The sequence below is a fragment of the Planococcus ruber genome (assembly GCF_022819085.1).
Lineage (GTDB): Bacteria > Bacillota > Bacilli > Bacillales_A > Planococcaceae > Planococcus > Planococcus ruber.
Genome location: NZ_JALHAG010000001.1, coordinates 660,201 through 717,321, shown reverse-complemented (window position 1 = coordinate 717,321; position 57,121 = coordinate 660,201). Strand labels below are relative to the sequence as shown.

Genomic DNA, 57,121 nt, shown 5'->3' with positions numbered 1-57,121 from the left:
GTTTTAGTTGAGCATTAAGCGAAGCCCGAGACTTTCCAGTCCGTGCAAATAATCCTGTTTCCAGTCACTGCTTACAAGCACCGGCAAATGTTCGGGAGGGATAAACTGCGAACTGGCTTGGGCCACTTCTTTTAATTCGCCTTGTTCGATGTCCTCTTTGCTGAAAATTACTTGATGGGGATTCAGGATAGCCGAAAGCGAAGCCACTATGCGTCCCAGTGCATCCTTCCGGCTCTTTTGCTGTAAAGCCTGCCAGAAGTTCGCCTGGTCATATTGCGGAATCAGCGAAATTTCTCCTGAAAAAGATGTACTCCCTCTTACTACATCGCCATTCACCATTATTCCGGCGCCCGGTCCATTCTGTCCTAAATAAATGTAAACAAGCGATTCCGCGGCGCTCATCTTTTGGCGGTGATGATAGCCAAGCACCGCAGCATTCATGTCATTTTCTATCGCTGCCGGCATGGAAAAGCGCATTTCAAGATGCGTTTTCAAATCGATATTCTGCAGCTGGCCGTAATCCGGTATGTAAATGACCCGCCCGTTATTTACCGCCCCCGGGACGCCTATCGAAAGTGCGCTGATTTTCGGGTGTTTTTCTAAACAAGCGCCGATCACCCCTTCCAATAATTCCAGGCTGTCTCCTACGAGCACACTCGCTTCGGTTCCCTGCTCTTTCACGTCCCCGGCACAATTGAATACCGCATAATAGGTCGCAGACTTTTCCAAGAAAACGGCAAGTCCCAGACTGTATTCCGGATTGTAAGCATAGCGTTTTGCTCTTCTCCCGCCGCTTGAATCATCCAAGCCCACTTCAACTACTTCCCCTTCTTTTTCCATATGCCCGATGAATTTGCTGATGGTTGGAAAACTGATATCCAATGTTTCGCTCAGCTCCGCCTTCGTAGCGCTGCCAAGTCCCAGCAGAACCGAACGAATGCTGCGGGAAATCGCCTGCTTCATGGATTTAGGCGTCGTTCTCATGTTTTCCATTTGATTCACCTCTATTCCAATTACTTATTAAACTTCTTTAATAAGTTTTTTATTACTTTATCATGGGGTTGAAAAGAAAACAATGGCTTTCTGGTCCGTTCTACATTCATTTCACAGGAAATTTTCTTGGAATAAATGAAAGTTATACGACAAAAAGCGAAAAGGATGGAAATTCAGCATCGGCTGGGTTAAAGTAATCTTCGGAGCTATAAGAGGAGATATTGTAAATAATGAAAAAGCAATCACAGAAAAATTTATGGGCGCAAGTCGTGAAAACCGGAATCATCAAATCGAATCTGATTCCCATGGTGGCAGGACTGATGCTCGCTTTATACACATACGAGTACCGCTTTATCGATCATATCGGCGACATTGTTCTGGCTTTTATCGGAACGGCCCTTATCATCGGTGCCTCTGGTTCATTCAATAATATATACGACCGGGATATCGACGCTGTGATGGCCCGCACAAAAGGGCGTCCGACCGTAACCGGATCCATTTCCATTAAGAAAGTCGCCGTCGTCGCCAGCCTGTTGCTTATAATCGGTTTGACGCTATTGTCTTTCACTTCTCCATTAGCCGCATTTCTTGGCTTTTTAGGGGTGTTTTTCTATGTCGTCCCTTATACGATGTGGACTAAGCGCCATACGATCTGGAATACAGAAGTAGGAAGCATTTCCGGAGCCATGCCCCCTTTAATCGGCTGGGCAGCTGTCGCACCGGACATTTGGCACCCGGCTTGCTGGGCCTTATTTTTGATCATGGTCATCTGGCAAATGCCGCATTTCTATGCGATCGCCATCCGTAAGCATGATGACTACGCGGCGGCAAAAATTCCTATGCTGCCAGTGGCAAAAGGGGCAAAACGCACTTTCCTTCAGAGCAATATCTATTTGGTGCTGTTGGTGCTGTCGAGCTTCCTGTTCCTGCCGCTAAGCCTGGGACTGACCTTGGTTTCCTTGCTGCTTGGCTTGATCTGGCTGGGCCTCAGCCTGTTCGGCTCACGAAAAATGAAAGTGAAGGATTGGGCAAACAAGATGTTCCTGTTCTCCCTCATCCATATGATGGTCATTTTCTCTACCGTCATCATCTACGCTTCCATCGGGCTGGTTCTGGCTTCTCTTTCTTAATTAAACAAATTCAATCATTGTAAAAGCAGGGATTCCAGGGAAAGCTGGATCTCTGCTTTTTTTTGCAGCAAGCAATTCTCCTATTCGTTGTGAAAGGGGTCCGGCATTGGAGGCTCGGCCATTTTTCAGCCGTCGGATGCTGTTTTGTTTTTGGCAAAACTGCTCTCGTTGCCAAGCAATAGTTTCCGATTTCCAGCATTCATCCGAGCACTGGCTAAAATAGCCCTGTTCCGCTAAGCTTCAGCCACGTCTCGACAATGTAGCGATGGGCGGGTTCGCTGTCTTTGAATTTCTTTTCATCGTAGATATGGCCCCGTTCCCTGAAGAACGTCACCCATTCCCCATCTTCTTCATAGAAATGAAACCCTTCGTTTCGATCCTCTTTGCCCGTCCGTTCATTGTGCGGAAGGCCATGGACCGCTGTATACGCCAATACCTCCTCTTTACTGACGGTAAAAACTTCCGAATAGCTGTGATCGTACATATTTTTCACACCAAGCGTCTCACAGGCAAAGTGGAATGCATTTCCATAAAGCAAGATTTTGATTTGTGTTTCTTTATCAACCAAGCAAATTCAACTCCCTCTCATTTATTTCTCCATCTTCCGTAACTTCCGCACTTCCCCCTGAAAAATGCTTCATTCAGAGATAGCCCTCCAATTCCTTTTGCTGGCGCAAATGATGGCGGGAATGCATTTCCACTAAGGCGTACCATTCCTTCGCATTCAGCCAGCCAAATCCGCCATGCTCCACTTTGAGGTTCGGATGAATGGAGTTCACTTTCGGTTCCCAACTTGCCAATCTTTCTGCCAACGCGTCCAGTCTGCTGTCCAGTTCGCCCTTCGTATCAGTATTATTGGGCGGTGCATTCATTTCATCCGGCAGCCTGATTTTTACCGGGGGAAATCCACCTGCTCTAAAAAGCTGTTCTCCTGCTGCTGTTTTTCCGAGAGGCTGTTCTTCCTTTAAACCGGCACACACTTCTACATTATCCAAATATTCATGCGCCACTAAAATGATATGATCGTACATCTGGCCGAGAGACCATACCCCTTCTTTCGGAATGTATTTCAGCTGTTCCGGTGAATACTTGGAAAGATCTTTTTGAAAGTCCTGGATTAATTTTATTCCGCTCATATTTTTCCTCCCCTTCACGTTTCCATTCATTAATTTTTAGCAACTCTTTAGAGAAAATATTACCGGCAAGGAAACTGCATGTTATTCTCATAATAACGAAATTTTCTATTTTATTCTCAAAATATAGCACGTTAAATTCATCTGAAAATGAGGAATGAAAAATGCCAATGCTCAATCACGTCATCTGCGAAAAAAGGACATATCAAAAAGATTTGGTTTCCCACCAGCACGAGTATGGACAATTTCTTTTCCCTTTGCACGGGTCTGTGGAAATTAAAGTGAAGGAGCAGGAAATAAAGGTGGATTCCACCAAGATTCTTTACCTTCCGCCTAAACTGGATCACCATTACCGATCTAAGGAAAGAAATGAATTTTTGATTTTGGATGTCCCGCTCCAGTATTTGCCTGAACTCGGCAGCAAAGTGGACATCGCCTTCGATTCCCAATGGTCTGCCATCCGGCATCTATTGCTGGAGGAACTCCATTCTTCCTTCTCCAGCTCCTCTTTAATGGAGTTGACCCGGTACATCATCAGTAAACTGCCAAAGCCCATCCCGCCTTCCATCGATTACATCCATCAACACTTTAAGGAACCGATCGGACTGGAAACGTTGGCAGCTATTGAGCATTATCATCCTGTCTATTACTCGGCCTGGTTTAAAAAACAAACCGGGAAAAGCTTCACCCGCTATATTTCTGATCTGCGTTTAACAGAAGCCAAAAATCTTCTCGCGGTTTCCGCTTGGCCGATTACGAAAATTAGCGAAGAATTGGGATTTGAGAATTCCTCCTCTTTTATCAGATGGTTCGGAAACCATGAAGGAATTTCTCCTCTTCATTACAGAATCCTTCAAAAAAGATAAGAAAAGCTTAAATTCGGCAAAGAAAACTTCAAGTAAGTTTTCTAGAATGGGTTTACGCATTCTTTTTGATGTTTTTACAACGGCGAAAAGGGATGTGCACGAAAATAGGCGAAAGGTTGTTTTATATAATGCACATTGAAGACTTTCTTAGAGTAGATATGCGGGTAGGCACGGTCATTGCAGCCCATCCTTTTCCAGAAGCGCGAAAACCTGCTGTCAAATTGGAAATCGATTTTGGCGAAGAACTCGGCATCAAGCATTCTTCCGCACAAATCACCCGTCGCTATACAGCAGAAGGCCTTCTCGGACGGCAGGTTGTCGGCGTCGTGAATTTGCCGCCAAGGCGAATAGCGGGTTTTAAATCTGAAGTTTTGGTAATCGGCGGCGTTCCTGAAGAAGGGGATGTGGTTCTTTTGAGGCCGGACGAATTGGTGCCAGACGGTTCGCGCATTTTCTAACAAAACCTCTTGCTGCAACGCTCCATTTTTGCATGAAAAAAGCGCAAGCCAAGGATGGCTTTGCGCTTTTTTGATTTGCCTTCTTACTGAAGTTTTTGAAATCCACTAACGATTTCCAGCATCTCGCTGGAATCGATTGTCCGGAAATCCAAACAGACCTTTTCGTCTTCAATCCGGGCAATGATGGGCGGATGGCAGTTCCGCAGTTTCTTGGAAAGCTGCTGGGCGGAGTAGTGTTCATGCGATATTGCCGCAATGCAAGTCGGCAATTCCACGCCCGGCATCGTGCCTCCGCCTATTTGCGAAGCACTTTCTTTGATGTCGATTTGGAAGGCATCTGCCTGGAGCGCCATTTCAGCCGCAAAATCTTCGGTTTGCTTCTGGATTTCCTCGTAAGGTTTCATGATGTCCCGTACGGTCGGAAGCTCCAAGGTCTTTCCTTCTCCGGAAAGATAGGCTTTTAATGTTTCTTCCAAAGCGGCAAAAGTCATTTTATCCACTCTTAATACGCGCGCCAACTGGTGTTTTTTGAGTCGATCGATCAATTCCTTTTTCCCGGCAATGATGCCTGCCTGCGGGCCTCCAAGCAGTTTGTCTCCGCTGAAGGACACGAGGTCTACCCCCGCTTCGATCACTTCTTTGACAAGCGGCTCGTCGCCGATGCCATGCTTTTTAAAGTCGTACAAAGCGCCGCTTCCCAGATCTTCATAGAACACTAACCCTTCGTTGTTGTTTTTCAGTTCAACGAGGTTCTGTGTGTCTACGCTTTCCGTGAAGCCGATCATTTTGAAATTGCTTGTATGGACTTTCATGATCATGGCGGTTTCTTCTGATAAGACGGTTTCGTAATCGGCAAGATGGGTTTTATTCGTCGTGCCGACTTCGACCAGATGCGCGCCGCTTTCTTCCATAATGGCAGATACGCGGAAAGAACCGCCGATTTCGACCAATTGCCCCCGGGACACAATCACTTCACGGTTTTTCGCCAGCGCAGACAACACCAAGAACACTGCCGCAGCGTTACTGTTCACGACCATTGCTGCTTCTGCTCCGGTCACTTCCTTTATCAATCCTTCAATCAGTTCGTGGCGGGACCCGCGCTTGCCGTCTGCAACCCGGTATTCCAAATTCGAATAATGCCTGGCCGTTCTTGCCACATGCTCCACTGCCCGTTCACTCAATTTCGAACGCCCCAGGTTGGTATGGAGGACTGTGCCGGTGCCGTTGATGACGCGCATGAGCCGGTCTTCATTCCACTTGGCCGCCTTTTTCTGGGCGTTCGCAAAAATCATTTCCGGAAAATCCGGATTTTCCGGCTCATACGGCAATTTTCCGTACAGAAGCCGTTCACGAAGTGCATGGATTTCCTGTTGGATGAATTTTGTCGCCTGTCCTGCAGTCAATTGCTGTTCGTCCAGCAGTGCTGTGAATCGTGCGTCTTTCTGCAATTCATGGACGGGCGGAATTTCGCGAAGATAATCTCTCATCCTATTTCCCCATTTCCCATTACTTTTTTTAGATCTCAGTCCATTTTCTCTCTTCATCTGTTCGGACTGTTAGCTTCAATCGGTCCAGCAATTCCAAGAATGGAATCAAATATTTTCTTGAAACCCCAAGGACATCTTTCGCTTCTTTTAACGTAAAGGCTTGGCCTGTTGCTGCTTTCAGTTCAGCTGCCGATTGATCCAAAGCTGTATGGTGGATCAAAACATCTTCAGTCAGCCGATGAGCTTGCCCTGTCTCTAAAAGGTAGAATGTCAGATCCAGCAACTCTTGTTTTGGTATCGGGGTGCCCGTAATGTAGCTGTCCCATTTGCCTGCCTGAAGCCCGTCTTTTTGAAGGGCTGCAACGATTTGTTCCATCCGCGCCTTCCATTGTTTTGGCAGGTGCGGCTCAAAAGAACCGAGCGCGATAAATTGATCCGCTTTTTTCAGCCCGCCATCTTTCGCTGCTTGATCTAATGTGTATTCGATGAACGGCTTTGGATAAACAGTGCTGAATCCCTGAATCAGCTCGGCTTTCCCTTGGCCTGGCCTCATCGGAAATGCTTCATGGAATGCAGTCAGCCGCTCTTTTAATTCATCGGTTAGTTTGCTGAAAGAGTTAAGCAAGCTATAGCGTTGACCGGCAATTTCAAGGAGGATCCCTTTGCTTAATGCTTCTCCTATCGCCTCTTTTAAAGCCGCCTCATCCAACGAAGTGTGCTGGATCAGCTCTTTGAAATCAAGAACGATGTATTTTTGAAGTATATCCGCCAACAGGTCTACCGGTGTGCCTTCTTTTATCTTCTCCAGCTTGGCGACGGTTTCTGCTCCAAAGCGGTATTTCCCGCCTTTTGGCTGGATCACCCAGCCGCCGCCAAGCGTCTCCACAGGTGTCGGCCTGCGGAGAATCAACCGGTCGCCCCGGCGCACGACAATTTCTTCATCGAGCCGGATTTGGCACAGCACTTCCTTTTTGCTCGCTGCTAACTCGTTGCGGTCAAAAAACACGATCCTGCCCATTACTTCAGATGTGCCGGTGTGGATTTTGACTGGAGCCCGCTGCTTCAAAGGAATGAAAGTACGATCGACAAGTTTCAGGGCAATATCTATCGTATCCGTCACAAGGAAATGATCGGACGTTACAAGGACATCTCCCCGGGAGATTTCTTCTCTTTCAATCCCCCCCAGATTGATGGCAGTCCGCTGGCCAGCCCGAGCCACTTCCTGTTCTTCGTTATGAACTTGAATTTGCCGCGCTTTCACGCTCAGGCCTTTCGGCAAGACCGTCAATTGGCTTCCTTTTTGGACGGCCCCTTCGTAAATTGTCCCCCTCACTACCGTTCCTTGGCCCTGAACCGAAAAAACCTGATCAACGGGCAAGCGAAAAGATCCATAGGCGTCGCGAAGCGCCACTTGTTTGAGCTGCTGGGAAATGGCGGTTTTCAATTCTTCAATGCCTTTCCCGGACAAGCTGTCCACCAAGACATACGGCGCTTCTTCAAAGATGGTGCCCGTCAATCGGTCCCGGATATCCTCTTCGACAAGTTCGAGCATCTCTCCATCGACCCGGTCGATTTTCGAAATCGCTACGATGCAGCGCTTGATGCCGAGGAATTGAAGAATTTCAAGATGCTCTTCCGTTTGCGGCATTACGCCTTCATCCGCTGCCACAACGAGAACAACCAAGTCGATGCCTGCGACACCTGCAATCATTTGACGGATGAATTTTTCATGCCCTGGCACATCGACTATCGAAATATGGGTGCCGTCTTCTGTTTTTAATGGTGCATACCCAGGCTCAATGGAAATGCCCCGCTCTTTTTCTTCTTTCAGCCGGTCCGTGTCGATGTTCGTCAAAGCTTTCGTCAAAGCCGTCTTCCCGTGGTCGATATGTCCGGCCATTCCAATCGTATAATACGTTTCCGCCATTGCCTTCACACACTTTCTTTGAGTGATTCGTATCTTTACTTTAATCTTTGGCGGGTGTGTATTCAAGAAAAGGAATTTTTCCAGAAAACAGCTTTGTTGCACTCCTCTTTTTTTCGGTATAAACTGAAACAGGTTCATCTATGGGGTTGGATGGGTGACTGGTGTCTTCCTGGGTCTTCAAAACCCTGAGGGGCCTGCGTGCCAGGCTCGGTGGGTTCGATTCCCACACAATCCCGCCATACATAATTGAGGAAAATCGCCGTTTGGCGGTTTTTTATTTTTGTACTGAATTTGCCTGAGCCTCTTCAAACTTTTCCTTTTCAGTGCAGTAAAGCATTAAAAGTGACAAATTAGCATGAATTCATGATAATTGATAAAGGAATTTCTATTCTATATTTCCTCAACCATACTCAAAATCGAGTAGATGAAGGACTGAAAAGCATGAAAATTATTTTGGCTGCACCTAATTTTCCTCAGCCCCGCGGAAATACGGTAACCGTACAGCGAATTTCCGATAACCTGCAAAAGCTGGGGGTTGAAACCACGATCCTCTCGACAACCGGCGATGCTGCTGCAAAGCCGTTGCCGGAAGCTGATCTAGTGCACGGCTTCCATGCCTACCAGTTTTATCAGTTTATGAAGAAACTGGCTGTCCCGCCTGAAAAGTATGTGGTCACATTGACCGGAACTGACCTAAACCTCGACTTATTCGACAAGGACAAACGGAAGGATGTCCTCTCTTCTTTAAGAGGCGCATCAGCTGTCCATGTTTTTGATGAGCAGGCGAAGGGCATACTAGTAGAAGAATTGCCGGAAATCGCCGGGAAGATTTCGGTCATCGCACAAGGCAACAGCGTTTTTTCTGAAATGGATGCTCCTGCATTGAAAGAACCGAATACGTTCCTTTTCATTCTGCCGGCAGGCATCCGCAAAGTGAAAAATGTGCCGGAAGCGATTGAAATGCTGGCCGGACTCCACAAAGTGAAACCGGAGCTTCGGCTGTGGATTGTGGGCCCGATCCTGGAAGAAAGCGAAGGCGAAATGGTGTTGCGGCTGGTGCAAAAATACAGGGGCTGGGTTTCTTATCTTGGCCAGCTCCCCCACTCTTCCATGGGGTCTCTTTACGGCCAGGCAGATGTCCTGCTCAACACTTCCCTTGCCGAAGGCCAACCTGCCGCAATTCTGGAAGCGATGGGATATGGATGTGCTGTATTGGTTTCCGATGTCCAAGGCAATAATGGCATTGTGTCTCATATGGAAACGGGTTTGCTTTACAAGAGCCCATCGGAATTTATAGACTATGCGGAGCTCTTGATGGAAAATAGCGGACTGAGGCGGAAAGTCGGGATGAATGCCAAAAAGCGGATTGCGGAAAAGCATTCTGGCCAGAACGAGGCAGAAAAGTTCCTCGAAATCTACAACAATCTTTTAAACTGACTTATCAAAGGAGAGAAAACAAATGGCTGAAAAAGAAAACGTGCGTTTAACGACTTTATCAACTAAAGGCGGCTGAGGCTGCAAAATTGGTCCTGAGGACCTGGCGCAGGTTCTGCGCCATTTACCGAGAAATGTGCAAGACCCGAATCTGCTTGTCGGCTTGGATACAGCTGATGATGCAGGTGTCTACAAAATCAATGACGAAGTCGCACTTGTGCAGACTTTGGACTTTTTCACACCGATTGTCGACGATCCTTACATGTTCGGGCAAATCGGTGCCGCAAACTCCTTGAGCGACGTTTATGCCATGGGAGGCAAACCGCTGACGGTCATGAATATCGTGGCTTTCCCGATCAATACATTGGATAAAAGCATCTTGGCGGATATTTTAGCCGGGGCTTCCGATAAAGTGAAAGAATCCGGCGCGACCTTGGTCGGCGGGCATTCCATTGACGATAAGGAACCGAAGTTCGGCCTTTCCGTCACCGGGACCATCCATCCGGACCGCATCCGTTCGAATGCGGGCGCCAAACCGGGCGACCGGCTGATTTTGACGAAACCGATCGGCGTCGGCATCTTAACGACCGCCATTAAACAGGACATTCTGGAAAAAGAAGACCTGGACGAAGTCATGAACGTTATGGCCATGCTGAACAAAGACGCCGCAGAAGCGATGGAAAACTACGACGTCAACGCTTGTACGGACATCACCGGCTTCGGCCTCCTTGGGCATACGATGGAAATCGCAAAAGGCGGAAACGTCGGCGTCACCATCTCCAATAAGGATGTTCCCGTGCTTTCCAAAGCAAGAGAGCTTGCTGAGAAGCATGTGATTCCGGGCGGCACTTACAAGAACCATAGCTGGTTGGCAGAAGACATCGACTACAGCAGTGAAATCAGCAAACTCGATCAGTTGATCCTGTGCGACGCTGTAACATCCGGCGGACTTCTGATTTCTGTCCCTGCCGACCAAGCGGATGCGCTGCAGCGCGACTTGCTGGCACGCAATGTCCAATCTTCGATTGTCGGGGAAGTGACAAGCGAGAATGCCGGACGGATCCACGTCATTTGATCTTTGAAATTGAATCGGCAACCGAACAGTTAAACCGCAAGGGCTCTCGATGAGCCCTTGTTTTCCAATTTAATGGAACCATACTAAAAACGAGGTGTGCAAGTTGAAAAAGTGGAATTTATTGGCATTCGCATTGGTCTTGGCATTGATTTTGTCAGCCTGCGGCAATGCTTCAGAAGAAGAAAACTCAGATTCAGGCAGCAAAGAAGAAGCGAAAGACGCCTTCACGATCGGCGTTATTCCGGTTCAAACAGAAGGTGAAATGGATACGGCGATGAAAAAGCTTCAAAAGCTCCTCAGCGAAGAGCTTGACCGCGAAGTTTCCGTTGAAGTCTACCCAGACTATAACGGCGTAGTAGAAGCCATGAATTACGATCAGATCGATATGGCTTATTTAGGGCCTTTAACTTACGTCATTGCGGAAGCGAACAGCAACGCCAAAGCGATCATTACCCAGTTGATCGACGGCGTCCCTTATTACCATTCTTATATCGTGACCCATAAAGACAGCCCGTTGACTTCCATGGAAGATTTGGTGGCAAGTGCCGGGGAAACGAATTTTGCATTCGGTGACCCGAACTCTACATCAGGCGCTTTGATCCCGATGATTGAATTGCAGGAGCAAGGCATCTACAAATCAGAAGATGACAATAAATTTGCATCGGTCCGCTTTACAGGTTCACACGATGCGACGGCTTTAGCGGTCCAGAACAAACAAGTGGATGCAGCAGCGATTGACAGCGCCATTTACGATCAGCTGGTGGAATCCGGCAAAGTGGACGGCGAACAGTTTAAAACCATCTGGCAGTCGGAAGAATTGTTCCAATACCCTTGGGCAGTCCTTGAAAGCACAGACGATGAAACGATCAAAACTTTACAGGAAACGTTCTTAGCGATCGAAGATCCTGAAATTTTAGGGGCTTTCGGAGCGAGCGGATTTACTGAAGCATCAAACGAAGATTATGAAAGCATTAAACAAGCAGCAATCCAGCAAGGAATCATTAAAGAATAGAGTTGATCCGGGTGTGGTTTAAAAAAAGCAATTTCCTTACATTAGCTATACTGATCTTACTGGTTTTCTTCAGCATGCGGCTGACGGAATTCGATCTGTCGAAATTCAAGGATTTCCGCAATATGATCGATTTCCTGTCGCAATGGTTCCCGATGGACTTCTCGCTGCTGCCGAATATGGTGCAGGATACGCTTGAAACTTTGGCGATGGCGTTTCTCGGGAGCGTCTTCGGCTTGATCATTGCCTTGCCGATCAGCTTCTTGGCTGCGCGCAATACATCGCCTTCGCCGATTCTTTTCCAATTTTCGCGGATTGCGCTGAGCTTTGTGCGCTCGATTCCGGAAATTGTATTCGGATTGATCTTGCTGACCACTTTAGGCCTTGGACCCTTCCCTGCCGTAATCGCGATTATGTTCCACAACATCGGCGTGTTCGGCAAACTGATTTCGGAATTGATCGAAGCGGCAGATCCCGGTCCGCAAGAAGCGATGAAAGCCGTCGGATCGAAAACTTGGGTAGCCAACCTTTTCAGCATTTTGCCGCAGATTTGGCCGAATGTGCTGTCTCAATTTTTCTATCGCTTCGAAGTGGCCATCCGCACTTCCCTGATTCTCGGGTTTATCGGCGGCGGCGGAATCGGGCAGCGGCTGTTCAATGATTTCAAGACCTTCCAATACTCTTCCGTCTCACTCGATGTATTGATCATCATGATCATGGTCATCATCATTGACTTTTTGGCCAGCTACATTCGGAAGCGGATCATATGAAGGAGGCAGGATCATGATTGAAATAAGGAATTTATCGGTGCTTTATGCCGGGAATACAGAAGAGTCGCTTTCGGACGTGAATCTTTCGCTTCAAAAAGGAGATTTTATCTGTGTTCTCGGAAAAAGCGGCGCGGGAAAATCGACTTTTATCCGCTGCATTAATGGCTTGCAAAAGCCTACCGGAGGAGAAATCCTTCTGGATGGAAAAACCATCACTCATGCCAAAGAAGAAGAACTGCGGAAAATACGCCGGGAAATGGGCATGATTTTTCAGCATTTCAATTTGATTCCCCGTTTGAGCGTGCTGCAAAATGTCATGACGGGGACATTCGGCTACCGCAATTCTTTTAAAAATCTTTTCGGCATGTTTACGGCAGAGGAACTGAAGCAGGCCAACAGCGTCATCGCCGAAGTTGGACTGGCTGAAATGGCCAATCGCCGGATTGAGAATTTAAGCGGCGGCCAAAAACAGCGTGTCGGCATTGCGCGGGCACTTGTCCAGCAGCCGCGTGTTTTGCTCGGCGACGAACCGGTCGCAAGCTTGGACCCTGGCACGTCTGACCGCATCTTTACGCTCTTGAAAGAAATGCACGAACGCCTTGGGCTGCTGACCATTATCAACGTCCATGACATCGAACTGGCGAAGCGCTATGCGACGCGTATTGTGGCATTAAAGGACGGAAAAGTGATTTTTGACGGGCTTCCGAAAGACTTCAAGGAATCCGAGTACCAGGAAACGTACGAATCCCAATCAGCCGATGCATACTTTGGCGCTGAAATCTGACATCAAAAGGAGTTTTTTCGATGATTAAAAGCCCTTGAGCAGTAGATTACACCAGAGTCGTGTACGGCTCTTCCAACCCTGAAATTGTGACCAGCCTAAAGCCTGATCCAGCTGTAAAATCGGTCGCCCTTACGTTTGATGACGGCCCAAGCCGGGTGCTGCCCGAAATTCTGGATATCCTGAAACAGGAGGATGTGCCCGCTTCGTTCTTTTGGCAGACGCGCCTCCTCCACCCGGAACGCCCTTGGAAAAGAGTTTTGGATGAAGGCCATTTAATTGGAACCCATACGGTTAAGCATAAAAACCTGACGGCTCTTTCCTACGAGGAACAGTATCGGGATATCCAAAACAGCACGTTAAAGATCCGCGAAATCACCGGGGCAGAACCTGTTTATTTCCGTCCTCCTTTTGGCCAATTCAATGACGGCACCTTGAAGGCTGCACGGGAATTGAATTTAAAAACCGTCATGTGGCGGGTGGCCTCTATGGACTGGGAGCTTCAAAAGAACCCGGAAGATCTTGTGCCGACCGTTGTCGACAATTTAGAGGACGGCGCAATCATTTTGCTCCATGAACTTCAGCACACCGCTAAGATGCTGCCGGAGTTAATCCGGGCGATACGCGAGCAAGGCTATACGTTCAAATTGCTGGATGCCTAATAGATTTATCCAACCAAAAAGGGCCTGGAACTTTGTCATTTTTCAAAGTTCCAGGCCCTTTTATTTCTCCATTTCCAAAATAGCCGCTACAATCGCGTCCACATGAATCTCCGTCGTGTTCAACTGATGCATATTTGTATCTTCCGGCTTGATGATCATCGGCAATTCGGTGCAGCCGAGAATAATCCCTTCGATTCCATCGCGCTCTTCCATCTTGGCAACAATGTCCAGGAACCGCTCTTTTGTATCCGGCTCAACGATGCCTTTCTCCAATTCCTTAACGATTTTCTCATGGATGTATTGCTGCTCTTCTTCATTCGGCATCTGCAATTGAATGCTGCTCCCTTCAAATGGCTGGACGAAAAAATTATTTTCCATCGTGAACTTCGTTCCAAGCAGCCCGACATTTTTAATATTGAGCTGGCGCGTTTTTTCTGCCGTTTCTTCCACAATGCTGATCAGCGGAATCTTCACTTTCGCTTGTACTTGATCAAACACAATATGCGGCGTATTGGCTGCAAGAACCGCAAAGTCTGCACCCGCTCTTTCTACTTGATGGATGGCAGCCGCTAAGTAATCGGTCAATTCTTCCGTCTTGCCATTTTCCAGCAGCTCGAAAATCTTATACATATTAATGCTGTTAATCAGAAATTCCGGGAGATTTTCCGAATCTCCGGATTTCTCCTGGAATTTCGAAATAATCGCCTGATAATATTCAACAGTTGACTCGGGGCCAGTGCCGCCGATCAATCCTAATGTCTTCATCCAATTCACTCCTTCTCTCGTCTAAGACCCACTCTCTTGGTGTATACCCATTTGCCGGCATAAAAATAGGGGAAGAATATTAAAATTCTCCCCCGTCTTCTTATTTTGCTTCTTTAAATCCTTCTTCGTCGGTTTTCCGCGCAAACGGCAGTTGGTCCGTACAAGCCTCAAGAATAAGGGCAAGATGCTGTTGGCAATCTGCTTTCAAATCGGTTATCCCAGACTTTCGGCTGTTCCGCTCTGCCTGAATCAAAGCCCTTGCGGCTGCAGGGAGACTCCCTTTTCTCAGCTCGAAGCCTTCGTGGTGCCTGTCATCAAGGTGAAGATGCAGCAGGCATTCACTTTGCTGTTCTTCCCACGAAACTTGATAATGCTTGGATAAAAAGAGAAGGCGGATTGATTTATCGAAAAAGAGATTCTGCGAAGATAAGACCCGTGCCATCTCTAAAAGGATGGCATTCGTTTCAGCACTTTCTGCAGAATCGATCGTGCTGCTGGCTTGGATAAAATCCGTGGAAACCGGATTTCTGATTTCAGCTGTCAGCGTCGGAACTTCCCTCCAGCCTGTTTCAACTTCGGTCATCAGCCAACAGCAAGGCTCTCCTGCCGCTTGGGACCAGCTATTCTTCAGCTTGTCCCCTTCGTTTTCATTCATCAATAAAACCGGGATGCTTGAAAAATAATGAGGGGCACTATTGGCATTGTCTTCTGCACCATCTATAGACAGCGCTTTCCGAACCGTTTCGCTTTCAATGAAAATTACCGCTTTGGCTCCTGCTTTTTCAGCCATTCGGACTGCTGCCGGGGAAACTGTCCCTTCTGTCAAAACGATTTCTTTGGAAGCCGCTGTATTTTCATCCAGCCGTTTTACATAGCGAAGCTTTCCATTCAACCCGATTTCTCCAGTAGAAGTGGACATCGCATGCGTTGAACACTGGAATTCTTCACCTTGCAAGGACAAACGGGCATGGATCGGCAAACTGACAAAGCTGTCATGAAAACTCAACTTTGTTTCTACTCCAAGAATCTCCAGCACTTCCTTGGCATATTGGAAGCTCCGAAGCTCCTCTTTCGCGACAGGAAAACCCGTTTCTTTGATAAACTGGCTCTTAAACGATTGCAGTTGGCGTTCAGAAACCGCTTCCAATACTTCCCTTTTCATCCGCTCCATGTCCATTCCCCTTTCCCAAGAAATCGTTGTAAACATAAAATCGTACGCTTTATTGTAAATATTTTGAAATGCTTTTTCTGGATGGAATATTTTTAAGTATAAATGGAATTTTACTAAAATACAATAAAATTTAGAATATTTAGATTATATTTATTAGAGCGGTCATCAAATAGACAGATAGCACTGCCTGCCATCCGCCTTTTGGTTTTATTTATGTGAACGGTTTGATCCATTATGTGCAAATTCACTGCTTCAGCTTTCCCACCCGTTTATTTTCAGCATATACAATTGCCACGCTGGATTTTCTTCATAGCGAAGCAGTGGTTAGCGCAAAGTTTTCAAGTTCTTCTCCTGCGGCATGAACGACAATAATTCCATGGCGATTTTTTCACATGATTACTTGTACTTAACCAGCATTTGCTCATCCTCGATTCATCGATTTTATCTGCCGTCAATTCATGTAGATTTGCCCGTCCAACTGCTGGATAATTTCCAAAGCTGCCGCCAGCCGCTCTGCGAAAAATTCAGGCGGCTCTTTTGATTTCATATAAACGCAGACAATGTTCGGATTGGCCACCAATTGCTGCCGGTAATTTGTCGGCAACGGAATCGGATAGTTTCTTAATCGGTTCAAAAAAGCAGGATATTCTTCCGGCAAAAGATAGATTTCCGCTTTATTGTCAGCGGAGCCGTCTGCATTTAAATGATCAAATGAGATATCAAGATCCAAGGTGCAATAGAAACGGGAATCGTTTGAGCGTATTTCCAATGTCCGCTGCTTCTTAATGATGCATTCCCCACCCATCCATTCGATTTCTGCATCCATCACCATTCCAACTTTTTCGCCTACTTGCTCCAACCGGTCCATGTAGATCATCTCCTAAGGATTTTTTCAAAGCCTTTCTCCAGGGCCACTGCCTGCTGATCGAATAAAAGACACAAAAAAACGCCGTAAAGAATCCAAAAGAATTCTTCGCGGCGTTGTTTACAGCTCTATTGTCTGTTACATCCTGCCTTATTATTAAACTGTTTTATAAAAAAGGGGGTATTCGTTTTATTCCCATTGTTCGTTTTCTGTAAACCCTTTTTAATCGACCATTCGCTTTTTATAAACGACGGCCGTCAAAATGGCGGCTGCTGCTGTCCAGACCAAAATGATGCCAAATTGCGCTGCCGTCTCACTGAAGCCTGCACCGTTTTCCACTTTCGTTGCAATTTCAATCAACTGCACACTCGGCAAATATTCCACCACGCCCAAGACAGGGTACTTCTCTGCCAAAGGCAATAAAAAGGAACCGAACGAGAAAATTCCGAGAACCGGCAGGATGATGACTGAGGCTTCCATCACGGACTTTGCCCATAAGCCAAGCAGTGTGCCTAACGCAATGTAGAAAAACGATGACAAGACAATCGCAAGCGACACAATCAGCAGATTCTCCGGCTGATATTCGGACAATAAGGCGCCCACTGCTATAACCAAGATGGTCAGTACAAACGTCAGCAAGCTTTTGCCGCTGAGGATTTCTGCCGTGCTTGCCGGCGACAGCATCAACCCGCGAAGCGTATTCTGTTCTTTTTCCTCGGCGATCAGGCAGCACTGGACAAAAGTTGCGACCATGGCAAACGTCAAGTTAATGATCATATAATGCGCATCAAGCGTATCGATGCCCATGCGCCCATAAAGTGCCGCTACAAATAATGGCATAAAGAGGACGACCGAAACCGCTAGATTCCGAGAAAAATCTTTAAAATCCTTTTGGAAAATTGCATTTACCCGTTTGATTGATTGGTTCATGCTAATACCCTCCCTGTCGCTTTTACAAAAATATCGCCGAGTGTCGGTTCGTTGGAATGGATGGTGGCGACTTTGCCGTTTTTCATGTATTCATACAAAACCTTCGCATCTTCCGTACCTGTAGACAGCACCACTTTTTCTTCATTTTTCAATTCGACTGTCATCGTGCCGTCCGCATAGCGCTTCTTCAGCTGATCCGGTGTATCCATCAACTGGATTTTCCCTTTGTTCAGGAAAGCCACCCGGTCGCATAAAGTATCCGCTTCTTCCATATCATGCGTAGTCAGGAAAATCGTCGTCCCTTTTTCATTCAGGGCCCGGAGCCCTTTGTAGATATGGCGGGTATTGACCGGGTCAAGCGCTGAAGTCGGTTCGTCCAAAAACAGCAGCTCCGGTGCATGGAGCAGCGTACGAGCCAAAAGCACACGCTGCGTCATCCCTTTCGATAAAGCGGAAACTTTTTTCTTCCGGTCTTCCTGCAGGTTGACCGATTCCAGCACCTCATCGATCTTGCTGAGGGGCATGCCGTACAGTTCACAGTATAATTTCAAGTTTTCGTATACCGTCATTCTTTTATACAAGCCGCTGTTGTCGGTAAGGACACCGAAGCGCTGGCGATATTCCGGCTTCTTCAATTTGGAGATGGATTCTCCAAAGACTGTCGCGCTCCCTGCAGTCGGCTCCAACTGGCCGGTAAGGATTTTGATCGTTGTGGTCTTCCCGGATCCGCTTGGTCCGAGGAAACCGAAGATCTCTCCCCGTTTTACCGCAAAACTCAAATCCTCAATTGCCGGCTGGTTGGCAAAGATTTTGGCCATCGTGTTCACTTCAATGATATTTTCCATTCGTCATTCCTCCTGAATCGGTTTCGGCTTCTGCCTGTTGCTGATTTCAGATTAAAGGGAAAAGACAGATGGCACATCATATTTAGGGTGAAAGGAGTGATTTTCGGGGTGAATGGAGCCTATTTCATGCCCAATATTCCCTTTAACTCGGTCATTTTGCTTTTTGACAAAGGAATCGATGACTTTTTTGCATCTTCTAAAACAAGGCTATAGCTGTTTCGCGTCCAAGTAATCACTTCCCGCACCTTTTGAAGATTCACAATATAGGAACGATGGCAGCGGAAAAACCCATATGGCAATAAACGCTGTTCAAGTTCGCTCAATGTAAAATAGCTGGGGAATGCTTCCCCTTTAACGTATAAAAAGGACTGCCCTTCGGAACTTTCGATGTAATCGATTTCGGGCGGATCAAACAAAACAATCTTTTCATTCACTTTGGTCGGGATCTTTTCAAAACGAATTGGCTGCATGCTCTCTATTGCCGCCGATTCTTCCGCTTCTTCTGCAGCTTCCGGCTCTTCCTCTAAGGTTTGGATTTGATAAAGGCCATTTTCATCAAGCCGATATACGCGATCTGCTGCAGTTACAGCGTTTTCCAGGTTTCCCGATAAGATAAAAACAGACTTCCCCGCTGCCCGAAGTTCATTTAACAGCGAAAGGAAAATCCGCTTTGATTCCATATCCAGGTTTTGGTCCGGCTCTTCCATCACCCAAACGTCAGGGTTCTGGAAATACAGCGCGGCCAATTGAATGCGCCGCTGCTCAGAAGGGGTCAATTTTTCAAGTTTTGTTTTTTTCTTCGGCTCCAGCTGGACTTTCCGAAGGACCTCGTCCACTTTATCCGAGGAACTATGAAGGTTTTTATAAAAGCGCAAGGCTTCTAACACCGTCAGTCTTTTGTATACGCCATCGTTTAAGAATAGAAATCCCATTTTCACGGATTTTCGGCCTAACGCCTGTCCTGCCAACTCAATTTTCCCTTGGGAGAGCGAACTCCTCTCTAAAAGCAATTCCATCAGCTGGGATCGAATGTTCACATTCGAATATATTGCCAAAACTTCCCCTGCAGCTAAGGACAAATTGAATGCAGGAAATACCAATGCATCGTTTTTATGCTTCGCCGCCTCAATAAATGCCAGTGCCATGTGATGACCTCTTCTCTTGCTTGTATTTTCTCAATAATAAAATTATAGCAAAATTTTTCCTGTTGAAGAATCGGCTATTCGATTCACCGCAACAATAAAAAAGCTGCAGAATTTCGCTTCTGCAGCTTTTTTCGATCAATTATTGAATGATTTTCGTTTTAAGCCATCCGCGCACACTATTGATAAACCAGATGGCATCACATTCTGCCAGGTCGTTTTTATGAATCTCTTTTTCTTCGATTTTGCCGGTGTCGAGAAGAAATTGCCGATACGTGCCCACCAACAAACCATTTTCAACCGGCGGCGTATACAGGCGGCCATTCATCTCCACGACAAGATTGCCAATGGCAAACTCCGTCAGCTGTCCTTGTTCATTCCATAAAAGGACGGTAAAGACGCCCTCTACCTCGGATTCGTGCTGTTCATAAATTTCCCGGTGCGTTGTTTTATGAAAAAGGAAAGGGTTTTGGCTATTTACCGGTTCGAGGGCCAATTGACAGAGAACCGGCTCCTTTATCGGCGTGATTTTCTGCGCCTCTACTGCTATTTCCCCCGTCTTGCTTAGCAGCAGCCTTACTTTATAGACACCTTTCGGATGCGCTTTGGCGCATTCTTTCAACTGCTTGCGCAGCTTTCTTTCATTTCCCGGGAAATAAAAATACGCCGCAGAATTCTTCACCCGTTCCATATGGTAGTCGATCAAAGGATATTTTCCATCTTCCAGCCTCAACGATTCGAGCAGTTGAAACTCTGGGCGCCTGGCTGTCAGCACTTCTGCTTTCGCGTACAATTCCTGATATTCGCCTTCCGACGTCGAATCCCAGGTAATTCCGCCTCCGACACCGTAGCGCGCCGTCTCTTTCTCCGCATCGATGACGACCGTGCGGATCGGCACATTGAAGATCGCCTCTTTTTCAGGCGTGATGAATCCGATGGCTCCGCAGTACACATCCCGGGAAGTTTGTTCAAGCGCTGCAATGTATTCCATCGTACTGACTTTTGGCGCCCCGGTGATCGATCCGCAAGGGAACAAAGCGGTAAACCAATCAAAGACGGCCAGGGAATCTTGCAGCTCTGCTTTAACGGTCGAAGTTAACTGGTGCACCGTCGGGTATGTCTCCACTTTATAAAGGTCCGATACGTGGACCGTTCCTTTTTTCGCCAACCGGCTTATATCATTTCGCAGCAAATCAACGATCATTAAATTTTCCGCCTGCTCTTTTTCAGAAGTCAGCAATTCATCCGCTTTTGCCTTATCTTCCGCTAGGGTGCGCCCTCTTTTCGCAGTGCCTTTCATCGGTTTTGCCTCGATGGTCCCGTCTTTTATACGGAAAAACAATTCGGGCGATGCCGACAGGATCCGATGCTTCCCTAAATCCAGATAAGCGGCGTAATCTGCCTGCTGATTGCGGGCCAATTGGCGGTAAAAGGAACGGTCGCTGCCCGTAAAATCGGCATGCAGCCGTTCGGTATAATTGACTTGATACGTATGCCCTTCTTCAATGGCCGTTTTAATCCGGCTGATGCCTTCTTGATAAAGGCTTTTCGAGCTGGCCATTTTCCATTCCGATACGCTGTATTCTTCTTCCTGAAATTCAGCCTGCTGCGCATGGACTTGATCAAAGATCCCAAACCAGGCCAAAGGCATTTCAGCCGACTTATTCACTTTCATTGCCGAGTTGAATGCAGGCGCTGCTTCATAAGACAAATAGCCTGCCGCGTAAAATCCTTTTTGGAGGGCAGTCTCAATCTTCTCCATCATCAAAGGAATTTCTTCCAAACGTTCTGTCTGTAAAATTTCGACCGGATCCGTAAAAACCTTCGGTTCAATCTTTCCTTCGCTGTTGCGAAATTCAAAAAGCAAATATGGATTCATCCGCTGACTCTCCCTGCCGGTCTTTTTTCCAAGCGACTGCCTGTTCATAACAGTTCTTCAGCATCTGAAAGCCTTCCAAGGTTTTCACGGATTCCGGGTGGAACTGTATGCCCGTAATTGGCAGCGAACGGTGGCGTATGCCCATCACGACCCCATCTTCTGTCTTAGCTGTCACTTCCAGGAATTCCGGCAAACTCGCCGCATCTGCCACAAGCGAGTGGTAGCGCGCCACACTTGTCGGCGAAGCAACCCCTGCAAACACTCCTGTTTCGTTATGGTTTATAAGGGAGACCTTTCCGTGCATTGGCTGCTGCCCTTTTACGACTGTCCCTCCAAAATATTCAATGATGGTTTGATGGCCCAGGCAGACGCCAAGAATGGGAACTTCCATGCTTAGCTCAGAGAGGACCTCCCCTGTTGCGCCCGTCTGTTTTGGACGCCCCGGCCCTGGAGAAAGCACAATTAAATCAGGCGCCAGTTTTATTATTTCAGCTGCTGTTATTTGTTCATTTTGAAATACCAAAAGCGCGGCATCAAATTGTTCCAGATAATGGACTAAGTTGTACGTAAAGGAGTCATGGTTATCGATGACAATGATCATGGCTTACCTCTTTCTAAGAATCGTTGATAGCTTCATTATACGGGCAGTTTGAGAAGGAGAGCGAGTTTTAAAGCTTGCCCGTTTTAACGATGGAAAACGGAATAATTTTTTCTCAACCGGATATAATACGCCCACATCCGGTAAATGAAGCTAAGGAATAAGACAAAGGCAATGGCTGGTAGCAGCCCGAACAAAGAAAGCGCGGCGCCTTCGTTGATGAACTCCTGAAATTCCCGATTGGCGTTCACTGCATAGATGAACAGCAGCGGCAAAAACAGCACCGTGTAAAGGCCGGCCATTCGGCGCGCCCGTTTTAAATGGCTGCTTCCCTCCGAATAAATCCGGGGTTTTTCTTCGCCTTCTTTATATTCGCGGCACCAAATCACCCATTTTTCCATTGCCGACCAAGATTCAAAAATTTTCAGCCATCCGGCGTCTTCATAAATCGAGAAATAACTGCTTTCAACCGTGCTCATGTATTCAGCGTGATAGCTCATGCGCCGGGGTTCACCTTTTACAAAATAAAACACGGTCCCAATCGTACCGACGTGATGCAGCTGATAGCCTTGCTGCTCCATCTTTTCGAGCCAGCTTTCCAAGCGGTCAGGAGCATACATCCAGCCAAGCTTGGCCTTTTTCACAAAGCGGCCAGAGGATTCCGGGATTTCCAGAGTTGGCTGGCTGCTCTTCCATTTTGCAGCAGCTATCCCGGATTCTTTTTGCAGCATCGCCTGATTGGATTTTTTAATTTTAACAATCGAGTAGATGGCCAGGCCGATGGCTCCAAGTGTCAGCGCCAGAAACAGATAGGTAATCGCCCATAGCGGACTTGGTTCCACTGCGACAGTTCCGTCTTGCAGCCAGGAGGAAACAAGCGTCGACAAGTTCGCCAGCAGCACACCCAGCAAATAAAAAAGAAGGCCAAAGAAAACGAAGGAAACATTCCGGTTATGGGTGATGACGCCTTGGCGGACTGGCGCTGCTTTGATTTCATTTGCCGGCTTGCTGTTTTGAAGGATCTGCCATTTGCCGCTTGCCGCGGCAATCGTCCAGCCGTTTTCTAAGAAACGGGAAGCAAGGACCGGCCCCTGATTCCGATCAAAGCTGATCCGGTATGAAAGGTTCTGCGGTGCGGCCTGCTCAAAATAGAAAGTCCGTGATGCTCTGTGTAATTTTTTCAGAATGTATCCTTGCTCAGCCATTTCTTGCAGCCAATCCTCTGTTTGTTCAACGTCATAGCTCCAAAACGGTTTTATTATTTTTTTCATAAAAAGTCCCCCTCGTATTTCACGGCATTCCGATGAAGTTCCTTCAGCCTGCCGATTTCTGCAAGGATTAATTGTTTGCCAAGATCCGTCATTTCATAAAGCGTTTTCCGTTCTTCGTCGGCAAATACCGTAATGACACCGTCTTTCTGCATCTTCGTCAATGTACCGTAGACAGTCCCTGAACCCAGATGCAGCCGGGTGCCTGAAATCTCTTCGACATGCTTGACGATGCCGTAGCCATGCCGCGGCTCTGTCAGCGACAACAGGATGTAAAACGCCGTTTCTGTCATCGGGATGTATTTTTTCATCACTTTATCCGCATTCATAAAAATTCCTTCTTTCCAGACTATGTCACACCATGACTATATCACGTCGTGACATATTAGACAATAAAACTTCAAATAAAAAAGCCGACTGCTCTTGGCAATCGGCTTATTCCATCAAACTGGACAGTCCCTTTTCTTTTTTCATGACGATAAATCCGCTCCAGGCAAAAACAGCGGAAGCAATATAAAAAATGCTCGAGATGGTGAAAAAGTCTACCAGATAGCCTGTTCCGATCACAGCCGCTGCCGCAGCAATGGAGGTCCAGATATGGTATTTGCCAATTTCTTTCCCTGCGGTCTCTTTACTGACACGCCTTGCGAGCACCGTTTTCTCGGAATTTCGTTGCACGGCTCCAAAGATGCCCATCATTACTTGAAGAATATAGACATGCCAGATTTCATTGGCCAGCGGGAAAAACAACAGCGTCAGCGCCATCCCCCACGAATAAACGCCAAGCAGCCACTTATCGCCCACTTTGTCTGCCAGTTTACAGATAAACGGATAACAAATCGCAGCCGTCAATGCAAACAGCCCATACGCCCAGCCAAACTGTGAATACGAATTTCCGACGTTGTTGATCATTAAAATATAAAAAGGGAAAATCATGGTCGAAGCCATGCCAATTGCGCCTTGGTAGACGATAAATCGTTGGTAGTTCATTGCTTGTACTCCTCATAGAAAAGGTTCATAAACCGCTCTTCCGGATCGTATTTTCTTTTCAGCTCAAAAAATTCTTTCGTTCTTGGATAAGCTTCCGCCATCTGTTCTTTCGTTGGATAACCATAATAGGGCAAGTAGTAGCTTCCTTCATGATCGAGTGTGACATCAATCATGTTGCGGATGACTCTCCCAGTATCTTCAATGCTTTCGCTGTCGGTTCCCTGATTGATTAATAGAACAAGAGAAAACATATCTTGTTTCGCATAGGACAACACAGCTTTCTCATTTTCCTCGACGTAGCGGATCGTGATGTTCAATAGATTAAACGATTCTTCCTTGGCTAAAGTTTTTCTTAGATCGTCGATATAGGCTTCAAAATTGTCCACCGGGACAAAATATTCTTGCAGCACTTCCGTATTTTTCGGATGGCTGTACTCCATAAATTCGGAATCGGAGCGCATGACATTATTCCGTGAAATCTTTTTCCCGTCCACCGATTTGGCATAGGTTTTCTGTGTTTTCCAGAACGCCTCTTTCCCTTCATCATTCAATCGGGCAAGCCCTAAAAAGAATTTCGGCACGGCAATCAATGTCTCTTCTTTCAGTTTCTCAGGCTCTCGCAAAAGGTCCTGCTCTGCCGCTTCACTGTAGTTCATCACATACATTTCTTCCAGGAACGATTCCGGCGAAATAGAAATGCGCGCTAAGTGCATTTTCACTTGGTCATTTTTAATTATTTCTTTGAAGTACTCGCTGTACTCCTTGTAAGAAAGCTGTTCTGATTCGATTTGATAAAGCGCATCGTCCGTCAGTTTTAATGTTACGTCCAATATGACACCCATCAAACCATAGCCGCCGACTGCCGCTTTGAACATCTCCGCATTTTGGTCTTCACTGATTTCCAGGATATCGCCATTTGCGTCGAGGAGGCGCATGGATTCGATTGTATCAATCAGCCCGTGGTTTCGTATATCAAGGCCATGGGCATTCACGCTGATGGAGCCGCCAACCGTGAAAATATTTTGCGATTGGCTGACTTTCAGGGCTAAACCGTATGGATGGATCCGTTCCTGAATATCCGCCCAGGTAGCCCCGCTTTGGACCGTGATGGTTTTCTTTTCAGCATCAAACGCCAAAATTTCATTATACGGTTTCATATCCAAAAGGATGCCGTCAGGATATTCTGTATGTCCGCCCTGGCTATGCTGCATGCCGGCAATTGAGATCGCGTCGCCGGCAGCGTCCGCATCCCATACAATTTGCTGGATGGCAGAAAGGCTGTCTCCCGCTTTTATGGCCTTCATTTTTACAGGCAACAGCCGGCTGCGGTCTTCTACAACCGGACCAGCCGATTGTTCCGTAAAATAATAGAGCGATGCTGCGAAAAGAAGAACGTATGCAATAAGCATCAAATAGCGTTTCATAAAGTTTTACATCGACTCCTTCATAAATCCTTATCCTTTATTTTACACGAACCGGATTGAATGGATGGCGAATATTGGATATTTCCCCTAAATAAAACCACCAAGGAAAATTCCTTGGTGGTTTCGGCTAAATCGGGTTTAGTTCATTTTTACTTTTTCGCTCAGGCTATCCCAGATTCCCCATAAATACATGATGCCAAGCGCACGGTCGTATAGCCCGTAGCCCGGACGGCACACTTCGTCCCAAATGTGGCGGCCATGGTCAGGCCGTGTATAGCCGGTAAATCCGATTTCATGGAATGCTTTGACAATGCCCACAATGTCTACGGATCCATCGCTCGTTTTATGGGAGGATTCGATAAAATCTCCGTTGCTGAAATGCTTCAAGTTGCGGATGTGCGCAAAAGGAATTCGTTCGCCGAATTCTTTAACGATGCTGATCAAATCGTTTTCCGGATTGGCACCGAGTGAGCCGCTGCAAAACGTCAAGCCGTTTGACGGACTGTCCACCAGATTCAGGAACCGTCTAATATTGTCCTGATTTGTGATGATTCTCGGCAAGCCGAAAATCGGCCAAGGCGGATCATCCGGATGAATGGCCATTTTGATGCCATTCTCTTCGGCTACCGGAATGACCTGCTGCAGGAAATATTGAAGATTGTCCCATAGCTTTTCTTCTGAAACGTTCTGATAGGCTTCAAACAATTCCGCCAATTGCCCAAGGCGTTCCGGTTCCCAACCGGGCAATGAAAATTCATCATTGGAAAGAAAATTTGCCACCAGCTCTTCCGGCTTCATGGCATCGATTTTAGCTTTCTCGTAGAACAAAGCCGTTGAACCGTCTCCGACTTCTCCGAATAAATCCGTGCGGATCCAGTCAAAAACCGGCATGAAGTTATAGCAAATAACCTTTACGCCGACAGAAGCCAAATCTTTAATTGTCGCCTTGTAATTTTCAATATACTGCTCCCGCGAAGGCAGCCCAAGCTTAATATCTTCATGGATATTGACGCTTTCTACTACATCTATATTGAATCCGTAATTGTCAGCTTCAGTTTTCACCGCCTGAATCTTATCCAACGGCCACTTGTCGCCCGGCGCCTGGTCATGCAGTGCCCAGACGATGCCTGTCACACCCGGTATCTGTTTAATATTCGAAAGCGGAATGTGATCGTCGTTTTCTCCAAACCATCTAAATACCATTTGCATGTCTATCACCCAATCATCCTAGGACTCTATTGCTAAATACGCTTCGATATTGCCGTAGCAAATATCTTTTATAATGATCTCCAAAATGTCGAAATCCGCAGGATATTCCCCGTTTTCAACCCATTTCCCAACGATGTTGCAAAGAATTCTTCTGAAATACTCATGTCTTGTGTAGGACAAGAAGCTTCGCGAATCCGTCAGCATGCCCACAAAGCGGGCAAGCAAGCCATGATTCGCCAAAATTTTGATCTGTTCTTCCATGCCGTCGCGCTGGTCATTGAACCACCAAGCCGTACCGAATTGAATTTTGCCCGGAATCTCTTCCTGGAAATTGCCGATCATGGAAGCGACCATATGGTTATCCCGCGGATTGAGATTGTAAATAACCGTCTTCGGCAATACCCCTTCATAATTCAATGCATCCAGCAAATTCGATAAATCTTCCGCATAAGTAAAATCATGAATCGAATCAAAGCCGGTATTCGGCCCGACGGCCTCTAATTTCTTCCGGTTATTGCTTCTAAGCGCCCCGATATGCAATTGCATCGCCCAGCTGTGCTGCGCATACATTTTGCCTAGGGCTTTCATAACGGCTGTTTTATATTTGACGATTTCCTCATTTTCCAAAGGGGAGCCCGCCAAAGCTTTTGCAAAAATGCGTTCCACTTCTGCTTCGCTTGCTTCCAGATAAAAGTTCGAGTCCAATCCATGGTCGGACAGGCGGCAGCCTGCCTCATGAAAATACCGGACCCGTGCTTCCAATCCTTCGACTAAGCCAGCGAAGGTTTTTGCTTCTGAGCCTGTAATCTTTTCCAGGTTGGAAATCCATTCCTTGAATGCAGGGCTTTCGATTGTCAAGGCGCCGTCCGGCCGGAATGTCGGCAACACATGGACATCAAACGATGCGTCTTCTTTGATTTGCTTATGGTAAGCCAAGTCGTCCAAAGGGTCGTCTGTCGTACACAAGCCTTTTACATTCGACCGCTTGATCAATTGCTGCGCGGTAAACGCTTCTGTCTGAAGCAGCGCGTTGCCTTCTTCCCAGATTTCATCAGCCGTCTTCGGGCTGAGCGGTTTGTGAATGCCGAAATATCGCTTCAACTCTAAATGCGTCCAGTGATAAAGCGGGTTTCCCAATGTGAAAGGAACGGTTTCCGCCCATTTCTGGAATTTCTCCCGGTCATCAGCTTCCCCGGTCACCCATTCTTCCGGTACGCCGTTGCTGCGCAAAGCGCGCCATTTGTAATGGTCGCCGTCCAGCCAAATTTCCGCTAAATTCGCGAAGGTTTTATTTTCTGCGATTTCCTTGGCCGTCAAATGGCAATGATAGTCAAAAATCGGCATGTCTTTTGCGAATTCATGATACAAAGTTTTTGCCGTTTCGGTTTCCAATAGAAAATCTTCGTCCATAAATGCTTTCATACAAACCCTCCTCCAGCGGACAACGGATCAGTCTGTCAATAATCCGCCGTTCACTTCGATGATTTCCCCGGTTATATAGCCTGCGATGTCAGAAGCCAGGTAAACGGCTGTGCCGGCGATTTCTTCCGGCGTGCCTTCTCTTCCAAGCGGCACTTGGTTCGCCATCGCCGTTCTCATTTCCACCGTGGAATAGCGGTCGTGGAAAGGCGTCGTGATGATTCCCGGCGCAATCCCGTTTACCCGGATCCGGTCTTTAGCCAGTTCTTTTGCAAGCCCACGAGTGAAAGTGCTGACAGCCCCTTTGGCAGCAGCATAAGCCACTGCGCCTCCGCCGCCTCCATTCCTTGCTGCAATAGAAGTCATATTAATGATATTGCCTTTTTCGCTCTTCTTCATCAGCGGCAAAACCGCTTGCGTCACGTGGAACACGGAAGTGAAATTGATATTGATGATCTTTTCCAGGTCTTCAATCTCCAACTCTTCAATTCGTGCGCGTTTGACCATCGTGCCGGCATTATTGACGAGAATGTCGATCCCGCCGAATTTCGCCTCGATGTCTTTCACCATTTCATCCACTTGCTTGCGGTCTGTCACGTCGCCAATTACGAGATGGGCATTCGCTCCTTTATTCTGAACGTTTTTTAACGTGATCTCGGCTTCCGCCGCGTTGGAATTCCCGTGAACGACGACAGCTGCTCCGCATTCTGCAAACTTCTCAGCAATCGCACGTCCGATTCCCGTGCTGCTGCCGGTCACCCAGACCACTTTTCCTTCAAAAGAAAACATAAAGCTCGACCTCCAGTTGTTCTAATTGCCTCACATTAATAAATCAGGAATGAATGTCACAATTTCCGGTACGAATACCAGGATCAGAACCAATACGACTACGCCTCCAATAAACGGAAGAGCTTCTTTGATGTATTCTTCAATCGGCACTTTCATAATGGAAGTTGTCGTATACATCGTGACCCCGACCGGCGGCGTCATGCCCCCGAATGTAACGATTGTCATCATCAAAATACCAAAGTGGACTGGATCTACCCCTACTTGAGTGACAATCGGCAGGAAAATCGGTGTTAATAGTAAAACCAATACGGTAGATTCAATGAACATCCCTGCGATGACCAGGAACAGCAAGATCAACAGCAGCATCAATGTGCCATTGCTCGTAATGCCGATCAGGAAGTCTGCGGCATTTTGCGGCAGACGGTCATATGTAATCAAGAAACCTAAAATAGATGATGTGGAAATGATCAAAAGAATGGATGCATTATCGGTAACCGACTGCTCAATGGATTCGATAAAGTTCTTCCAGTTCAATTCTTTATAAACGAAGAAGCCGATTACAAGGGCATAGACCACTGCAAAAGCTCCTGCTTCTGAAGCGGTGAATATGCCGAAACGAATTCCCACGACTAAAATGACCGGGAATAATAATGCCCAAATACTGTCTTTGAACGAAACAGCTACTTCTTTGAATGTAGCTCGTTTGATATTTTCATCTTGATCATATCCGCGTTTTTTCGCGACAAGGTATGAAACCAGCATCAATACGATCATCATGAGAATACCGGGAATGATTCCCGCTAAAAAGAGCTTGCCGATAGACACTTGGCCAACGTATCCGTATAGGATCAAACCGATACTCGGCGGGATTGTTGCTGTGATCAATGAGCTGATGGCAATAACGGCAGCCGAATAACCGCCTGAATAGCCTCTTGCTACCATTTGATGGCCCAGAATCCGGCTTTGCATGGCGGCATCCGCGTTGGCCGATCCTGAAACACCGCCCATGATCGTACTAAGGACGATGGAAACGTGCGCCAGGCTTCCGACTAAATGTCCAGTTAACGCATTGGAAAAGCGAATCAGGCGCTTCGTAATTCCAGAAGAATTCATCAAATTTCCGGCTAAAATGAAGAAAGGCACAGCCAGCAACGGAAATGACTGCGTCCCTGCCACCATTCGCTGTGTAGTGATTTCAACCGGCAAATTCGGTTCCAAAATGAAGAAAGACAAACTTGCAATACCGATGGCAAAAGCCACGGGCATATTCAAAAAGAGCAATACGAAAAATATAACAGCGACAAGTAACATGGTTTCCACCTCTTATTCTGAATGACTGTAAAAATTGAACTAAAGAAATCGCTCTATACGCCATGCTTCCATTCCCGAAGAAAAGCCATCGGCCGAATTGAATTCGGCCAATAACTTCAAAGCAGTTTAGCGGACTACTCGTAACGTTTATTCCATTTATACAGATGTTGTTTTTAAAACGTTGATTTTCTGTGCCACTTTAAAAATCAGGGTGATCAACATTAAGATGCTTCCAATCGGCACAGCCATTGTGATAAACGAATAACTTAGTGGAAGGTTACTGATTAAGCGCACTGAGTTTTCGATGCTTAACTGGATTCCAAAATTGATCAAGAAAACCAGGAAGGCCATGATCAATACGTTAATAATGATTTCTAGCACGGCCTTTGTTTTCGGCTTCAGCTTTTTAACGAAAAAATCCACTCCAATGTGGCGGTCTTCCCGGAGACAGCGATTGGCACCTAAAAAAATGACCCAAACAAATAAGAATTGAGCAAACTCCACAGACCAAGAGAGGGGGAATCCCACCCATCTCATGACTGAGGCGATAAAGACAAACGCTACAACACCGATCATCAATAAATTAGTAATAAAATTCTCGAATTTTGCATAGCCGCCAGCTACTTTTTTTATCATTTTCATCACTCACTTATTTTCCTAGGATTTTATTGATCTCTTCACGAAGTTCTGTGTAACCGTCGAATTTTTCATAAACTGTATTGGTTGCTTCCTTAAATGGCTCGATGTCCACTTCATTGACTTCCACGCCTGCGTCAATCATCTTCTGCTCGAATTCATCAAGCATGCCGATCGTATTTTCTGAAGCTTCTTCTCCCGCTTTGAACGATTCTTCAATGACGATGTCCTGATATTCTTCCGGCAGGCCATTCATCCAGTCAGCCCCTGCTACAATGCCCGTCAGCAATTGGAAGTGGCTCGTTTTCGTGATGTATTTAACGACTTCTTGAAGATTCGCCCCGTAAGTGGCCGGATGCTGGGCTTCTGCTCCATCAATTACTCCTTGTTGAATCCCTGGATAAACTTCTGAGAACGCCATGCCTGAAGGGCTTGCTCCCATTGCAGAAATGGTTTCTGTCCAGATTTCAGCTCCCGGTGTACGCAATTTCAAGCCTTTAAGGTCTGCCGGCTTTTCAATTTTCTTATTCGTCAACAGGTGGCGGTCGCCTTGGTACCAGTTGAACGAAAGCACTTTCAGGTTATGGTTTTGTGCAAGCTCTTCTTCCCAGCCTTTGAATAGATCCGATTGGACAATTTTGCTCGCTTCATCGTAGCTGTCCGCTACGTAAGGAGCAGCCAAAATACCCATTTCAGGCTCCATTTCAGCAAGACGCCCAGCATCTACGATAACTGCCACGTTCGTGCCCACTTTTGCTTGTTCCAGGATATCTTTGTCATCCCCAAGCGAACCGTTGCCGAAAATTTCGATATTCACTTTATCGTCCGTCTTTTCAGCTACGCTATCTTTCCACTCCACCAATCCTTCATAAATCGGATCTGTTTCAGCTAAAGCGGTCCCGACTTTCAGTGTATAGACTTTGTCGTCCCCTTCGGCAGCGCTTTCACCGCCGCAAGCCCCTAGTAATAAAGCTGAAGAAATCATTAATGCTGACATAATACTGCGTTTTTTCATCCGTAAATCCCCCTTGGTTTTATTGGATAGCAAAATTTTTAAATCCGTTTATTTAAAGCGCTTACATTTGGTCCCAAAAGCTTATTGCTTAAAATATTGCTGGTATTCGCTTTTCAGTTTTTCCTGCTCGAAAAGAAGCTTTTTCAAATGTTCCTCCATGGCTTTTTCTCCCAGGTCGGCATTTTTCTCTTTAATGGCAGTAAAGATCTTTTCATGCTGCGATAGAATCAATTCCCAATTATAGTTGGCTGCCAGGCTCAACATCCGAATCCGGTTCAAGTGGGCGTTCATCTGTTGGATCAAAGCCCAAATCCGCTCTTTTCCGCTTCCTTCGGCAATGATTTTATGAAATTCTTCATCCAGTTCAAAAAGCCGGGTAAAGTTTTTTTCAGCCACGCATTTCTTTTGCAATTGCAGGTTGGCTTCCAAGTCCTTCAACTTTTCTTCCGGGAAATCTTCACAGGCCACTCGTACAGTAGCTCTTTCCAAATGTTCTCTAATAAAGCGTGCTTCTTCGACATGATATAAATCGATTAAGGCGATTTTCGTGCCGCGCTGCGGGAAAACTTCCAATAATTCTTCCTGCGCTAATTTAACAAATGCTTCCCGAACTGGCGTCCTGCTAACTTGCAGCAAATCCGAAATTTCTTTTTCAGAAATTTGTTGGCCAGGTTCGATAGCCAATGAAATGATATTTTCTCTCAATATTTCATAAACGTAGTCTTTAGTAGAAAAACTTTTGATTTTCTTAGTTGAATCGATGTTCAGCACTTAATCCCTCCTTTGCTTGGATTTCATGTTACCACATTAGCATACTTGTATGGTAGTATTTTTTCAAATTATTTTTCAATTCAGTTTCAATGACTTTTCCGATAATTTCACTCAGATCAACTAAAAACAGATCCCTTAAATTTAAGGGATCTGTTCTCATATTACATTCTCATGTATTTTCTGTTTTTAATTCTATATGCTTTTTCAATGCACTTTCAATGAATTTTTCACAGCGGATTTTATCTATTTCTTGCGGCTGCAACTCGATTTTCAAGGTAGCCGCTAAAGCGGTCTGGACAAATAGCATATCCCGAAACCGGTTTACAGCTCCGCAGAATTCTGCGAAAAAACTGTCGCCGGTGCCAAAAACTGCCGTTACGAGATGCTTCCGCTCCAAGGTTTCAAAGGCATGGAACAAGCTGTACAGCTCTTTTGGAATCTCGCCGTTTCCCCAAGTATAGGTGCCTACTAAGACAATATCGCAACGTAAGAGTTCAGATAAAGGGAAATCGTTGATGGCCCAAAGCTCCGTTTCTAAACCATTCGCCTGGCAGATTTCCGCGAGCATTTCTGCGCCTGCTTTTGTATTGCCGGTAATGGACGCATAGACAATGGCGATTTTCGGCTTATAATTCGTCGAATCCATTGGACTGCGACACTTTCGAGTAAGTCCGGGATTTTTGTTCAAAAAAGTCGGATTTCGTGTCATTCATCATGTCATCACCGAATACTTGTATCCACGGCATCGGATTGCTGCGTTCTTCGTAAAGATTATCGAGCCCGAGCTGCCGCAGGCGCTTGTTCGCCAAATATTCCACGTAGCCCTCGAACTCCTGAAGGTCGAGCCCTTCAATGCCTTCTAGAATATAGTGAGCCCATTCCTTTTCCAGCTGAACCGCTTTGTCGATTGCTTCATAGACATAAGCAATATTTTCATCTGTGTTCAATTCCGGGTTTTCCGTCAACAGGATCCGGATGAATTGGGCGATGAAATAAGCATGCTGCATTTCATCGCGTTGGATATAACTGATCATCGTACTGGTTTTCAGCATTTTCTGCTGGCGCGCCAAATGATAGAAGAAAGCAAAGCCTGCGTAGAAATAAATCCCTTCCAAGTTAATGGAGTTGACGCTTAGCTTGAAGAGGTTCTGAGCAGTTGGATTTTGCCGGAATTCCTCGTATGCATCCAAGATCAGCTCATTGCGCTTGCGGACGATCGGATCGCTTTTGGCTTGATTGAAGCGTTCATTTTGTTCGCTCACTGCCACCAATGAGCTGAGGATATAGGAATATGATTCCGTATGGACTGCTTCCTGTTGGGCAATAACAGCGAATATCGCTTTAAAGCTCGAGTCGGTCACGTAGTCCATCACCTGGCTCATCGTCGGCGTCTGCAGGCTGTCGAGTGATGCTAATTGGGTATTCAACCGCAAGAATACATCCTGTTCGGTTGCAGTTAAGCTATCCCATTGTTTGATGTCATCCTGCATATTGATTTCCTGGGCTTTCCAGAAATTCGATAGCAGCGTCTGGTAAAGATCATACATTTGCGGGTAGGCAATATCGTTCCAATTCAATAAACCGGAAGATTGGCCATTCAGGATACCTGTCGATTTATTCGGATGTTCCGGATTAAGCAGCTTAATTTTGGATAAAGGTGCATGTATGGACATATTCGTTCCTCCTTAGCTTTGGCAAGCTTCGCATTCTTCAATTTCCGCCTGCGATGTGCTGCGTACATAATAAGTCGTTTTTAACCCCTGTGCCCAAGCTTCGACATGCATTTCCAGCAAATCTTTTGCTTTGATCGTATGCGGAACGTATAAATTGAAACTAATGCCTTGGTCGATATGGCGCTGGCGTGCCGCGTTTTGGCGGATGCTCCATTTCTGGTCCAGGACATGGCGGGCACGGCGGTAGTAATCGTACGTATTGTGGTTCAAGTCAGGTGCTGTCACTTTGAATTTGAAGTTTTTCTTTTCCTCTGCATACTCGACTGCGTACAATGGATCGATGCCGTCCGTTGAACCGCCGATTTTTGCTGTTGACGAGTTCGGCGCGACTGCCATCATCCAGCCGTTGCGAACGCCGTTCTCAGTGATTTCTTTTTGCAGACCGGTCCAGCGGCCGCTTGTGTATTGTTTGCGTTTAAAATACTCCCCTGTCTGCCATTCCGAGCCGCTGAACTCGCGGTAAGCACCTTTCTCCTTGGCAAGTTCCATAGAAGAGCGGATCGTATGGTAGGCAATTTCTTCATATAACTTATCAGCGAACTTTACAGCTTCTTCTGATTCCCAGTGGATGCCTTCAAGTGCGAGCAAATGGTGCCATCCGAAAGTTCCTAATCCAACAGCCCGGAATTTTTTATTCGTCGCATCCGCCTGCCCGACAGAAATCGTATTCAAGTCGATGACATTATCGAGCATGCGCATCTGAATCGGAATGAGACGCTCCAGCACTTCCGCTTTTACGGCGCGCGGCAAGTTGATCGACGACAAGTTGCAGACCACGAAATCGCCTGGCTTGCGGATCATGACCAGGTTGCCGTCTTCGTCGGTATACTCTTTCGTAATGGTGGTTGCCGACATGTTTTGCGCAATTTCTGTACATAAATTGCTGCAGTAAATCGATGTGCGCCCTTTTCCGCGCAAATGCTTATTCGGATTTTGCCGGTTCACTTCGTCGCGGTAGAACATATACGGTGTGCCGGTTTCGAGCTGCGATACCATAATGCGCGCCATAATATCCATCGCCCGGTAAGTTTTTCGCGGCAATAGCGGATTCGCTGCCGCTTCCTCATATTTTTCCGTAAAATGCTTTACATCGATTTCATCATAGAAATCCTCAAGTCCAAGTGCCTTCCCGTGTTCATCTTTCCAGCCCATAACGCTTTTAACTTGATGTGGACAGAAGGTATGCCATTCGCCGATGCTCCGGCCGTTGTCATCTTTTTCGTTCAGCTTTTCCATAAATAGGTCCGGTATCGAAACTCCCGTGAAAATGTCATGCGCTTTTCGGCGCTCATCGCCGTTGTTCGTTTTCAAATCCAAAAAGCCGTTCATAATATCTTTATGGAAAACATCGAGATACACCGCGACTGCTCCTTGGCGCTGGCCGAGCTGGTCCACGCTGACCGCCGTGTCATTGAGCAGGCGGATCCACGGAATGACCCCGGATGAATTGCCTTTGAATTTTTTGATGTCAGAGCCAAGCGCCCGGACTTTGCCGTAGTAAATGCCAATGCCGCCCCCGTCTTTGCTTAGGCGGGCAATATCCCAGTTATTTAAGTAAATGCCATCGAGCGAATCGTCCACCGTGTCGATAAAGCAGGAAGACAGCTGCCCGAAGCTCTTGCCGGCATTGGACAAGGTCGGTGTTGCCACTGTCATATAAAGGTTGCTCATCGCCCAATAAGCTTCTTTTACCAGATCTAGCCGTTTTTCCTGCGGTTCATTTTGCATCAAAGTCATCGCGATGACCAAGAAGCGCTCCTGCGGCAATTCGTGGATATTTCCTTCATAATCCTTCGCCACATAGCGGTCTGCCAATAAAAACAGGCCGATATAATTGAACAGCAAGTCCCGCTCAGCATCGATTTCCTTGCCCAGCTCCTTGATTTCTTCCTCGGAATAACTTTCCATCAAGTCGCTCGAATAGATGCCGACTTCACTTAAATTCTTCACCAACTTATAAAAGTCGCCGTATTTATCTTGTGCCGGATAGTTCCGGTTCTTTGCAGCTTTTTCATACAATTCTTCTAAATACAGTTCAGCCGCTACAAATGTCCAATCCGGTTCTGCCATGGAAATCCGGTTGAGTGCATATATAAGCGATTGTTCGGCTTTCGCTTCATGTCCAACTGTTTCCAGTTTCGCGAGAAGAGGTGCAACATCCAAGTTATAAATTTTTTCCGCCCGGTGGATGGCTTTTTCAACTGTGTCTTTTTCCGAATAAACGATGGGATTCATCTCAAACCAGCTCCTTTGCAAATTCATTGATTTTCATGCGCTGCTGCTTCCGATCTTGTGCGCTTTTGAATAATTGTTTTTCTTTTTCGCTCTCCGGCACCACTGCCGGCACCGGCGTCGGTTTACCTTTATCATCCACAGCCACCATCGTCAAAATCGCAGTTGTCGTCAAGGTTTTTTCAGTTGTTTCAATGTTTTGGCATTCCGCTTTTACGTAGACCTCCATCGAAGTCCGGCCTGTGGAAATTACAACCCCTTCCAAAAGAAGGACATTTCCGACTGTAGCGGAAGATAAAAAGTTGACCGTATCGATCGAAGCGGTCACTACTGCTTTTCCGCTATGTTTCATGGCGGTAATTGCCGCAATTTCATCAATATAGGCCAGTACCGTTCCGCCGAATATCGTTCCCATATGATTTGTGTCGGGCGGCAGCACGAGTCTTGTTTGCACTGTCCGTGAAATGCTTGCCGAAATCTGTTTTTCCAATGCAGCTCAATCCTCCATTACTTGTTTTAAAGACAAAAAACCCGCCTTCTCTGAGAGAAGACGGGTATATAAACGCAAATAATCCAACGGAAAACAGCAGAAATCCACTGTTCCTTGCAGAGTACCTTCGTTATACCTCCCAGCTCCCGGAGAAGATCATAAACTTTTAACGAGGCAGGTCTCCTGGCTTGTGCTTCCACCTACACTACGGCCTTCCCATCCATTGGACAGTGGTTCTCCATAGTTCGTCAGCACTTACAGTTGCGGGTACAGCTCCGGTTTTCACGGATTCCCTATTAAGCCTTTTCAGGCACCATCATTATTGGCGACACTATATATAGTGTTTCTGCATATTATAAAACACTAATTATTGTATTTAATTACTATAATCCAGCTTCATGGATTTTACAAGCACTTACAGGTAAATAACGAAAATCAAGGCCGCAAGTACGATTCGGTAAATTGCAAATGGCACCAATTTGATTTTATCAATCAATTTCAAGAAGAATTTAACAACCACTAAAGCGACCACAAAAGCACTGATGAATCCGACCACAAAGAACGGAAGCGCCTCTACGGTAATGTACTGCCAGTTTTTCAGCAATGACAAGCCGCTTGCCCCGAGCATAATCGGCACTGCCATGATAAAAGTAAAATCAGCTGCTGATTTGTGGCTCATTTTCAACAGAACCCCGCCGGCAATGGTTGAACCGGAGCGGGAGAATCCTGGCCATAAACCAAGACACTGGAAAAGCCCCATGCCAAGCGCTTGCTTGTAAGTCATTTGGTCAACCGTATCAATATGCGGTTTCTTTTTCGTGAAATAATCCGCAATCAGCATGAGCACTGCGCCGAGCACTAAGCCGATAATAACCGTCTCAACCGAAAACAGATATTCGTCGATATAGTCTTCGAAAGCCAAACCGAATACGCCTGCCGGGATTAACCCGACAATTACTTTTGTCAGGCTCAAACGCTGCTTTTTCTCAGCTGTCTTGCTTCTATCTAAACCAAGCAAATCTTTAAAGCGGTCTCTAAAGATGATCACGACCGCTAAAATCGAACCTAACTGAATGACAACTTTAAACGTATTCGCTACAGGTTCACTGAACAGTTCTTTTGAATTCAACCAGATGTCGTCAACGATGATCATATGGCCCGTCGAAGAAACCGGCGCAAACTCTGTTAATCCTTCCACGATCCCCAATACAATTGCTACAAAAAATTCCCATAAACCCATTCTTTTCTTTCTCCTTAACAACCGGCAATAAAGTCCGATTTCCTATATTTTATGTACAGTTCTTCCAAGTCATCGGCAACTAAAAAAATCAGTCTTATTCATTTAACTCGACTCCGGCCTCCAAAGTCAAGCGGCTCGGAATTCCTTCTTCATTTGTTTCATGAACTCCCCGGCGGAAGACGCAGAAACTCTTTTTATCATACACCTTTTTCCTTTTTTTGTTGCGTTTATTCCTTAAAATCCCTATAGAAGCTTAAAGCGTCTGCTTTCATATATTTTTTCGCCATAATTAATTTCAGAATCCTTTTTCTTTTTTCTTTACAGAAAAAAGACTTTTATTAATAAAAAAAGGTGATATGATAATTAATTGTGATTTCAATATATTAATAGCTCTCAAAGAGCAATTACCTATTAAAACATGGAGATGTACAATGAAACAATTTACAGGCTATTCTTTTCATTACGGCTGGGTGATTATCGCGCTTGCTGCGCTGTCCCAGTTTTTTTCAGGTCCCGGACAAACTTATTCCAACTCAATTTTCATTGATTACTATATAGACGAATTCGGCTGGAGCCGTTCAACGGTATCCGGCATCTATTCAGCGGCCACGTTGGCTTCCGGATTTCTGCTGTTCTTTATCGGCCGCCTGATCGACCGCAACGGCTCCCGCAAAATGGCGGTCATCGTCTCTTTGGCACTGGCTGTTGCCTGTCTGTTCAATAGTTTTGTTACCAGCCTTGTGATGCTGTTTATCGGCTTCTTTTTTATCCGGCTATTAGGGCAAGGGTCGATGGCGCTGATTTCCAGTTCCCTGATCCCCCAATGGTTTGTGAAGAAAAGAGGGCGGGCCATCAGCATCGCAGCAATCGGCGGTTTGGTCAGTTCGGCTGCCTTTCCGCTGCTCAACGTCTGGCTAATCGGTTCTTTCGGCTGGCGCGCTTCTTGGCTGATTCTCGGCGCCATTATTATCATTTGCTTTACTCCGCTTGCCTTTTTCCTGATTCAGAACAAACCGGAAGACATGGGTTTGCTGCCCGATAATGGAGACGCTAAAAACCAGCAAAAGATGCAAAACACGACGGAAGAAATCAGCTGGACCGTGAAAGAAGCGGCCAAAACAAAAGCATTCTGGCTTCTGCTTTTCTGTGCGGCCATTCCAGGCATCGTGAATACCGGCCTTACTTTTCACTTAGTTTCGATTTTCCAGGAAAAAGCGCTATCCCTTGAAACAGCAGCCAGCGTTTTGAGCATCACAGCCTTGATCGGTTTGCCTGTGACATTTGTGACGGGCATGCTGCTTGAAAAAGTGAAAGTGCAGTACATGCTCGCCCTGCTGTTTTTCGGAGAAATCGTTTCGCTGCTGCTCCTTCAAAATGCCAGCACTTTAGCAATGGCCATTGTATTTGGACTTGTTTGGGGAGTCAGCATGGGCGTTGAACGCATCGTCATGGCAGTTGTCTGGCCGAATTATTTTGGACGGAAACACATCGGCAGCATCAGCGGCATTTCGATGGCCATGATTGTAGCTGGTTCAGCACTTGGGCCATTGCCTCTCGGTATCGCATATGACCTGTTCGGCGGCTATACGGAAATGCTTTGGGGCATCCTGCTATTTCCGCTGCTCGGCATGTTCGCCGCCTTTATGGCGAGCCCGCCTCGCAAACAAGGGGCAATGGTGGAGGAGCCGGTCAAAGAAGAACTTCTGCAGAAACAAAGAGAGCCTTTACTCCATGAGTAAGGGCTCTTTTTCTGCAGAGATAATCTCCTTATTTCTTAGCAATTATCAGGAATCGCTTTGAATTCGTCCGGATTCCTTTGCCGGTTTGATTTTGCTCGATGAATTCCTGAAGGCGATCGAAATCTCCTTCCTGCTCGCCGAAGCTCGGAATAATTGGCGTATGCAGAAGAAGAAAGAGTAGATCTTCCCGCCGTTCCAAGTATTCCACCGCATCGTATTCACGAATTTCCATTTCTGAAAACCCAGCGGCAGCAAGGTCTCTTTCGTAGGCATCCCGCAATTCGCCGTCGCGCTCGCCAAATGACTGGCCGCGCCCGAATGCATCCTTCAGATTCGCTTTATCCGCCTCACTGACTTGCTGTGTGTAGAACGTCCCGCCTTTTTTCAATACTCGCCATATTTCCTTGGCATTGAACGGAGCGTGTCGGCTTGATAGGCGATCAAATGAACTCTCTCGAAACGGCAGTGTTTCAGATGAGGCTTCCAGAAAGCACACATGAGAAAAATCCGTTTTCGCCAAATTTGCCTTGGCCGTTTCTATCATGGCTTTCGACCGGTCGATTCCAGTTACTGTTGAAAAGGAAGCGGCGATTTCGAGCACTTTCTCCCCGCCTCCTGTTCCGATATCCAATAACCTGTCTGAGCTTTGTGCATTTTCCGCCACCAGCTGATAGAAATCCCATAATCCCCCCTCGGCCCGGCTCCGAAGACGGCTGAAGTCCCAGCCATTCGCCTTTCCGACCGCTTCATAAAATCGCTCTCCGTTCATTCTCCTTCCTCTATTCGAGAAGGCCGCGAGATAAACTCATGCATCAATTCAGCCGTCGTCACCACATGCGCGAACTCCCCGTGCAACGTTGCCAGCGAAACCGAATGGATGGTTTCCGGATCGATCCGTTTTCCGGCCGGATCTTTCAGTTCATAGGCAGCCGTTGCGTCTGAAACAACGTAAGTTGAAAAGCCGAGGTTTCCGCTCATCCTTGCGGTAGTGGAGATGCAGTGAGGTGTAGTCAATCCCACAATCACTACGGTCGTGACACCATTCATGCGCAAAATTTCTTCCAGATTAGTGCCGATAAAGGCGCTGTTCACTTTCTTCGTTATAATCGTTTCCTTGCCGGCTGGCTGCAGCTCCTCTTTGATCTCATAGCTTTCTTTATGGGGATAGAACAGCGATTCCGGGTTGTCAGAGCGATGTTGAACGTGGAGGACCAGCCCCTCATTATTCCGCCAGGCTGCCAGAATCTCCGCCATTTTCGCTTCCGCTTCCGGATTATTTCGCTCTCCCCATGATTCATCGTCAAAAGCTTGCTGCACATCGACCAAAAGCAACGCCGTTTTTTCTTTATCCATCTGAATCTCCCTTTCTCGAAAACACTTGTCTGTATGTATTTCTGTTTTCGAAGTGCAAATTCCTTTGAAAATAAAAAAAGCCTGGAAGGCTGCAGCAGCTTTTCAGGCAAGGAAGGTTGATTATTTCCCCAACACTTTTTTTATGTCTTCTTCAAATGCTTCCGGTTTTTCCTGCGGCGAGTAGCGCGCAATGATATTACCATCTGCATCTACCAGAAACTTGGTGAAATTCCATTTGATGCTTTTTGATAAGAAGCCTTTTGTATTCGAAGTCAGGTATTTAAAAAGCGGATGCGCTTCTTTGCCATTGACTTTTACAATGTCATGCATCGGAAAAGTGACCCCGTAGCTCATGCGGCACGCTTCCTCCGCTTCTTCTGCGCTTCCGAGTTCCTGTTTGAACTGGTCCGAAGGAAAACCAAGAACCACTAGGCCGTCTTCTTTATAAGTTGAATACAGTTTTTCAAGGCTGTCGAATTGATCGCTCAACCCGCATTTTGTCGCCGTATTGACAATCAGCATGGGCTTGCCTTTGTATTCGCTGAGGGAATAGGCATTCCCGTCTGCTTTTGGAACCGTCAAATCATAAATGCTCATTTCACATCACTCCCGTTCTTCGCTTCGCTTTTACAACTCCATTTCACTGAAGAAAGCATTCAATTCCTTTAAATTCTTCATCAGCGCAATGGCATTTACATCCATGAAATTGCAGCTGATCAGCTTCTCGGCCACTGCCTGTTCAATCGGTTCGTGTTCTGCTTTCGCTTTTTCGGTCAGTGAAATAATGTAGGCACGCTTATCTTCTTTTGACTGTTCCTTGTTGAGCCGCCCATGCGCAATCATTCGGCTGATGATCGGATTCAACGTTCCGGTTCCAAGGCCGAGCCGCTCACCGATATCTTTCGTGAGCAGCCGGTCTTCTTCCCAGAGGACAAGCAAAACCAGATACTGCGTGAATGTCAGATTGAACGGTTCGAGGACCCTCGCATACATTTTCGTGAAATTGCTTGAAGCTTTGTAGACTTCAAAGCATAATTGCTGATCCAGTTTCGTCATTCTTTCCATTTCCATCACACCTATCCTATATTTCACCGGCATCCCAGAGCGTTTTACAGGACCACGATCTCTACGTCTATGGAGTCTTTGATCGCTTTTGAATACGGGCAATATTCATGCGCTTTTGCGACGTATTCCTGTTTTTTCTCGTCATCGATGCCGGTAATGTCAACTTCTAATTTGGCAGCCAACTTCACGCCGCCTTTTTCTTTATCGCCAATCAAGTAAATTGTAGCTTTGACTTCGCTTTTTTCGACTTCCACTTTATCTTTTTCTAGTACTAATTCTAAGGCACTGTTAAAGCAAGCGCTATAGCCTGCAGCAAATAATTGTTCAGGATTCGTAGCAGTTGTCGCTTCTCCTCCAAGTGCTTTCGGTTTCGCTACATCCATGAAGAAGATATTGTCTTCCGAATAAACTTCCCCTTGTCTTCCGCCAGTGTTGATGATCGTTGTTTCATAAAGTGCTTTCATCATTCATCCCTCCAATATTTTATATCTTACACGATCTACTTTAAACTGCATCGTGAGCGATGTAAATTTATTTGCTCATGCTTTCATTTCTTTTCCATAAAAAAAAGCCACCCATCATCGGGCAGCTTCAATATGTCGGATTTAGCCGTCGATCCATTCAGGCGGCTCGTTGTTAGCCGATTGGCCAGATTTTGATCCATCGGTTTTCTTATTGGCTTTGCTGGTATACGGCTTAAAGCTTTTCGCTTTGTTGGCGCCGGTTTTCCAGCGGTTCCAGCCTTTTTTCCCGGTCCCTTGGCCTATGCCGCTTTTGGCTTTCGCTTTTTTAGTCATGTTATCACTCCGTTACTTTCTGGGAATCCTCTTATCATAACAGGTTTTGGCCAGTTTCACATCTTTCTCAGAAATATGGGCAGGTACCTTTTTATAATAAAGTCTTTTCCCAAGCCTCCTGCATCTTCTTCAATTCCTCCAAAAGAACGGGCTTACTGAAATAGAAGCCTTGCAAATAAGAGCCGTTTTTTGCCGAGACGAAATCGCGCTGTTCTTCTGTTTCGATGCCTTCTGTTACCAGCTGGATGTTCAAATCATACAAGGTGCTGTAAATTCCTTTCAGCAGAGCTGTATCTTTTTCACTGGCAGGCACTTGGCGCAGGAAGCTGCGGTCGATTTTCACAATATCCACGTCCAATTCCAGAAGATGATACAGCGAAGAAGTCCCGACACCGAAATCATCCAACGCCACTTGGATATTGCGGCGTTTCAACTCGTTGATAAAGTCCACAATCTCTTCGTGCTCCGCTGCGGTATCGCTTTCCGTAATTTCAATCTGAAGCTGATGCGCCGGAAACTCCTGTTCTTCCAGCACTTCGTCAATCAATTCGATCAGCTCTTTCTTGAACCTCAGCTGGGCTTTTGAAACGTTGATGGCCAAAGACAGCGACTGGCCATTTTCCTGGTTCCACTTTTGAAGATCCTTTACCGCATTGCGGATGACCCAATCGCCAATGTCTTTCATCATGCCCGTCTCCTCGGCTAATGGAATAAAACGCAGCGGTGCAATCAGCCCTTCTTTTGGATGATTCCAGCGAATGAGCGCTTCCACCGCCTGGATGCGCTCGCCTTTATTGTCCATGATGGGCTGGTACTCAAGAAAGAATTCGTTATTGGCAATCGCGTCGGCCAAATCATTTTTCAAATTCAATAAGTATTTGTAGAGATGCTTGTCTGTGATGTCTTCATAGAAAACAAAATGGTTCTTGCCGTTCTTTTTCGCCGCGTACATCGCTACATCCGCATATTGCAGCAAATCGTCCAAAGTTCTGGCATTTGACGGGTATAAGCTGACCCCAATGCTTGCTGAAATGCTCGTAGTCACTTTGCCAAGCTTAAAGACTTTATGAACCGCCGCCATCACTTCTGCAATTTCATCGGTTAATTTTGCACGGTCGGCCGTATCCGAAATCAATACAAATTCGTCTCCGCCGATCCGGTAGAGCCGGCTTCCTTTTCGGAGAGACTTTCCGCTTAACCGCCGGCCGATTTGCTTCAGCACTTCATCACCGCTGTTGTGGCCGTATAAATCGTTGATTCGCTTGAAGCCATCCAGATCGAAAAACAGCACAGAAAAAGAAGCCTGCTCTGTTTCGATGCGCTTCAGGAAATCTTTATACAAGCTGAAACGGTTTGGAAGGCCGGTAAGTTGGTCAAAAAAGGCCAGTTTTGATACATCTGCATGGGCTTTTTCCAAACTCGTCAGCATATTTTGGATCGAATTTTCCAGATCGGTGATTTCATCTTCGGCATTTCGTGAATTTTCGACTTCCAAGGATTGGGCTTTGTCGAAATCTACATCTTTCAATTGGACAGAAAGGTGAGAAATCCTCGATAAGACAAGCATATCTATTAAATAATAGACAAGAACAACCAAAATAACGGTAGCGATAGCCAACGCCAGAAAAAGGCCATTCATGCTGCTCGACTTCTGCTGGTAATACTTCCGGTCTTTCTTCAATTCAAGCGTCAAGCCGTCACTAACCGCAATCAAACTGCTCAATGTCTTTTCATCCAGTTCCTGAATTTTCAGATCTCCCGCTTCTTTATTGACTACTTGCACATCCAGTGCCAATGTATTGCGCATCGTATTAAAAAAAGATTCGTCCAGGAAAATACCCGAAGCCAGCCGGCCTGTCGATGGGCCTTGGCCTTCGCTTCCCAGAATTTCATCCACTGCAACCATCACCGATCCAAAACTGGAATCTTCAATGATCACTAGCCCGTTTCCATTTTCAGCTTCTTCGATGATTTCCGGAACCTGCTGCAAGCTGCTAGCCAAATCCAACTCCGAGCCATCTGTTAAGTCGTAGCCATTCGCATAGATGACCTCGCCTTTTGTATTGATGAAAACCATTAAATTAATGGCACTGTTTTCAAATGTTTCTTGAATTAGATTGGAACGAATATATGCTTCGCTGCGATTTTGCATAAAAGTGTAGGAATCGTCCCATACCGCCCAATCGCGGTTAAAACGCTGCAAATCCATCTTTTCCGACTCGATGTAGCTTTCCACACGTTCCCGGTCGGTTTCCAAGGATTCCCCATCCATCAACTTGGCGTCGTTCAATATGACGGGCCGCATGAAAAGGAAGATTAAAATGATAAATGCTGCCATTGTAATGCCGATAAGTCCCGCAGTCTTCATCTTCAGTGTCATATCGTCTCTCCCAAATCTTCATGATGTTTTGAAGCCATTTTTGTGAAAACGGCTTTTCTTTTACTATCGGCAGTTTTTTGATTTTCTTAATGGGAATTAGTGATAAAGAAGAAAAGCCAATAAATTGCCGCGTCTTCTTATCAAGATTTCTGTAATTTTATTGCAGTAATTCATTATAGGCATGAAGTCTTATTGCTGAATAGTCTGTTTTTTCATTTAAACAAAAAAACTGCCTCTCCGATAGGCGGAAAGGCAGTTTTCTTTCTATTCTTCGTCTGTTATGCCTGTTTCAATCAGCATGGCCGTGAAGACGATGAAAATAATCATTAAGGATAATGCGGTGATCAACATTGCGCTCAACTCCTACCAAGTTTTAAATCCTTCCGATCCTGGTGGTGCATGGTGAATCATATGGCTTAATGGGATCGCATAAGCGGCGACAATCAGGAAGACCGCAATGCCGATCCAAATCCACCAGTTCTCCAGCCACTTCGGTGTGCTCTCTTTGTCGCTTTCGGCCATCGGAAATTCAACAATTTCTTCCGGCTTCACAGCTTTTGGCGACAAGAACATCGTCATGACCACAATGTAAATCAGGATCATGGCAGAAAGGAACAGGATGCTTCCGCCGACAGCCATCGTCACATGGTTGGTTAAAATGCCGTCGAACCATTCTAATGCAGATTCGTGTCCGTTATAGCCGGAGTATGCAGTTCGTCTCGGCGCTCCTAGAAGTCCTAGGACGTGCTGGGCTGTCGACATCAAGAGCATGCCGATCGACCAGGTGATGATTTGGACGAATCCGAGAATTTGCATCGACTTCGTAAATTTGCGGCCGGTCAAATACGGAATGAGCCAGAACGTCATCCCCATGAACGTCATCGCGACCGGCGTGCCGACTGTGATGTGGAAATGCCCGACAATCCATAAAGTGTTATGGACGACTTCGTTCAATTGGAAACTGGCATTGATGATTCCGCCGGCACCGCCAGGAATGAAGAACGCCATCGCGATAAAGATTGATGTGAAGCGGACATCCTTCCACGGAAGTTTTTTGAACCAGCCGAATAATCCCGTGCCGCCTTTTTTGCGTCCCGAAATTTCAAACGTAGCGAACATCGAGAAGGCCGTCATCAACGACGGAATGATGACCATGAACGTTAAGACAACCTGCAGGAATTTCCAGAAGTTCGAAATCCCCGGTTCTGTCAATTGGTGGTGGAATCCAACCGGGATGGAAAACAGAATGAATAAGACAAACGATAAGCGGGCCAAAGAATCACTGAACACTTTCACGCCCAATAATTTCGGTACAATTACGTACCAGGCCATATACGCCGGCAGGAGCCAGAAGTAGACCAGCGGATGCCCGAAATACCAGAACAGCGAACGGCTGAGTTCTACATTGATGGTGTCTGTCCACCCGAATGCCCACGGGATGTATTGGAACAATACGGTGGCGACGACTCCCAGACAAGCAATGATCCAAAGGATGATTGTCGTGATCGTCATAAATGCAAATAACGGACTTAATTCGCCTTTATGCGTTTTGCGCCAAACGATATAATGGCCCACGAGTGCAAAACTGCTGATCCACGTGCCGACAATGACCAAAGCCAAGCCGACATAAAACCAGCCGCTGCCTTTTAGCGGTGCATAAAATGTGTAAAGAACGGAAGCTTCTCCGGAAACAATCATTACGGTCGCCATGACGGTGCCAAGCAGCGTCACCCAGAAGCCGATCCAGGAAAACAGGCGGACTTTCGGGCCGAATGCCCCTAAACTTTTGCTCATGCCGGTAATGAAAAAACCGAAAATAAAAAAGGTCGTAAAAATAAGTGCGAGCAGCACGCCGTGTGCTGTTAAAATTTGATAATAATCCAGCCAAGCCGGCAATTGCAGCGCATCATTCCGGATGAACACTTGAAGCAGCCCGCATAAGGTCCCGATCAAGAACGCCGTATACGCAACGCCGATATTCCATAAAGCGATTTTTCGATCTTGTGCAGCAATCATCTTTAATACACCTCTATTTCATTGAACATCATGTGATGCCCTGTACCGCAATATTCGTTGCAGAGAATCAAGTATTTTCCGGGTTTGTCGAATGTGTAAGACTTTGTGGTGATGCGCCCCGGCACGACCATCATATTCACTTTGGTGTTATCGATCGTAAAACTGTGGACCACATCGGTGCTGGTCACTTTGAAGATGATTTCTTTTCCGGCCGGCACTTTAAGATCCGGTGCATTGTAGCCGAATGCCATTGCGACGATTGCCACTTGGTACGTGTCGTCATCCAATTGCGTCACGCCCGGTTTATCGAATGGTGCAGTCTCATTCACTTTTTTCGGGTCGATCGTGTCCATCCCGCCCGCCGGCGTATGGTCCTGCGAAAAGGCACTCACGCCGACGACGCCCAGAAAGACGGCTAATGCGACAATGCCGAAAGTCAGCCAAATTTTTTCGAATTTATGAAGATGCATGTTCCTCTACTCCTTTTCCTTCATCCTTTTTCACCTTGCGACATACATCGAATAGACGATGACCCACATGGCGACAATCACAACGCCTACAAAAAACACACTGATCAAAGTTCCGCGGAGGTCTACGTTCGCGTGATCATCTTTTTTGCTCATTTTCTTTCACCTCTTCTGTCGATCTCTTACTCCTAACGTAAGCCTTTCTGCCTTTGAACATTGTGATATTTCTCACACACTCGCCTCTTTTTGCAGCAGCTGTCGAATTTTAGACAAAAAAGAAGCGATCCCGGATTGCTCCAGGACCGCTTCTTGCTCTTGCATTTAGTTTTTAATCGATTTTGCAAAATGAAATCGGGCAATTTTCGCAATTGATTTCGGTTTTTAAATAGGAAAGATCGTGAATCAGCATTTTGCCGTTCACCATCGAAATGACTTGCTCTTTTTTTAGCTCACTGAGCATCCGGTTAACCACTTCACGGGTCATGCCGCAGAAATTGGCGAGTTCCTGATTGGTCAACGCCAGATCAATCAAAATGCCTTCCGGCTGCCGGACGCCATAGCTATTGCTCAACCGGATTAATGTGGAGTAAAGCGCCCCTTTTTTGCCATGAAGGAGCAGGTCGCGAAATTTCGTCTGGGTCTTTTGCTGATCGATGCCCATCCATTTCATGAACGCCGCTGACAATTTCGGATTTTTCAGCAGCCCTTCCTCCAAATCCTCTATCGCAATTTTTGTGCACACGACGGGTTCGATCGCCCGTGCGTCCAGCATGTATTTGGCGGCTTCTGAAAAGACCGTGATTTCTCCGACAATCTGATCCGGCCCGCAAATTTTCAACGTGAGTTCCCGGCCATCCGGCGTCACTTTCCCGATTTGGACTTTTCCGGACTGGATGATGTAAATCCCTTTGACGTCGTCACCTTCCCGGAAAAGATAACTGTTTCTTGGATAAGACTTCACTATTTTCTTAATTTCCGCATGCAGGTCCATTTCCATTGTGAATTTTTGGGTTGCCGCTGTCCGTTCCAAATTGAGCCCTCATTCCTCAAAAGATTGTGTCGTATATTTCAAGATTATCATATTTTGAGCTTTGAAAAATGTATTTTTCCATTAAAAAACTGCCAAAACGCGGCAGTTATCTCTCTTTATTAATAAATAAATGGCACCAGCCTTGCCCTCTTTTTCATCCATTCGGCATACGCCGGACCGAATTTTTCGATCAACAGCTCCTCTTCGTAGCTGATGCGTTTCAGTAACGTCCAGATGACAAGAGCTCCTCCTAAAATTGCCGCGATCAGGCTTGTGCAAAATAAGGCCATGCCGATGCCAATTAATAGCAGCGCCGTGTAGAGCGGATGCCGCAGCATCCGGTATGGGCCGGAACTGACGATTTCGTCGCCTTCCCGGACCGTGACATGCCGGGTAAATTGGCTTTTCAAATGGAGGATTCCCCAAAATCTTAAGAATACACCCAAAGCAAACAGCACTAAACCAGTCCCGCGCATGAATCGGCCGATTTCTGTGCCGGTTCCGATTTCCTGCAGCAGCAGAGCCGCAGCAATCGTAGCTCCAAGTGCAGCAAGAATATAATAAAAAGATTTTTTTTCATATGGATCGCCTTCCCCGACGCCCCGATTTCGGAAGAAAATGAATTCTCCGATCCATATCACACTAATTCCAATGAACATCCACTCTGCCACTGCCATCCGCTTCACCCAAACCTTCAGTTTCTCTTATAGTCAATATATAGAACATTCCCATTCAAAACAAATTTCCCACCTTTTTTCTTTGAGCCAAACAACTTTTCACTTTATTGACATACTTTACTGTAAGAATAATGAAATAAAAAAGGAATTTACAGCATAGGTGTGGAAAAAGAACTGTATAGACAGGAGGAATTCAAATGCCCATAGAATATCAAAATATTTTAGTTGCGGTAGACGGTTCGAATGAAGCCGACCTTGCCTTCAAAAAATCGATCGGGATTGCTGCCCGCAATAACTCCGCTTTGTATCTTGTCCATATTATCGACAACCAATCTTTTGGCTCCGTTGAAGCATACAGCCAGGCAATTGCAAAAGATGCAATGGCCAGTTCCGAGAAACTAATGGCCAGCTACAAGGAAGCGGCCATTTCCGCTGGCGCTGAAAACGTCCACGTTGTGATTGAGTACGGTTCGCCTAAAAAGCTGATTCCCGTTGACCTGGTCAAGAAATACCACATCGACTTGATTATTTGCGGGGCTACCGGCTTGAATGCAGCAGAACGCATCTTCCTCGGAAGCGTATCCGAACGGATCATCCGTTCTGCCCATTGTGATGTGCTTGTCGTTCGCACTGAGGAACCTGAAAGCATCGAAGCATAACATACTGAATCAGAAAGATGTTAAACCTCTTCCTTTATTGTTTTTAAAGGAAGGGGTTTTCCGCTTTTCTGAGCCTTAAGACTCTGCCAATGAAATATAGCGATATAATTTTGATACAAAACTGTAATAAAAAACTGTTTTTACTCATGTTACAATAGGTGCGCTGCTGTTTTTCAGCAATTTTCATGAACTGAATTTATTGATAAAGCACCAACCTATAGAGAGAAACACTTATCCAGGAGGGAAATGAACACATGAAGCAACTATCCAAATGGGCGGGGACTGCTATTGCTGCCGTCTTGTCTTTAACGCTTGTTATGCCGTCAGCGAATGCCGATACGTTAAGCGATTTAGAGAAAAAGCAACAGCAAGCCGATCAAAAGAAAAACGAATTGAATTCCGGAATCCAGCAAAAAGCGAACGAGATTTCAGAAAATCAAACGAAACTGGAAAAGATCATTAGCCAAATTGAAAAGCTGGACCAGCAAATTCAGGAGACTGAAGCGAAAATTGACGGGGTCCAAGCTCAAATCGATCAAACAAAAATTGAAATCGATGAATTGAGAAAATCGATTGAAGAGTTGGAACGGAAAATTGCGGAACGCGACGAATTGTTGAAAGACCGGGCACGCGCCATTCAATTGAGCGGCGGTTCTGTAGACTACATAGATGTTTTGCTTGGAGCGAACAGCTTCATCGATTTTATTGACCGTTTTTCAGCCGTAAATACGCTAATTGAAGCGGACCGCCAAATCATGAAAGAACAAGCGGACGATAAAAAACTGTTGGCGGAACAAAAAGCCGAAGTTGAGAATAAATTAGCGGAACAGGAAAACAAAAAAGCCGAATTGGTCGGATTGAAAAACTCGCTTGATGCAAAAAAGCAAGAACAGGCCGGCCTTGAGAAAGAATTGAAAGCTGAACAAAACCGTTTGGCTAAAGAAAAATCCAATTTAGAGAAGCAACGTGATGAAGCCCTTAACTTAAGCGCCAACTTGGAAAAGAAAATCGCGAAAGAACAAGCCCGTTTAGCTGAAATTGCACGCAAAGCGGAAGCCGAACGCAAGAAAAAAGAAGCAGCGGAACGCAAAGCCGCAGCAGCTAAGGCTGCAGCTGCGAGTGCAAGCTCCGGCTCGAGCTCATCGTACGTGGCGCCGGCTGTAGGCAGCGCGAACTTTATCCAACCGGCTCCAGGAAGATTCACTTCCGGCTTCGGTGGACGCGATATCGGCGCAGGCGCTGAATCGCATCTTGGAATGGACATCGCCAACGTTACCGGAACACCGATTGTAGCAGCAGCGAGCGGCTACGTTACTTACGCCGGCTATATGAACGGCTACGGCAATGTGGTCATCATGACGCATTCCATTAACGGACGGCAATACGCAACGGTATACGGACACATGAGTGCAATCGGCACATCAGTTGGCCAATCCGTTTCGCAAGGACAAAAAGTCGGTGAAGTCGGCAGTACAGGGCGCTCGACTGGCCCTCACCTTCACTTTGAAATCCATATCGGCTCTTGGAACGGCGCCCGCTCAAATGCGGTAAACCCGGCTCCATATATCCGATAATAAAACGAAAGCCCCGCTTGAAATTCAAGCGGGGCTTTTTGTTATTCTTTTCCTCCATATAATTGCTGGAGCTCTTCTTCTTTCATGGTGAAGCGGTGTTCTTCGGCCGGGAAGGCCCCAGATTTCACTTCTTCTACATAAGCCGTCAAACCGTTTTTCATGATTTCCCCGGTTTCTGCATAGGAACGGACGAATTTCGGCAAATGGTGCGAGCCGTATTTCAACGTATCGTGGTAAACGAGCACTTGGCCATCCGTATCGGCACCGGCACCAATGCCGATCACCGGAATCGTAACCGCTGCCGTGACTTCGCGCGCCAATTGGTACGGGATGCACTCCAATACGATCATGCAAGCGCCAGCTGCTTCGCACGCTTTGGCATCTTCGATCAATTTCTGTGCCGCGTCCGCTGTCTTCCCTTGTACTTTATAGCCTCCCAAAACGCCCGCGGTCTGCGGCAGAAGCCCAAGATGGCCGACGACCGGGATTCCGGTGCGCGTCAATGAGCGGATGACGTCGATCACTTCATCAGCACCTTCCAGTTTCAGAGCTTCTGCTCCAGTCTCCTGAAAGATTCGGATAGCATTTTCAAGAGTGCGGTCCAAGCTGCCATGGAATGAACCGAACGGCATGTCGACGACAAGGAAAGTGTCCGGTGCGCCCCGGCGTGCAGCTTTGCCGTGATGGATCATGTCTTCGACTGTCACTTTTACCGTGGAATCATAGCCAAGCACGACCATGCCGAGCGAATCCCCTACTAAGATGACATCGACGCCGGCTTCTTCTGCCAGTTTTGCAGACGGATAATCATACGCCGTCAGCATGGCGATTTTCTCGTTTTCTTTTTTCATCTTGCTGAATGATGCAGTGTTTTTCATTTTTCTCTCCTTCCGGGAGGAAAACCCGACAAAAAAGCCCGTCTAATCCGGAAATGGACAGACGGACAGAAATTTACGTGACTTGGTTTTCTCCGTCCCTGTCATTTTAAGATCAAGGCAGAACTATTCATTTGTTGAAAATGGGTGTTGCAGGTGCAGTTCAACAATGATACCGCCCTTACTCGTACTATAGCAGAAATGGCAATAGTCTGACAAACAGCTGTTTCTGGTGAAGTTTTTTATTTTTCCCATGAACTTTTTAGTTGGTGTACAGTCTAATAGTAAAGATGCCTAAAGGAGGCGGGTTGATGGACAGCCTTGAGATGAGCCAGCGGGCCATCGCAGGAGACGAAGAAGCGTTTCTTGCATTGATGCAGCTGCATAAAGAAGCATTGCTCCGCACGGCATTCGCTTTTTTAAAAGATGAACATAGCGCGCTTGAAGCGCTTCAAGAAACGACTTACCGGGCATATATGAAAATTCATACCGTGAAGAACCCCGCCTATTTAAAAACCTGGCTGATCCGCATCATGATGAATTATTGCCAGGATCAATTGAAGAAGAACAAACGGCTCGTCATGGATGGACGGGCGAATGAAGCGAGCACCACCAGCAATTTCGAACAATTGGAATTGGCTGAAGCCCTCGCTTCCCTGAACGAAAAAGAGCAGCAATTGATTTATTTGAAGTATTTCCAAGATGTCAAAATCAAAGACATTGCGGCGTTGGAAAAGGTCCCGGAAGGCACGGTGAAATCGCGCCTGCATAAAACCCTTCGGACCCTCCGCCGCCATTTCGAAGGCAAAGGAGAGATGGATCATGTATGACAGAGAAGAAGAAAAGCTCGCATCGCTCAGACAGCGATTGGATACAGAGACCCTCCCTTCGGAACAGGCGGACGCCGCGATCTTTCAAGGAATGGAACGGGCAAAACGCGAGAAGCGTTTGACTCGAGTTCGGAAGAAACGCACCCTTTGGACTCTCGCTGCAGCGGCTGTCCTGATCCTCGCTTTTGCTACGAGCATTCGGGTATCGCCCGCTTTTGCGAACGCGGTTGCTGTTATTCCCGGCCTGGAGAAATTCGTGGAGTTGATCGAACAGGACAAAGGGCTCAGCGGCATTTTCAAAAACGATTATTACCAAGCAATTGGAGCGTCCGAACAGCAAGGCAACCATACGTTGACAATCGACGGCCTCATTCTTGATGAATCGGGCATGAACGTTTATTACACAATCGAGTCTTCTGAATCGCTCGAAGACATTCAAGTGAAGAACGCGCGATTGAAAAACACGAAAGAGATTCCGCCTTATAGCATGTCTCTTGGCGGTCCCCATGACGGAAAATCGCCAAATCGGTATACCGACCACATCGAGTTTTATTTTGAGGACCCGATGGTGTTTGATGATTTGGCATTCGGTTTCGAGTTATCTGCAACTGTTTCCGGCGAAGAAGTACTCTTCAGTGTGCCTTTCACCGTCCCTGAAGATATCAAACCGAGTCTCGTGTTCGCTTTAGATGAAGTGGCGGAAATTGAAGGGCAGAAAATCATTATCGAAGAAGTCATCATCCACCCACTTCGTGCAGAGATCAATATTTCATTGGATCCAACGAACTCCATGAAGATCCTCCAGTTCGAAGACATGCGGCTGGAGGATGAAAACGGAAATGTATGGGGATCGATGTTGAACGGCTTCACCTCTACAGGAAACCTCTCAGAAGGAAGCATTTCATACCTGCTCCAAAGCAATTATTTTGAACAGCCGGGCGAACTTTATTTGCGATTCAATACAGTCCAGGCATTGCCGGTCGAAGAAGCATTTTTAGTCATTGATACAGAAAAAGGGGAATTGATTAGTGGTCCGAAAGATGCGCGATTTTCAATGGAAAAAGCCGATCAAAAGGAAGCCATCTTCGCACTTTCCGGAATTGAGGATGAAGCGCATCGATACGGATTAACGACGGGGATTGAAGACGCCGAAGGGAAAAGATTCTATCCATCCTCCGAATCGATGTCGACGCCGGACAATGAAATCCAGTGGACGGTCGAATTCGGGACGACCGATTACACCAATCCGTTGCGTCTCGAGCTATTTGCCTACCCAAACCGCATCAAAGGCGATGTGAAGGTGGAATTGAAGAATCCGCGGGAATAGGACATGGGGCCCTGGAATGTGTTTTATTCCAGGGCTTCTTTTTTAAGGATAGAATGGAAGACATAAAATGGAAAAATTTTCTTTTATTTTATTTCTTGCATCCAGCATTTTCATTTACTTGCCTTAAAACGCCACATACTGTCCGTTCACCTCAAAATACTGTCCATTCGCGCACAAATACTATCCTTCCGACCCAATTTACTTTCCACGCTCTAGAAACCTAAAGAAAAAAGGCTGATTCATCTAAGAATCAGCCTCTCTTTTATGCGAATCATTCTACTACATCAATCAATTTCGGATAAATGTCTACAAAATACGCTTCCATCTTGTTCTCCAACTGCTTTCCAAGCGCTTGGTAAGCTCCATCGGCTTGTTGTACAGCTTGCAGAAAAGCGTCTTCTTTTCGTTCGTCTTGCTCCAGCTCTTTATAAAGCTGCCAGATGTCCTTCAAGTAGCGCTGCTCGATTGCTGCGTATTCGCCCGCTCCAATTTTCTCCAAGATTAAGGTGAGTTTCTCAAGATAAGCATCAATGCCCTTCTCTTCAATCAACTCACTGCACCAATTCAGCAAAATTTCATGCCCGCCGCTTTCATTCTCGGAATAATACTGAAAAAGGATGGAAAGTTCATCGGCGGTCGGATCTCCGGAAGGAAAGTCCATGTTACTGATAGCTGAGATTACGGCATTCCAGATGTCCTCTTTGTTTTGCAATTCGCTTCTCTTCATTACCGGCTTCATCGTGTTCCCTCCATTGAAAACTTGATCGATTTTCAGGCGGTCGTAATCCAATATCCAGCCGTTGAAAGCTTTATACATCGGGCGGATCGCTTCTACAGACGCGGCAATCAAGTCGCACCCTCTGTCGTCATACACATGGAAAACGGTTTTCCGGGTTTTATTGACGATGAAGATCTCCTGGTAGACCGTTTTTTTGAATCCCATATCTTCGTTGCAGCATTCCTTCAATAAACCCGGGTAGTCCACCTCGTTTCGCCGGCACGGCAAAACGAAAAAATGGCTTTTGTGGTGTCCTTCTTCGTTGTCTTCCGGAATCACGTACGGCCGTTCTTGATGCAACAAGCGGTAACGCAGCGATTTCTTTTTCACATAGCGCGTCATCAAAAGCTTTTTGCGGTTTCGCTTCAAGTCGCCAAAATCCGGGAGATGCGTGACGATGTACAATTCATCCTGTTCGGCGTGGGCCGCTTCAAATAAACGAATGGCCCGGCTATAAACGTTTTCAAGATAAGGACTGCCTTCATACCCTAAACCTTTGTTCCAGTGAGTGCCCAGTTCAAAACGAATCCCGGTTGGCCACGAATAAAATAAAGCAGGCAACAAGGTCAAATCCGAAAAATGGCTGTCCATGAAGGACGTGAAGCTGTCCATTCGCGTTTTATTCATAAGCATCCCTTTTCTCTTTCTCAAGAAGCCAAGGCACTTCCAGTTCAAATTCCCATTGCAGGACCGGTTCCGGAAATCCTTCCGGCACTAAATCCGTTTGATCTGAAAAATGGAATCTCAATCCATCTTCTTCAGCCACTGCCTGTTTTGGCCCTTCGACCAATTCGCCGACCACGTGGTAAAACCCCATATAAAGAAGCATATCCTTCCCGTCATCTTCTCCTACAAAAACTTCGCCTTCTTTTTGCGGATCGATGCCGAGCCGTTCAAAATGAGTTTGCACTTGTTCCGGAAACGAGTCCACAGCCAAACTGTAATTCTCGCAGTGATGGCAGCTGCAATCTTCGGTAATTGGATGGTGGGTTTTATAGAATTCCCGTGTTTTTTCCGTATCGAGTTTCACCGTCCACGGTCCGATTTTCACCGTTTTCATCTAATCGCCTCTGGATCCAGTACAATGACACCGCCGCAATGCGAAAG

At 46.3% G+C, this 57,121-nt stretch carries 59 protein-coding genes, 1 tRNA gene and 1 riboswitch (1 of these 61 running past the window's edge); of the genes, 15 read left to right on the top strand and 45 right to left on the bottom strand.

Translation table 11 applies throughout. From position 1 onward, the window contains the following. Window positions 1-3: 3 nt before the first annotated feature. Window positions 4-993, bottom strand: coding sequence for an ROK family transcriptional regulator (locus tag MTR82_RS03620; protein ID WP_425023657.1), 990 nt, complete (start codon window positions 991-993; stop codon window positions 4-6). A 230-nt stretch (window positions 994-1,223) separates the two neighbouring features. Between MTR82_RS03620 and cyoE the strand changes: the two genes are divergently transcribed. Beyond that, window positions 1,224-2,123 (top strand): heme o synthase, encoded by a 900-nt coding sequence (cyoE, locus tag MTR82_RS03615; RefSeq protein ID WP_246807762.1) that lies wholly within the window; start codon window positions 1,224-1,226, stop codon window positions 2,121-2,123. A gap of 214 nt (window positions 2,124-2,337) precedes the next feature. Here cyoE and MTR82_RS03610 read toward each other — a convergent pair whose 3' ends face one another. Beyond that, window positions 2,338-2,691: a hypothetical protein gene (locus tag MTR82_RS03610; protein ID WP_246807760.1), complete on the bottom strand. Its 354-nt coding sequence runs from the start codon at window positions 2,689-2,691 to the stop codon at window positions 2,338-2,340. Window positions 2,692-2,764: 73 nt separating this feature from the next. Next, a complete protein-coding gene (locus tag MTR82_RS03605) occupies window positions 2,765-3,259 on the bottom strand; it encodes a DinB family protein (RefSeq protein WP_246807759.1) in 495 nt (164 codons plus the stop codon). Window positions 3,260-3,420: 161 nt separating this feature from the next. On the opposite strand from MTR82_RS03605, the gene MTR82_RS03600 reads away from it, so the two are divergent. Together MTR82_RS03600 and csaA are read left to right on the top strand one after the other, a co-directional pair. Further along, window positions 3,421-4,122, top strand: coding sequence for an AraC family transcriptional regulator (locus MTR82_RS03600; RefSeq protein ID WP_246807758.1), 702 nt, complete (start codon window positions 3,421-3,423; stop codon window positions 4,120-4,122). A gap of 125 nt (window positions 4,123-4,247) precedes the next feature. Beyond that, on the top strand, window positions 4,248-4,580 hold the full coding sequence (gene csaA / locus MTR82_RS03595) for a chaperone CsaA (RefSeq protein WP_246808555.1): 333 nt from the start codon (window positions 4,248-4,250) through the stop codon (window positions 4,578-4,580). Window positions 4,581-4,663: 83 nt separating this feature from the next. On the opposite strand, the gene selA is transcribed toward csaA, so the two are convergent. Continuing rightward, window positions 4,664-6,067 carry an L-seryl-tRNA(Sec) selenium transferase gene (selA, locus tag MTR82_RS03590; protein WP_246807757.1) on the bottom strand — a complete coding sequence of 468 codons (1,404 nt, stop codon included), beginning with the start codon at window positions 6,065-6,067 and terminating at the stop codon, window positions 4,664-4,666. A 28-nt stretch (window positions 6,068-6,095) separates the two neighbouring features. Beyond that, window positions 6,096-7,994: a selenocysteine-specific translation elongation factor gene (gene selB / locus MTR82_RS03585; protein WP_246807756.1), complete on the bottom strand. Its 1,899-nt coding sequence runs from the start codon at window positions 7,992-7,994 to the stop codon at window positions 6,096-6,098. Between the two features lie 142 nt (window positions 7,995-8,136). On the opposite strand from selB, the gene MTR82_RS03580 reads away from it, so the two are divergent. The 7 genes from MTR82_RS03580 to MTR82_RS03550 all read left to right on the top strand — a co-directional run bounded on the left by MTR82_RS03580 (window position 8,137) and on the right by MTR82_RS03550 (window position 13,725). Further along, window positions 8,137-8,233: transfer RNA gene (locus MTR82_RS03580), tRNA-Sec, on the top strand. A 202-nt stretch (window positions 8,234-8,435) separates the two neighbouring features. Further along, entirely contained in the window at window positions 8,436-9,431 is a 996-nt protein-coding gene (locus tag MTR82_RS03575; RefSeq protein ID WP_246807755.1) for a glycosyltransferase family 4 protein, read from the top strand. Window positions 9,432-9,453: 22 nt separating this feature from the next. Further along, on the top strand, window positions 9,454-10,503 hold the full coding sequence (gene selD, locus MTR82_RS03570) for a selenide, water dikinase SelD (protein ID WP_246807754.1): 1,050 nt from the start codon (window positions 9,454-9,456) through the stop codon (window positions 10,501-10,503). A 103-nt stretch (window positions 10,504-10,606) separates the two neighbouring features. Beyond that, window positions 10,607-11,515: a phosphate/phosphite/phosphonate ABC transporter substrate-binding protein gene (gene phnD, locus MTR82_RS03565; protein WP_052649831.1), complete on the top strand. Its 909-nt coding sequence runs from the start codon at window positions 10,607-10,609 to the stop codon at window positions 11,513-11,515. Between the two features lie 11 nt (window positions 11,516-11,526). Further along, a complete protein-coding gene (phnE, locus tag MTR82_RS03560; protein WP_052649829.1) occupies window positions 11,527-12,282 on the top strand; it encodes a phosphonate ABC transporter, permease protein PhnE in 756 nt (251 codons plus the stop codon). A 13-nt stretch (window positions 12,283-12,295) separates the two neighbouring features. Continuing rightward, a complete protein-coding gene (phnC, locus tag MTR82_RS03555) occupies window positions 12,296-13,066 on the top strand; it encodes a phosphonate ABC transporter ATP-binding protein (protein ID WP_052649828.1) in 771 nt (256 codons plus the stop codon). 59 nt (window positions 13,067-13,125) lie between these two features. Continuing rightward, window positions 13,126-13,725 (top strand): polysaccharide deacetylase family protein, encoded by a 600-nt coding sequence (locus MTR82_RS03550; RefSeq protein ID WP_234398903.1) that lies wholly within the window; start codon window positions 13,126-13,128, stop codon window positions 13,723-13,725. Window positions 13,726-13,785: 60 nt separating this feature from the next. On the opposite strand, the gene MTR82_RS03545 is transcribed toward MTR82_RS03550, so the two are convergent. The 24 genes from MTR82_RS03545 to MTR82_RS03430 all read right to left on the bottom strand — a co-directional run bounded on the left by MTR82_RS03545 (window position 13,786) and on the right by MTR82_RS03430 (window position 38,447). Further along, a complete protein-coding gene (locus MTR82_RS03545) occupies window positions 13,786-14,490 on the bottom strand; it encodes an aspartate/glutamate racemase family protein (protein ID WP_246807753.1) in 705 nt (234 codons plus the stop codon). 100 nt (window positions 14,491-14,590) lie between these two features. Then, the gene (locus tag MTR82_RS03540; protein ID WP_246807752.1) at window positions 14,591-15,661 is read right to left on the bottom strand and encodes a protease-associated domain-containing protein; all 1,071 of its coding nucleotides are present in this window, start codon (window positions 15,659-15,661) and stop codon (window positions 14,591-14,593) included. Window positions 15,662-16,112: 451 nt separating this feature from the next. Next, a complete protein-coding gene (locus MTR82_RS03535) occupies window positions 16,113-16,529 on the bottom strand; it encodes a hypothetical protein (RefSeq protein WP_246807751.1) in 417 nt (138 codons plus the stop codon). A 219-nt stretch (window positions 16,530-16,748) separates the two neighbouring features. Further along, window positions 16,749-17,456, bottom strand: a complete 708-nt coding sequence (locus MTR82_RS03530) for an ABC transporter permease (RefSeq protein WP_246807749.1) — start codon at window positions 17,454-17,456, stop codon at window positions 16,749-16,751. Next, window positions 17,453-18,301, bottom strand: a complete 849-nt coding sequence (locus MTR82_RS03525; RefSeq protein ID WP_052649819.1) for an ABC transporter ATP-binding protein — start codon at window positions 18,299-18,301, stop codon at window positions 17,453-17,455. Before MTR82_RS03525 ends, MTR82_RS03530 begins: the two co-directional genes overlap by 4 nt. Window positions 18,302-18,420: 119 nt before the next feature. After that, window positions 18,421-19,446, bottom strand: coding sequence for a LytTR family transcriptional regulator DNA-binding domain-containing protein (locus MTR82_RS03520; protein WP_052649817.1), 1,026 nt, complete (start codon window positions 19,444-19,446; stop codon window positions 18,421-18,423). A gap of 139 nt (window positions 19,447-19,585) precedes the next feature. Next, window positions 19,586-21,322 carry an aminodeoxychorismate synthase component I gene (pabB, locus tag MTR82_RS03515; RefSeq protein ID WP_246807748.1) on the bottom strand — a complete coding sequence of 579 codons (1,737 nt, stop codon included), beginning with the start codon at window positions 21,320-21,322 and terminating at the stop codon, window positions 19,586-19,588. Continuing rightward, window positions 21,300-21,923, bottom strand: a complete 624-nt coding sequence (locus tag MTR82_RS03510; RefSeq protein ID WP_246807747.1) for an anthranilate synthase component II — start codon at window positions 21,921-21,923, stop codon at window positions 21,300-21,302. The genes pabB and MTR82_RS03510 overlap by 23 nt, the downstream gene beginning before the upstream one ends. Window positions 21,924-22,006: 83 nt before the next feature. Beyond that, a complete protein-coding gene (locus MTR82_RS03505) occupies window positions 22,007-23,191 on the bottom strand; it encodes a DUF2812 domain-containing protein (RefSeq protein WP_246807746.1) in 1,185 nt (394 codons plus the stop codon). Continuing rightward, window positions 23,188-23,517 (bottom strand): PadR family transcriptional regulator, encoded by a 330-nt coding sequence (locus tag MTR82_RS03500; protein ID WP_246807744.1) that lies wholly within the window; start codon window positions 23,515-23,517, stop codon window positions 23,188-23,190. Before MTR82_RS03500 ends, MTR82_RS03505 begins: the two co-directional genes overlap by 4 nt. Window positions 23,518-23,623: 106 nt before the next feature. Then, entirely contained in the window at window positions 23,624-24,178 is a 555-nt protein-coding gene (locus MTR82_RS03495; RefSeq protein ID WP_246807743.1) for an MFS transporter, read from the bottom strand. Then, window positions 24,175-25,602, bottom strand: coding sequence for an FAD-binding oxidoreductase (locus MTR82_RS03490; protein ID WP_246807742.1), 1,428 nt, complete (start codon window positions 25,600-25,602; stop codon window positions 24,175-24,177). The genes MTR82_RS03495 and MTR82_RS03490 overlap by 4 nt, the downstream gene beginning before the upstream one ends. 138 nt (window positions 25,603-25,740) lie before the next feature. Then, entirely contained in the window at window positions 25,741-26,811 is a 1,071-nt protein-coding gene (uxuA, locus tag MTR82_RS03485) for a mannonate dehydratase (protein ID WP_246807741.1), read from the bottom strand. A gap of 18 nt (window positions 26,812-26,829) precedes the next feature. After that, a complete protein-coding gene (gene uxaC, locus MTR82_RS03480) occupies window positions 26,830-28,233 on the bottom strand; it encodes a glucuronate isomerase (protein WP_246807740.1) in 1,404 nt (467 codons plus the stop codon). A 27-nt stretch (window positions 28,234-28,260) separates the two neighbouring features. Further along, the gene (locus MTR82_RS03475; protein WP_246807739.1) at window positions 28,261-29,019 is read right to left on the bottom strand and encodes an SDR family NAD(P)-dependent oxidoreductase; all 759 of its coding nucleotides are present in this window, start codon (window positions 29,017-29,019) and stop codon (window positions 28,261-28,263) included. A gap of 30 nt (window positions 29,020-29,049) precedes the next feature. Then, window positions 29,050-30,330 (bottom strand): TRAP transporter large permease, encoded by a 1,281-nt coding sequence (locus MTR82_RS03470; RefSeq protein ID WP_052649800.1) that lies wholly within the window; start codon window positions 30,328-30,330, stop codon window positions 29,050-29,052. A gap of 156 nt (window positions 30,331-30,486) precedes the next feature. Next, window positions 30,487-30,972, bottom strand: coding sequence for a TRAP transporter small permease (locus MTR82_RS03465; protein ID WP_235199339.1), 486 nt, complete (start codon window positions 30,970-30,972; stop codon window positions 30,487-30,489). Window positions 30,973-30,979: 7 nt separating this feature from the next. Further along, window positions 30,980-31,981 carry a C4-dicarboxylate TRAP transporter substrate-binding protein gene (locus MTR82_RS03460; RefSeq protein ID WP_052649796.1) on the bottom strand — a complete coding sequence of 334 codons (1,002 nt, stop codon included), beginning with the start codon at window positions 31,979-31,981 and terminating at the stop codon, window positions 30,980-30,982. An 81-nt stretch (window positions 31,982-32,062) separates the two neighbouring features. Next, window positions 32,063-32,752, bottom strand: a complete 690-nt coding sequence (locus MTR82_RS03455) for a GntR family transcriptional regulator (protein ID WP_309296769.1) — start codon at window positions 32,750-32,752, stop codon at window positions 32,063-32,065. A 169-nt stretch (window positions 32,753-32,921) separates the two neighbouring features. Then, window positions 32,922-33,398 (bottom strand): flavodoxin domain-containing protein, encoded by a 477-nt coding sequence (locus MTR82_RS03450; protein WP_246807738.1) that lies wholly within the window; start codon window positions 33,396-33,398, stop codon window positions 32,922-32,924. Continuing rightward, window positions 33,379-34,425 carry a ribonucleotide-diphosphate reductase subunit beta gene (locus tag MTR82_RS03445; protein ID WP_235197610.1) on the bottom strand — a complete coding sequence of 349 codons (1,047 nt, stop codon included), beginning with the start codon at window positions 34,423-34,425 and terminating at the stop codon, window positions 33,379-33,381. The genes MTR82_RS03450 and MTR82_RS03445 overlap by 20 nt, the downstream gene beginning before the upstream one ends. Window positions 34,426-34,437: 12 nt before the next feature. Then, a complete protein-coding gene (locus tag MTR82_RS03440) occupies window positions 34,438-36,720 on the bottom strand; it encodes a ribonucleoside-diphosphate reductase subunit alpha (protein ID WP_246807737.1) in 2,283 nt (760 codons plus the stop codon). A 1-nt stretch (window position 36,721) separates the two neighbouring features. After that, complete coding sequence (locus MTR82_RS03435; protein ID WP_246807736.1) at window positions 36,722-37,207, bottom strand: acyl-CoA thioesterase; 486 nt, start codon at window positions 37,205-37,207, stop codon at window positions 36,722-36,724. Between the two features lie 156 nt (window positions 37,208-37,363). Further along, window positions 37,364-37,541, bottom strand: a riboswitch (cobalamin riboswitch). An 81-nt stretch (window positions 37,542-37,622) separates the two neighbouring features. Then, a complete protein-coding gene (locus tag MTR82_RS03430; RefSeq protein ID WP_246807734.1) occupies window positions 37,623-38,447 on the bottom strand; it encodes an undecaprenyl-diphosphate phosphatase in 825 nt (274 codons plus the stop codon). A gap of 431 nt (window positions 38,448-38,878) precedes the next feature. Here MTR82_RS03430 and MTR82_RS03425 point away from each other — a divergent pair, with 431 nt between their 5' ends. Then, the gene (locus MTR82_RS03425) at window positions 38,879-40,186 is read left to right on the top strand and encodes an MFS transporter (RefSeq protein ID WP_246807732.1); all 1,308 of its coding nucleotides are present in this window, start codon (window positions 38,879-38,881) and stop codon (window positions 40,184-40,186) included. Window positions 40,187-40,214: 28 nt separating this feature from the next. Here MTR82_RS03425 and MTR82_RS03420 read toward each other — a convergent pair whose 3' ends face one another. The 12 genes from MTR82_RS03420 to MTR82_RS03365 all read right to left on the bottom strand — a co-directional run bounded on the left by MTR82_RS03420 (window position 40,215) and on the right by MTR82_RS03365 (window position 49,971). Then, complete coding sequence (locus MTR82_RS03420; RefSeq protein ID WP_246807730.1) at window positions 40,215-40,955, bottom strand: class I SAM-dependent methyltransferase; 741 nt, start codon at window positions 40,953-40,955, stop codon at window positions 40,215-40,217. Next, the gene (locus MTR82_RS03415; RefSeq protein ID WP_246807729.1) at window positions 40,952-41,539 is read right to left on the bottom strand and encodes a cysteine hydrolase family protein; all 588 of its coding nucleotides are present in this window, start codon (window positions 41,537-41,539) and stop codon (window positions 40,952-40,954) included. Before MTR82_RS03415 ends, MTR82_RS03420 begins: the two co-directional genes overlap by 4 nt. Before the next feature lie 120 nt (window positions 41,540-41,659). Next, window positions 41,660-42,136: a glutathione peroxidase gene (locus MTR82_RS03410; RefSeq protein ID WP_246807728.1), complete on the bottom strand. Its 477-nt coding sequence runs from the start codon at window positions 42,134-42,136 to the stop codon at window positions 41,660-41,662. 30 nt (window positions 42,137-42,166) lie between these two features. Further along, window positions 42,167-42,604, bottom strand: coding sequence for a MarR family winged helix-turn-helix transcriptional regulator (locus MTR82_RS03405; protein WP_246807727.1), 438 nt, complete (start codon window positions 42,602-42,604; stop codon window positions 42,167-42,169). A 44-nt stretch (window positions 42,605-42,648) separates the two neighbouring features. After that, window positions 42,649-43,068, bottom strand: a complete 420-nt coding sequence (locus tag MTR82_RS03400; RefSeq protein ID WP_052649778.1) for an organic hydroperoxide resistance protein — start codon at window positions 43,066-43,068, stop codon at window positions 42,649-42,651. Between the two features lie 141 nt (window positions 43,069-43,209). After that, the gene (locus MTR82_RS03395) at window positions 43,210-43,401 is read right to left on the bottom strand and encodes a DUF3934 domain-containing protein (protein WP_052649776.1); all 192 of its coding nucleotides are present in this window, start codon (window positions 43,399-43,401) and stop codon (window positions 43,210-43,212) included. Between the two features lie 91 nt (window positions 43,402-43,492). Further along, complete coding sequence (locus tag MTR82_RS03390; protein ID WP_246807726.1) at window positions 43,493-45,781, bottom strand: bifunctional diguanylate cyclase/phosphodiesterase; 2,289 nt, start codon at window positions 45,779-45,781, stop codon at window positions 43,493-43,495. Window positions 45,782-46,144: 363 nt separating this feature from the next. After that, entirely contained in the window at window positions 46,145-47,797 is a 1,653-nt protein-coding gene (locus MTR82_RS03385) for a b(o/a)3-type cytochrome-c oxidase subunit 1 (protein ID WP_246807725.1), read from the bottom strand. A 2-nt stretch (window positions 47,798-47,799) separates the two neighbouring features. After that, entirely contained in the window at window positions 47,800-48,267 is a 468-nt protein-coding gene (locus tag MTR82_RS03380) for a cytochrome c oxidase subunit II (protein WP_052649771.1), read from the bottom strand. Window positions 48,268-48,297: 30 nt separating this feature from the next. Further along, the gene (locus MTR82_RS03375) at window positions 48,298-48,420 is read right to left on the bottom strand and encodes a hypothetical protein (protein WP_052649770.1); all 123 of its coding nucleotides are present in this window, start codon (window positions 48,418-48,420) and stop codon (window positions 48,298-48,300) included. A gap of 172 nt (window positions 48,421-48,592) precedes the next feature. Continuing rightward, window positions 48,593-49,261 carry a Crp/Fnr family transcriptional regulator gene (locus tag MTR82_RS03370; RefSeq protein ID WP_246808554.1) on the bottom strand — a complete coding sequence of 223 codons (669 nt, stop codon included), beginning with the start codon at window positions 49,259-49,261 and terminating at the stop codon, window positions 48,593-48,595. A gap of 152 nt (window positions 49,262-49,413) precedes the next feature. After that, window positions 49,414-49,971, bottom strand: a complete 558-nt coding sequence (locus MTR82_RS03365) for a methyltransferase family protein (RefSeq protein ID WP_246807724.1) — start codon at window positions 49,969-49,971, stop codon at window positions 49,414-49,416. 197 nt (window positions 49,972-50,168) lie between these two features. Between MTR82_RS03365 and MTR82_RS03360 the strand changes: the two genes are divergently transcribed. Both MTR82_RS03360 and MTR82_RS03355 read left to right on the top strand, forming a co-directional pair. Beyond that, window positions 50,169-50,630, top strand: a complete 462-nt coding sequence (locus MTR82_RS03360) for a universal stress protein (protein ID WP_052649766.1) — start codon at window positions 50,169-50,171, stop codon at window positions 50,628-50,630. A 254-nt stretch (window positions 50,631-50,884) separates the two neighbouring features. Beyond that, window positions 50,885-52,204 carry a murein hydrolase activator EnvC family protein gene (locus MTR82_RS03355; RefSeq protein ID WP_246807723.1) on the top strand — a complete coding sequence of 440 codons (1,320 nt, stop codon included), beginning with the start codon at window positions 50,885-50,887 and terminating at the stop codon, window positions 52,202-52,204. A gap of 41 nt (window positions 52,205-52,245) precedes the next feature. On the opposite strand, the gene panB is transcribed toward MTR82_RS03355, so the two are convergent. After that, window positions 52,246-53,082 (bottom strand): 3-methyl-2-oxobutanoate hydroxymethyltransferase, encoded by an 837-nt coding sequence (gene panB, locus MTR82_RS03350; protein ID WP_246807722.1) that lies wholly within the window; start codon window positions 53,080-53,082, stop codon window positions 52,246-52,248. A gap of 308 nt (window positions 53,083-53,390) precedes the next feature. On the opposite strand from panB, the gene MTR82_RS03345 reads away from it, so the two are divergent. Next, window positions 53,391-53,909: an RNA polymerase sigma factor gene (locus MTR82_RS03345; RefSeq protein WP_246807719.1), complete on the top strand. Its 519-nt coding sequence runs from the start codon at window positions 53,391-53,393 to the stop codon at window positions 53,907-53,909. Beyond that, a complete protein-coding gene (locus MTR82_RS03340; protein ID WP_246807717.1) occupies window positions 53,902-55,236 on the top strand; it encodes a DUF4179 domain-containing protein in 1,335 nt (444 codons plus the stop codon). Before MTR82_RS03345 ends, MTR82_RS03340 begins: the two co-directional genes overlap by 8 nt. 271 nt (window positions 55,237-55,507) lie before the next feature. Here MTR82_RS03340 and MTR82_RS03335 read toward each other — a convergent pair whose 3' ends face one another. The 3 genes in view from MTR82_RS03335 to MTR82_RS03325 are tightly spaced (each overlapping or abutting the next) and all read right to left on the bottom strand, a layout consistent with a single transcriptional unit that may run on beyond the window. Continuing rightward, window positions 55,508-56,641, bottom strand: coding sequence for a DUF3885 domain-containing protein (locus MTR82_RS03335; RefSeq protein WP_246807716.1), 1,134 nt, complete (start codon window positions 56,639-56,641; stop codon window positions 55,508-55,510). Continuing rightward, complete coding sequence (locus MTR82_RS03330) at window positions 56,634-57,074, bottom strand: hypothetical protein (RefSeq protein ID WP_246807713.1); 441 nt, start codon at window positions 57,072-57,074, stop codon at window positions 56,634-56,636. Before MTR82_RS03330 ends, MTR82_RS03335 begins: the two co-directional genes overlap by 8 nt. Beyond that, window positions 57,071-57,121, bottom strand: the 3' end of a protein-coding gene (locus MTR82_RS03325) for a class I SAM-dependent methyltransferase (protein WP_246807712.1). Its footprint extends 588 nt past the window's final position; 51 of the gene's 639 nt are visible here — the last part of the coding sequence; the start codon falls outside the window, past its right edge; it ends in the stop codon at window positions 57,071-57,073. Before MTR82_RS03325 ends, MTR82_RS03330 begins: the two co-directional genes overlap by 4 nt.

Bases quoted from the DNA above. Each gene is read 5' to 3' on its own strand.
- selB (WP_246807756.1), bottom strand. From the start codon at position 7,994: ATGGCGGAAACGTATTATACGATTGGAATGGCCGGACATATCGACCAC.
- MTR82_RS03525 (WP_052649819.1), bottom strand. From the start codon at position 18,301: ATGGAAAATATCATTGAAGTGAACACGATGGCCAAAATCTTTGCCAAC.
- MTR82_RS03425 (WP_246807732.1), top strand. From the start codon at position 38,879: ATGAAACAATTTACAGGCTATTCTTTTCATTACGGCTGGGTGATTATC.
- MTR82_RS03495 (WP_246807743.1), bottom strand. From the start codon at position 24,178: ATGAACTACCAACGATTTATCGTCTACCAAGGCGCAATTGGCATGGCT.
- MTR82_RS03545 (WP_246807753.1), bottom strand. From the start codon at position 14,490: ATGAAGACATTAGGATTGATCGGCGGCACTGGCCCCGAGTCAACTGTT.
- MTR82_RS03390 (WP_246807726.1), bottom strand. From the start codon at position 45,781: ATGACACTGAAGATGAAGACTGCGGGACTTATCGGCATTACAATGGCA.
- MTR82_RS03355 (WP_246807723.1), top strand. From the start codon at position 50,885: ATGAAGCAACTATCCAAATGGGCGGGGACTGCTATTGCTGCCGTCTTG.
- MTR82_RS03620 (WP_425023657.1), bottom strand. From the start codon at position 993: ATGGAAAACATGAGAACGACGCCTAAATCCATGAAGCAGGCGATTTCC.
- MTR82_RS03395 (WP_052649776.1), bottom strand. From the start codon at position 43,401: ATGACTAAAAAAGCGAAAGCCAAAAGCGGCATAGGCCAAGGGACCGGG.
- MTR82_RS03420 (WP_246807730.1), bottom strand. From the start codon at position 40,955: ATGAACGGAGAGCGATTTTATGAAGCGGTCGGAAAGGCGAATGGCTGG.
- MTR82_RS03600 (WP_246807758.1), top strand. From the start codon at position 3,421: ATGCCAATGCTCAATCACGTCATCTGCGAAAAAAGGACATATCAAAAA.
- MTR82_RS03490 (WP_246807742.1), bottom strand. From the start codon at position 25,602: ATGAAACGCTATTTGATGCTTATTGCATACGTTCTTCTTTTCGCAGCA.
- MTR82_RS03405 (WP_246807727.1), bottom strand. From the start codon at position 42,604: ATGGAAAGAATGACGAAACTGGATCAGCAATTATGCTTTGAAGTCTAC.
- MTR82_RS03345 (WP_246807719.1), top strand. From the start codon at position 53,391: ATGGACAGCCTTGAGATGAGCCAGCGGGCCATCGCAGGAGACGAAGAA.
- MTR82_RS03575 (WP_246807755.1), top strand. From the start codon at position 8,436: ATGAAAATTATTTTGGCTGCACCTAATTTTCCTCAGCCCCGCGGAAAT.
- MTR82_RS03450 (WP_246807738.1), bottom strand. From the start codon at position 33,398: ATGGATTCGACGAATTATAAGCCGAAAATCGCCATTGTCTATGCGTCC.
- MTR82_RS03440 (WP_246807737.1), bottom strand. From the start codon at position 36,720: ATGAATCCCATCGTTTATTCGGAAAAAGACACAGTTGAAAAAGCCATC.
- uxaC (WP_246807740.1), bottom strand. From the start codon at position 28,233: ATGAAAGCATTTATGGACGAAGATTTTCTATTGGAAACCGAAACGGCA.
- MTR82_RS03370 (WP_246808554.1), bottom strand. From the start codon at position 49,261: ATGGAAATGGACCTGCATGCGGAAATTAAGAAAATAGTGAAGTCTTAT.
- MTR82_RS03410 (WP_246807728.1), bottom strand. From the start codon at position 42,136: ATGAGCATTTATGATTTGACGGTTCCAAAAGCAGACGGGAATGCCTAT.
- MTR82_RS03335 (WP_246807716.1), bottom strand. From the start codon at position 56,641: ATGAATAAAACGCGAATGGACAGCTTCACGTCCTTCATGGACAGCCAT.
- MTR82_RS03340 (WP_246807717.1), top strand. From the start codon at position 53,902: ATGTATGACAGAGAAGAAGAAAAGCTCGCATCGCTCAGACAGCGATTG.
- MTR82_RS03430 (WP_246807734.1), bottom strand. From the start codon at position 38,447: ATGGGTTTATGGGAATTTTTTGTAGCAATTGTATTGGGGATCGTGGAA.
- pabB (WP_246807748.1), bottom strand. From the start codon at position 21,322: ATGAATCCATATTTGCTTTTTGAATTTCGCAACAGCGAAGGAAAGATT.
- MTR82_RS03540 (WP_246807752.1), bottom strand. From the start codon at position 15,661: ATGGAGCGGATGAAAAGGGAAGTATTGGAAGCGGTTTCTGAACGCCAA.
- MTR82_RS03445 (WP_235197610.1), bottom strand. From the start codon at position 34,425: ATGTCCATACATGCACCTTTATCCAAAATTAAGCTGCTTAATCCGGAA.
- MTR82_RS03505 (WP_246807746.1), bottom strand. From the start codon at position 23,191: ATGAAAAAAATAATAAAACCGTTTTGGAGCTATGACGTTGAACAAACA.
- MTR82_RS03520 (WP_052649817.1), bottom strand. From the start codon at position 19,446: ATGGCACTGGCATTTATTGAGGCGGCGAAGCATAAAAACGATGCATTG.
- MTR82_RS03605 (WP_246807759.1), bottom strand. From the start codon at position 3,259: ATGAGCGGAATAAAATTAATCCAGGACTTTCAAAAAGATCTTTCCAAG.
- MTR82_RS03365 (WP_246807724.1), bottom strand. From the start codon at position 49,971: ATGGCAGTGGCAGAGTGGATGTTCATTGGAATTAGTGTGATATGGATC.
- MTR82_RS03535 (WP_246807751.1), bottom strand. From the start codon at position 16,529: ATGGACCGGTTGGAGCAAGTAGGCGAAAAAGTTGGAATGGTGATGGAT.
- MTR82_RS03475 (WP_246807739.1), bottom strand. From the start codon at position 29,019: ATGTTTTCTTTTGAAGGAAAAGTGGTCTGGGTGACCGGCAGCAGCACG.
- MTR82_RS03360 (WP_052649766.1), top strand. From the start codon at position 50,169: ATGCCCATAGAATATCAAAATATTTTAGTTGCGGTAGACGGTTCGAAT.
- MTR82_RS03400 (WP_052649778.1), bottom strand. From the start codon at position 43,068: ATGAAAGCACTTTATGAAACAACGATCATCAACACTGGCGGAAGACAA.
- MTR82_RS03415 (WP_246807729.1), bottom strand. From the start codon at position 41,539: ATGGATAAAGAAAAAACGGCGTTGCTTTTGGTCGATGTGCAGCAAGCT.
- panB (WP_246807722.1), bottom strand. From the start codon at position 53,082: ATGAAAAACACTGCATCATTCAGCAAGATGAAAAAAGAAAACGAGAAA.
- MTR82_RS03530 (WP_246807749.1), bottom strand. From the start codon at position 17,456: ATGAACCAATCAATCAAACGGGTAAATGCAATTTTCCAAAAGGATTTT.
- selA (WP_246807757.1), bottom strand. From the start codon at position 6,067: ATGAGAGATTATCTTCGCGAAATTCCGCCCGTCCATGAATTGCAGAAA.
- phnC (WP_052649828.1), top strand. From the start codon at position 12,296: ATGATTGAAATAAGGAATTTATCGGTGCTTTATGCCGGGAATACAGAA.
- cyoE (WP_246807762.1), top strand. From the start codon at position 1,224: ATGAAAAAGCAATCACAGAAAAATTTATGGGCGCAAGTCGTGAAAACC.
- MTR82_RS03380 (WP_052649771.1), bottom strand. From the start codon at position 48,267: ATGCATCTTCATAAATTCGAAAAAATTTGGCTGACTTTCGGCATTGTC.
- MTR82_RS03470 (WP_052649800.1), bottom strand. From the start codon at position 30,330: ATGTTACTTGTCGCTGTTATATTTTTCGTATTGCTCTTTTTGAATATG.
- MTR82_RS03385 (WP_246807725.1), bottom strand. From the start codon at position 47,797: ATGATTGCTGCACAAGATCGAAAAATCGCTTTATGGAATATCGGCGTT.
- MTR82_RS03375 (WP_052649770.1), bottom strand. From the start codon at position 48,420: ATGAGCAAAAAAGATGATCACGCGAACGTAGACCTCCGCGGAACTTTG.
- MTR82_RS03465 (WP_235199339.1), bottom strand. From the start codon at position 30,972: ATGAAAATGATAAAAAAAGTAGCTGGCGGCTATGCAAAATTCGAGAAT.
- MTR82_RS03460 (WP_052649796.1), bottom strand. From the start codon at position 31,981: ATGAAAAAACGCAGTATTATGTCAGCATTAATGATTTCTTCAGCTTTA.
- MTR82_RS03500 (WP_246807744.1), bottom strand. From the start codon at position 23,517: ATGAATGCGGATAAAGTGATGAAAAAATACATCCCGATGACAGAAACG.
- MTR82_RS03510 (WP_246807747.1), bottom strand. From the start codon at position 21,923: ATGATCATTGTCATCGATAACCATGACTCCTTTACGTACAACTTAGTC.
- MTR82_RS03330 (WP_246807713.1), bottom strand. From the start codon at position 57,074: ATGAAAACGGTGAAAATCGGACCGTGGACGGTGAAACTCGATACGGAA.
- uxuA (WP_246807741.1), bottom strand. From the start codon at position 26,811: ATGCAAATGGTATTTAGATGGTTTGGAGAAAACGACGATCACATTCCG.